The 53,930-nt window shown below is 50.9% G+C and carries 75 protein-coding genes, 1 tRNA gene and 1 pseudogene (1 of these 77 running past the window's edge); 24 read left to right on the plus strand and 53 right to left on the minus strand.

Going from position 1 to position 53,930, the window contains the following annotated elements:
- The 42 genes and pseudogenes from J1782_RS08415 to J1782_RS08615 form a co-directional block, all read right to left on the minus strand.
- A pseudogene (locus J1782_RS08415) lies at positions 1 to 308 on the minus strand (hypothetical protein); the annotation flags it as partial.
- Entirely contained in the window at positions 308 to 973 is a 666-nt protein-coding gene (locus J1782_RS08420) for a DUF2612 domain-containing protein (RefSeq protein ID WP_217152906.1), read from the minus strand. The pseudogene J1782_RS08415 and the gene J1782_RS08420, both read right to left, overlap by 1 nt.
- On the minus strand, positions 970 to 2,169 hold the full coding sequence (locus J1782_RS08425; protein WP_217152907.1) for a baseplate J/gp47 family protein: 1,200 nt from the start codon (positions 2,167 to 2,169) through the stop codon (positions 970 to 972). The genes J1782_RS08420 and J1782_RS08425 overlap by 4 nt, the downstream gene beginning before the upstream one ends.
- Positions 2,170 to 2,523: a hypothetical protein gene (locus tag J1782_RS08430; RefSeq protein ID WP_217152908.1), complete on the minus strand. Its 354-nt coding sequence runs from the start codon at positions 2,521 to 2,523 to the stop codon at positions 2,170 to 2,172.
- A gap of 1 nt (position 2,524) precedes the next feature.
- Entirely contained in the window at positions 2,525 to 3,274 is a 750-nt protein-coding gene (locus J1782_RS08435) for a Gp138 family membrane-puncturing spike protein (RefSeq protein ID WP_217152909.1), read from the minus strand.
- A 62-nt stretch (positions 3,275 to 3,336) separates the two neighbouring features.
- Positions 3,337 to 3,672 (minus strand): hypothetical protein, encoded by a 336-nt coding sequence (locus J1782_RS08440; RefSeq protein ID WP_217152964.1) that lies wholly within the window; start codon positions 3,670 to 3,672, stop codon positions 3,337 to 3,339.
- Between the two features lie 19 nt (positions 3,673 to 3,691).
- The gene (locus J1782_RS08445; protein ID WP_217152910.1) at positions 3,692 to 4,756 is read right to left on the minus strand and encodes a hypothetical protein; all 1,065 of its coding nucleotides are present in this window, start codon (positions 4,754 to 4,756) and stop codon (positions 3,692 to 3,694) included.
- Positions 4,757 to 4,758: 2 nt separating this feature from the next.
- Entirely contained in the window at positions 4,759 to 5,064 is a 306-nt protein-coding gene (locus tag J1782_RS08450; RefSeq protein ID WP_217152911.1) for a hypothetical protein, read from the minus strand.
- Position 5,065: 1 nt separating this feature from the next.
- The gene (locus tag J1782_RS08455; protein ID WP_217152912.1) at positions 5,066 to 5,668 is read right to left on the minus strand and encodes a phage baseplate protein; all 603 of its coding nucleotides are present in this window, start codon (positions 5,666 to 5,668) and stop codon (positions 5,066 to 5,068) included.
- Entirely contained in the window at positions 5,668 to 7,665 is a 1,998-nt protein-coding gene (locus J1782_RS08460) for a hypothetical protein (protein WP_217152913.1), read from the minus strand. Before J1782_RS08460 ends, J1782_RS08455 begins: the two co-directional genes overlap by 1 nt.
- Positions 7,655 to 7,846, minus strand: coding sequence for a lytic transglycosylase (locus J1782_RS26355; protein ID WP_371819756.1), 192 nt, complete (start codon positions 7,844 to 7,846; stop codon positions 7,655 to 7,657). The genes J1782_RS08460 and J1782_RS26355 overlap by 11 nt, the downstream gene beginning before the upstream one ends.
- The gene (locus J1782_RS08465; RefSeq protein ID WP_217152914.1) at positions 7,843 to 8,268 is read right to left on the minus strand and encodes a phage tail assembly chaperone; all 426 of its coding nucleotides are present in this window, start codon (positions 8,266 to 8,268) and stop codon (positions 7,843 to 7,845) included. Before J1782_RS08465 ends, J1782_RS26355 begins: the two co-directional genes overlap by 4 nt.
- Positions 8,269 to 8,271: 3 nt before the next feature.
- Complete coding sequence (locus tag J1782_RS08470; RefSeq protein WP_217152915.1) at positions 8,272 to 8,712, minus strand: DUF3277 family protein; 441 nt, start codon at positions 8,710 to 8,712, stop codon at positions 8,272 to 8,274.
- Between the two features lie 10 nt (positions 8,713 to 8,722).
- Positions 8,723 to 9,883, minus strand: coding sequence for a DUF3383 family protein (locus J1782_RS08475; RefSeq protein WP_217152916.1), 1,161 nt, complete (start codon positions 9,881 to 9,883; stop codon positions 8,723 to 8,725).
- 3 nt (positions 9,884 to 9,886) lie between these two features.
- Positions 9,887 to 10,435: a hypothetical protein gene (locus J1782_RS08480; RefSeq protein WP_371819753.1), complete on the minus strand. Its 549-nt coding sequence runs from the start codon at positions 10,433 to 10,435 to the stop codon at positions 9,887 to 9,889.
- Positions 10,428 to 10,814: a head-tail adaptor gene (locus tag J1782_RS08485; protein ID WP_217152917.1), complete on the minus strand. Its 387-nt coding sequence runs from the start codon at positions 10,812 to 10,814 to the stop codon at positions 10,428 to 10,430. The genes J1782_RS08480 and J1782_RS08485 overlap by 8 nt, the downstream gene beginning before the upstream one ends.
- Positions 10,801 to 11,349, minus strand: a complete 549-nt coding sequence (locus tag J1782_RS08490; protein WP_217152918.1) for a hypothetical protein — start codon at positions 11,347 to 11,349, stop codon at positions 10,801 to 10,803. The genes J1782_RS08485 and J1782_RS08490 overlap by 14 nt, the downstream gene beginning before the upstream one ends.
- Positions 11,346 to 11,753 carry a DUF4054 domain-containing protein gene (locus J1782_RS08495; RefSeq protein WP_217152919.1) on the minus strand — a complete coding sequence of 136 codons (408 nt, stop codon included), beginning with the start codon at positions 11,751 to 11,753 and terminating at the stop codon, positions 11,346 to 11,348. The genes J1782_RS08490 and J1782_RS08495 overlap by 4 nt, the downstream gene beginning before the upstream one ends.
- Positions 11,719 to 12,090 (minus strand): hypothetical protein, encoded by a 372-nt coding sequence (locus J1782_RS08500; protein ID WP_217152920.1) that lies wholly within the window; start codon positions 12,088 to 12,090, stop codon positions 11,719 to 11,721. Before J1782_RS08500 ends, J1782_RS08495 begins: the two co-directional genes overlap by 35 nt.
- A gap of 42 nt (positions 12,091 to 12,132) precedes the next feature.
- Complete coding sequence (locus J1782_RS08505) at positions 12,133 to 13,074, minus strand: DUF2184 domain-containing protein (protein ID WP_217152921.1); 942 nt, start codon at positions 13,072 to 13,074, stop codon at positions 12,133 to 12,135.
- A gap of 11 nt (positions 13,075 to 13,085) precedes the next feature.
- Positions 13,086 to 13,589, minus strand: coding sequence for a hypothetical protein (locus J1782_RS08510; protein ID WP_217152922.1), 504 nt, complete (start codon positions 13,587 to 13,589; stop codon positions 13,086 to 13,088).
- 6 nt (positions 13,590 to 13,595) lie between these two features.
- Positions 13,596 to 14,819, minus strand: a complete 1,224-nt coding sequence (locus J1782_RS08515; protein WP_217152923.1) for a DUF2213 domain-containing protein — start codon at positions 14,817 to 14,819, stop codon at positions 13,596 to 13,598.
- Positions 14,820 to 15,105: 286 nt separating this feature from the next.
- Entirely contained in the window at positions 15,106 to 15,849 is a 744-nt protein-coding gene (locus J1782_RS08520; protein ID WP_371819754.1) for a phage minor head protein, read from the minus strand.
- Positions 15,809 to 17,275, minus strand: coding sequence for a DUF1073 domain-containing protein (locus tag J1782_RS08525; protein WP_217152924.1), 1,467 nt, complete (start codon positions 17,273 to 17,275; stop codon positions 15,809 to 15,811). Before J1782_RS08525 ends, J1782_RS08520 begins: the two co-directional genes overlap by 41 nt.
- Positions 17,275 to 18,897 carry a TerL protein gene (locus J1782_RS08530; protein WP_217152925.1) on the minus strand — a complete coding sequence of 541 codons (1,623 nt, stop codon included), beginning with the start codon at positions 18,895 to 18,897 and terminating at the stop codon, positions 17,275 to 17,277. Before J1782_RS08530 ends, J1782_RS08525 begins: the two co-directional genes overlap by 1 nt.
- Before the next feature lie 219 nt (positions 18,898 to 19,116).
- A complete protein-coding gene (locus J1782_RS08535; protein WP_217152926.1) occupies positions 19,117 to 19,722 on the minus strand; it encodes a terminase small subunit in 606 nt (201 codons plus the stop codon).
- 16 nt (positions 19,723 to 19,738) lie between these two features.
- Positions 19,739 to 19,921 (minus strand): hypothetical protein, encoded by a 183-nt coding sequence (locus J1782_RS08540; RefSeq protein WP_217152927.1) that lies wholly within the window; start codon positions 19,919 to 19,921, stop codon positions 19,739 to 19,741.
- Between the two features lie 18 nt (positions 19,922 to 19,939).
- Entirely contained in the window at positions 19,940 to 20,203 is a 264-nt protein-coding gene (locus J1782_RS08545) for a hypothetical protein (protein WP_217152928.1), read from the minus strand.
- A gap of 115 nt (positions 20,204 to 20,318) precedes the next feature.
- Entirely contained in the window at positions 20,319 to 20,612 is a 294-nt protein-coding gene (locus tag J1782_RS08550) for a hypothetical protein (RefSeq protein WP_217152929.1), read from the minus strand.
- A gap of 111 nt (positions 20,613 to 20,723) precedes the next feature.
- A complete protein-coding gene (locus J1782_RS26360) occupies positions 20,724 to 21,143 on the minus strand; it encodes a hypothetical protein (RefSeq protein WP_254303002.1) in 420 nt (139 codons plus the stop codon).
- A 2-nt stretch (positions 21,144 to 21,145) separates the two neighbouring features.
- Positions 21,146 to 21,625 carry a lysozyme gene (locus tag J1782_RS08560; protein ID WP_254303003.1) on the minus strand — a complete coding sequence of 160 codons (480 nt, stop codon included), beginning with the start codon at positions 21,623 to 21,625 and terminating at the stop codon, positions 21,146 to 21,148.
- 1 nt (position 21,626) lies between these two features.
- Complete coding sequence (locus J1782_RS08565; protein ID WP_217152931.1) at positions 21,627 to 21,875, minus strand: phage holin; 249 nt, start codon at positions 21,873 to 21,875, stop codon at positions 21,627 to 21,629.
- Positions 21,876 to 22,007: 132 nt separating this feature from the next.
- Complete coding sequence (locus J1782_RS08570) at positions 22,008 to 22,628, minus strand: class I SAM-dependent methyltransferase (protein ID WP_217152932.1); 621 nt, start codon at positions 22,626 to 22,628, stop codon at positions 22,008 to 22,010.
- On the minus strand, positions 22,549 to 23,475 hold the full coding sequence (locus J1782_RS08575) for a hypothetical protein (protein WP_217152933.1): 927 nt from the start codon (positions 23,473 to 23,475) through the stop codon (positions 22,549 to 22,551). Before J1782_RS08575 ends, J1782_RS08570 begins: the two co-directional genes overlap by 80 nt.
- Positions 23,469 to 24,020 carry a hypothetical protein gene (locus J1782_RS08580; protein ID WP_217152934.1) on the minus strand — a complete coding sequence of 184 codons (552 nt, stop codon included), beginning with the start codon at positions 24,018 to 24,020 and terminating at the stop codon, positions 23,469 to 23,471. Before J1782_RS08580 ends, J1782_RS08575 begins: the two co-directional genes overlap by 7 nt.
- A 130-nt stretch (positions 24,021 to 24,150) precedes the next feature.
- Positions 24,151 to 24,429 (minus strand): hypothetical protein, encoded by a 279-nt coding sequence (locus tag J1782_RS08585; protein WP_217152935.1) that lies wholly within the window; start codon positions 24,427 to 24,429, stop codon positions 24,151 to 24,153.
- 159 nt (positions 24,430 to 24,588) lie between these two features.
- A complete protein-coding gene (locus J1782_RS08590) occupies positions 24,589 to 25,371 on the minus strand; it encodes an antitermination protein (RefSeq protein WP_217152936.1) in 783 nt (260 codons plus the stop codon).
- Positions 25,371 to 26,348, minus strand: coding sequence for a toprim domain-containing protein (locus J1782_RS08595; protein WP_217152937.1), 978 nt, complete (start codon positions 26,346 to 26,348; stop codon positions 25,371 to 25,373). Before J1782_RS08595 ends, J1782_RS08590 begins: the two co-directional genes overlap by 1 nt.
- Entirely contained in the window at positions 26,348 to 27,850 is a 1,503-nt protein-coding gene (locus tag J1782_RS08600; RefSeq protein WP_217152938.1) for a DEAD/DEAH box helicase, read from the minus strand. Before J1782_RS08600 ends, J1782_RS08595 begins: the two co-directional genes overlap by 1 nt.
- On the minus strand, positions 27,844 to 28,269 hold the full coding sequence (locus J1782_RS08605; protein ID WP_217152939.1) for a replication/maintenance protein RepL: 426 nt from the start codon (positions 28,267 to 28,269) through the stop codon (positions 27,844 to 27,846). The genes J1782_RS08600 and J1782_RS08605 overlap by 7 nt, the downstream gene beginning before the upstream one ends.
- 322 nt (positions 28,270 to 28,591) lie before the next feature.
- Positions 28,592 to 28,975, minus strand: coding sequence for a hypothetical protein (locus tag J1782_RS08610; RefSeq protein ID WP_371819755.1), 384 nt, complete (start codon positions 28,973 to 28,975; stop codon positions 28,592 to 28,594).
- Positions 28,887 to 29,117 carry a helix-turn-helix domain-containing protein gene (locus J1782_RS08615; RefSeq protein ID WP_217152968.1) on the minus strand — a complete coding sequence of 77 codons (231 nt, stop codon included), beginning with the start codon at positions 29,115 to 29,117 and terminating at the stop codon, positions 28,887 to 28,889. The genes J1782_RS08610 and J1782_RS08615 overlap by 89 nt, the downstream gene beginning before the upstream one ends.
- A 111-nt stretch (positions 29,118 to 29,228) precedes the next feature.
- On the opposite strand from J1782_RS08615, the gene J1782_RS08620 reads away from it, so the two are divergent.
- The 16 genes from J1782_RS08620 (at position 29,229) to J1782_RS08695 (ending at position 35,752) form a co-directional block, all read left to right on the plus strand.
- Positions 29,229 to 29,948, plus strand: coding sequence for a helix-turn-helix transcriptional regulator (locus tag J1782_RS08620; RefSeq protein WP_254303007.1), 720 nt, complete (start codon positions 29,229 to 29,231; stop codon positions 29,946 to 29,948).
- A 201-nt stretch (positions 29,949 to 30,149) separates the two neighbouring features.
- Positions 30,150 to 30,446, plus strand: a complete 297-nt coding sequence (locus tag J1782_RS08625) for a hypothetical protein (RefSeq protein ID WP_217152941.1) — start codon at positions 30,150 to 30,152, stop codon at positions 30,444 to 30,446.
- 35 nt (positions 30,447 to 30,481) lie between these two features.
- Entirely contained in the window at positions 30,482 to 30,766 is a 285-nt protein-coding gene (locus tag J1782_RS08630) for a hypothetical protein (protein WP_217152942.1), read from the plus strand.
- Between the two features lies 1 nt (position 30,767).
- A complete protein-coding gene (locus J1782_RS08635; protein WP_217152943.1) occupies positions 30,768 to 31,058 on the plus strand; it encodes a host cell division inhibitor Icd-like protein in 291 nt (96 codons plus the stop codon).
- Positions 31,045 to 31,215, plus strand: coding sequence for a hypothetical protein (locus tag J1782_RS08640; protein WP_217152944.1), 171 nt, complete (start codon positions 31,045 to 31,047; stop codon positions 31,213 to 31,215). Before J1782_RS08635 ends, J1782_RS08640 begins: the two co-directional genes overlap by 14 nt.
- Positions 31,205 to 31,402, plus strand: a complete 198-nt coding sequence (locus tag J1782_RS08645; protein WP_217152945.1) for a hypothetical protein — start codon at positions 31,205 to 31,207, stop codon at positions 31,400 to 31,402. Before J1782_RS08640 ends, J1782_RS08645 begins: the two co-directional genes overlap by 11 nt.
- Positions 31,399 to 31,755 (plus strand): S24 family peptidase, encoded by a 357-nt coding sequence (locus tag J1782_RS08650; RefSeq protein WP_217152946.1) that lies wholly within the window; start codon positions 31,399 to 31,401, stop codon positions 31,753 to 31,755. The genes J1782_RS08645 and J1782_RS08650 overlap by 4 nt, the downstream gene beginning before the upstream one ends.
- Positions 31,756 to 31,865: 110 nt before the next feature.
- The gene (locus J1782_RS08655; RefSeq protein ID WP_217152947.1) at positions 31,866 to 32,246 is read left to right on the plus strand and encodes a hypothetical protein; all 381 of its coding nucleotides are present in this window, start codon (positions 31,866 to 31,868) and stop codon (positions 32,244 to 32,246) included.
- Between the two features lie 9 nt (positions 32,247 to 32,255).
- Entirely contained in the window at positions 32,256 to 32,477 is a 222-nt protein-coding gene (locus J1782_RS08660; protein ID WP_217152948.1) for a hypothetical protein, read from the plus strand.
- On the plus strand, positions 32,474 to 32,983 hold the full coding sequence (locus J1782_RS08665) for a hypothetical protein (RefSeq protein ID WP_217152949.1): 510 nt from the start codon (positions 32,474 to 32,476) through the stop codon (positions 32,981 to 32,983). Before J1782_RS08660 ends, J1782_RS08665 begins: the two co-directional genes overlap by 4 nt.
- Positions 32,984 to 32,992: 9 nt before the next feature.
- On the plus strand, positions 32,993 to 33,835 hold the full coding sequence (locus tag J1782_RS08670; protein ID WP_254303008.1) for a Rha family transcriptional regulator: 843 nt from the start codon (positions 32,993 to 32,995) through the stop codon (positions 33,833 to 33,835).
- Entirely contained in the window at positions 33,835 to 34,416 is a 582-nt protein-coding gene (locus J1782_RS08675) for a hypothetical protein (RefSeq protein WP_217152950.1), read from the plus strand. Before J1782_RS08670 ends, J1782_RS08675 begins: the two co-directional genes overlap by 1 nt.
- Positions 34,400 to 34,573, plus strand: coding sequence for a hypothetical protein (locus tag J1782_RS08680; RefSeq protein WP_217152951.1), 174 nt, complete (start codon positions 34,400 to 34,402; stop codon positions 34,571 to 34,573). Before J1782_RS08675 ends, J1782_RS08680 begins: the two co-directional genes overlap by 17 nt.
- A complete protein-coding gene (locus tag J1782_RS08685) occupies positions 34,570 to 34,917 on the plus strand; it encodes a hypothetical protein (RefSeq protein ID WP_217152952.1) in 348 nt (115 codons plus the stop codon). Before J1782_RS08680 ends, J1782_RS08685 begins: the two co-directional genes overlap by 4 nt.
- On the plus strand, positions 34,910 to 35,221 hold the full coding sequence (locus J1782_RS08690) for a hypothetical protein (protein ID WP_217152953.1): 312 nt from the start codon (positions 34,910 to 34,912) through the stop codon (positions 35,219 to 35,221). The genes J1782_RS08685 and J1782_RS08690 overlap by 8 nt, the downstream gene beginning before the upstream one ends.
- 270 nt (positions 35,222 to 35,491) lie before the next feature.
- Positions 35,492 to 35,752: a pyocin activator PrtN family protein gene (locus J1782_RS08695; protein WP_213050943.1), complete on the plus strand. Its 261-nt coding sequence runs from the start codon at positions 35,492 to 35,494 to the stop codon at positions 35,750 to 35,752.
- Positions 35,753 to 35,963: 211 nt separating this feature from the next.
- Here the strand turns inward: J1782_RS08695 and cutC are convergent, their stop codons facing one another.
- A complete protein-coding gene (cutC, locus tag J1782_RS08700; RefSeq protein ID WP_165056982.1) occupies positions 35,964 to 36,722 on the minus strand; it encodes a copper homeostasis protein CutC in 759 nt (252 codons plus the stop codon).
- Positions 36,723 to 36,834: 112 nt separating this feature from the next.
- Between cutC and J1782_RS08705 the strand changes: the two genes are divergently transcribed.
- Entirely contained in the window at positions 36,835 to 37,983 is a 1,149-nt protein-coding gene (locus J1782_RS08705; protein WP_217152954.1) for a MalY/PatB family protein, read from the plus strand.
- On the opposite strand, the gene J1782_RS08710 is transcribed toward J1782_RS08705, so the two are convergent.
- The gene (locus tag J1782_RS08710) at positions 37,980 to 38,540 is read right to left on the minus strand and encodes a VOC family protein (RefSeq protein WP_152325792.1); all 561 of its coding nucleotides are present in this window, start codon (positions 38,538 to 38,540) and stop codon (positions 37,980 to 37,982) included. The genes J1782_RS08705 and J1782_RS08710 overlap by 4 nt on opposite strands.
- Positions 38,541 to 38,894: 354 nt before the next feature.
- On the opposite strand from J1782_RS08710, the gene argS reads away from it, so the two are divergent.
- Together argS and yiaA are read left to right on the plus strand one after the other, a co-directional pair.
- Positions 38,895 to 40,628, plus strand: coding sequence for an arginine--tRNA ligase (gene argS, locus J1782_RS08715; RefSeq protein ID WP_165056978.1), 1,734 nt, complete (start codon positions 38,895 to 38,897; stop codon positions 40,626 to 40,628).
- Between the two features lie 162 nt (positions 40,629 to 40,790).
- A complete protein-coding gene (gene yiaA, locus J1782_RS08720) occupies positions 40,791 to 41,237 on the plus strand; it encodes an inner membrane protein YiaA (protein WP_152325790.1) in 447 nt (148 codons plus the stop codon).
- An 80-nt stretch (positions 41,238 to 41,317) separates the two neighbouring features.
- Here the strand turns inward: yiaA and murJ are convergent, their stop codons facing one another.
- The 4 genes from murJ to rimJ all read right to left on the minus strand — a co-directional run bounded on the left by murJ (position 41,318) and on the right by rimJ (position 45,224).
- The gene (gene murJ / locus J1782_RS08725) at positions 41,318 to 42,853 is read right to left on the minus strand and encodes a murein biosynthesis integral membrane protein MurJ (protein WP_152325789.1); all 1,536 of its coding nucleotides are present in this window, start codon (positions 42,851 to 42,853) and stop codon (positions 41,318 to 41,320) included.
- Between the two features lie 195 nt (positions 42,854 to 43,048).
- Positions 43,049 to 43,960 carry a Gfo/Idh/MocA family protein gene (locus J1782_RS08730; protein WP_217152955.1) on the minus strand — a complete coding sequence of 304 codons (912 nt, stop codon included), beginning with the start codon at positions 43,958 to 43,960 and terminating at the stop codon, positions 43,049 to 43,051.
- A gap of 12 nt (positions 43,961 to 43,972) precedes the next feature.
- On the minus strand, positions 43,973 to 44,626 hold the full coding sequence (locus J1782_RS08735; RefSeq protein ID WP_217152956.1) for a YceH family protein: 654 nt from the start codon (positions 44,624 to 44,626) through the stop codon (positions 43,973 to 43,975).
- Positions 44,627 to 44,636: 10 nt separating this feature from the next.
- Positions 44,637 to 45,224, minus strand: coding sequence for a ribosomal protein S5-alanine N-acetyltransferase (gene rimJ / locus J1782_RS08740; RefSeq protein ID WP_195822980.1), 588 nt, complete (start codon positions 45,222 to 45,224; stop codon positions 44,637 to 44,639).
- Positions 45,225 to 45,436: 212 nt separating this feature from the next.
- Between rimJ and mdtH the strand changes: the two genes are divergently transcribed.
- From mdtH to J1782_RS08755, 3 genes are all read left to right on the plus strand, one after another.
- Positions 45,437 to 46,642 (plus strand): multidrug efflux MFS transporter MdtH, encoded by a 1,206-nt coding sequence (mdtH, locus tag J1782_RS08745; protein ID WP_152325785.1) that lies wholly within the window; start codon positions 45,437 to 45,439, stop codon positions 46,640 to 46,642.
- A gap of 256 nt (positions 46,643 to 46,898) precedes the next feature.
- Positions 46,899 to 47,546 carry a glutaredoxin 2 gene (gene grxB / locus J1782_RS08750; protein WP_152325784.1) on the plus strand — a complete coding sequence of 216 codons (648 nt, stop codon included), beginning with the start codon at positions 46,899 to 46,901 and terminating at the stop codon, positions 47,544 to 47,546.
- 141 nt (positions 47,547 to 47,687) lie between these two features.
- Positions 47,688 to 48,251 carry a lipoprotein gene (locus J1782_RS08755; RefSeq protein WP_152325783.1) on the plus strand — a complete coding sequence of 188 codons (564 nt, stop codon included), beginning with the start codon at positions 47,688 to 47,690 and terminating at the stop codon, positions 48,249 to 48,251.
- Between the two features lie 76 nt (positions 48,252 to 48,327).
- Here the strand turns inward: J1782_RS08755 and J1782_RS08760 are convergent, their stop codons facing one another.
- The 4 genes from J1782_RS08760 to J1782_RS08775 all read right to left on the minus strand — a co-directional run bounded on the left by J1782_RS08760 (position 48,328) and on the right by J1782_RS08775 (position 52,329).
- The gene (locus tag J1782_RS08760; protein WP_217152957.1) at positions 48,328 to 48,912 is read right to left on the minus strand and encodes a molecular chaperone; all 585 of its coding nucleotides are present in this window, start codon (positions 48,910 to 48,912) and stop codon (positions 48,328 to 48,330) included.
- A gap of 60 nt (positions 48,913 to 48,972) precedes the next feature.
- Complete coding sequence (locus J1782_RS08765; protein ID WP_152325781.1) at positions 48,973 to 49,713, minus strand: phosphatase; 741 nt, start codon at positions 49,711 to 49,713, stop codon at positions 48,973 to 48,975.
- 67 nt (positions 49,714 to 49,780) lie between these two features.
- Positions 49,781 to 50,722 carry a glyoxylate/hydroxypyruvate reductase GhrA gene (gene ghrA, locus J1782_RS08770; RefSeq protein ID WP_152325780.1) on the minus strand — a complete coding sequence of 314 codons (942 nt, stop codon included), beginning with the start codon at positions 50,720 to 50,722 and terminating at the stop codon, positions 49,781 to 49,783.
- A 125-nt stretch (positions 50,723 to 50,847) separates the two neighbouring features.
- Positions 50,848 to 52,329, minus strand: a complete 1,482-nt coding sequence (locus tag J1782_RS08775) for a peptide MFS transporter (RefSeq protein ID WP_165056968.1) — start codon at positions 52,327 to 52,329, stop codon at positions 50,848 to 50,850.
- A 397-nt stretch (positions 52,330 to 52,726) separates the two neighbouring features.
- Here J1782_RS08775 and J1782_RS08780 point away from each other — a divergent pair.
- Positions 52,727 to 52,816: transfer RNA gene (locus J1782_RS08780), tRNA-Ser, on the plus strand.
- A gap of 124 nt (positions 52,817 to 52,940) precedes the next feature.
- Here J1782_RS08780 and J1782_RS08785 read toward each other — a convergent pair.
- Positions 52,941 to 53,093, minus strand: coding sequence for a Hok/Gef family protein (locus tag J1782_RS08785; protein ID WP_217152958.1), 153 nt, complete (start codon positions 53,091 to 53,093; stop codon positions 52,941 to 52,943).
- A gap of 337 nt (positions 53,094 to 53,430) precedes the next feature.
- On the opposite strand from J1782_RS08785, the gene J1782_RS08790 reads away from it, so the two are divergent.
- Positions 53,431 to 53,930: the 5' end (the start) of an FAD-binding oxidoreductase gene (locus J1782_RS08790; protein ID WP_217152971.1), read on the plus strand. Its footprint extends 814 nt past the window's final position; only the first 500 of its 1,314 coding nucleotides appear in the window; the start codon lies at positions 53,431 to 53,433; its stop codon lies off the right edge, out of view.

The raw sequence follows: 53,930 nt of genomic DNA on the forward strand, positions 1-53,930 counted from the left end.
GCTGTAAATGATTTTGGTGGAGAAAGTAATCTCCCCGGTGAAGATGACAATAACCCCGCCTTCAAGTTAGACAGAATCTGTGTTGGATTGCCATTATCTAGAACATCTACTGATGCGCTATCAGATATATATTGTGCCAAAACATAGGCCATTACCGTGGCTTGTCTAATTGCTTTGTTAATTTGCGCAGAGGATGCTTTCCCAGAACTAAATCCTGAGGTTAATGCAGCCAATGCTTCATAATCAGATTGGGCAGTAACATTTGCACCTCCACCAATTGCAAAAGGCTTAAAGTTATTTGTAGACATTATAAATAAATCCCCCATGCGCCTTCATCAAATCCGGCGATATAGTCATTTTCCAGATCGAAACCAAAGAACTCAGCCCCAACCGATGGAGTAAGAATTTCGCCGGAATAAACTCCAGCTGCTTTTACTGTTAAATATCCTTGTCTTATTGCAGCAAGTAATTCCAGAGATACAGTATCGATTCCTGATGCTGCAAAAACCCAGATAGAAATTGTCATGTCCTGGTTGTCGATGATCTGCATCGCCAAACCAGAACCAGCCAACGCGGTTTCTAAAATTCCCGGCAATGACTCATTCGTACCATCCCAGCGATTGATTGCGATTTTTGCTTTAAGGACGATGCGGTAAGTTTCATCGCTCAAGTTCGTAAATCCAGCGTCAGGATCATACGGCCCCTGCCATACACCCTGATCGAATCCCAAACCATCCGTGTCAAATGAAAAATAAATGCCAGATATCGGTTGGCTAACGACTCGCGTTCTGCCAATCCACTTACCGAGGATGTCCAATTGCACGCCGATTGCTTCATCGATATCAAATTCAGTAATGAGCGCAGTCATCGCGTCAGCAACGTCAGACAGCGGACGCGTTATCAGATCGATATGATCAACGAAGAGAGGTTTCTGGCTGTGGTAATTGGTGATGAGGTCAGTATATTTACTCATGCCGTCACCGTTATATTGATGTTACTCACATCACATGTAGCAGATTCGCTGTAACCGATTGTGATATTCGCGGCTGCAACCGTCCCGGCGCTTTTGCCAATCTGCAAGCTGGTGATGTCGTAAAATCGGCTTTCCCCACCGCTCACTACCCCGAGATTTGCCGGTGAATAAACCCGGCTTAAAAGAACGTCATCGCCGATTGTCAGAGCATTTATATATACGGCGATGGCTGTTTTGATATCAGCTCCGATTTGCGAGGTGTACCCCGTAAATGCCTGAAGAGAAATAGCGATGTAAATTGGCACTGGAACTGGTCGGTTAAAACCAATTACGTGAGGATTCCCGTATTTATCAGCCACGGTAATTTGCGTGGTGCCATTCGGAGTAACACCCTGCCCTTTTTTCAGCTGTATAGTTGTCGCAATTTCTGTCGCATCACCGCCGTCAATCACAGCTGTAATCGAATGTGGAGGCAAGCCGTTGGCATCCACAGCGCCCGTGTCGTTCTCATAAAGTTTATGGCGCGTAACCCCTGGGATATTGGCGATAGCACCATCCAGAGCATCGAACGGCGTCACCGACGACAGCGCCACACTTTGCGCCTGCCGGATACGCAGCGCCGCGTCAGTTTCAGCAGCTGAGCCAACGGTGGCCGCATTCGGGTTTGTGACCGATATCCATCCGCGCGTTGGCGTATTAATGCCGGTGACAGTTCCCGCCAGCGCGGCGACAGCGCCAGCTGTGGCACAGGTCGCAGTAACCAAAGCAGTGCCGTCAGTTCCGATCACCACTGAAGCAGGTAAATTCCAGATGATGCTGTTAGCGTCTCTGGCTGAACCGTTTGTGATTTCCAGACCGATAGTGCCGGTGATTAGCAGATCAACCGTTGAGTTGTTCGCCGGGTCGCGGTAAATCCCATTTATTTTCACGTTGCTGGACAGCCCATTACCGATACCGGTAGCCGGAGACTGGCCGTTATAGACGGCAATGGCCGTATTGTTAGCGTCGTGAATTCCCAGTGCATAGAGAGCGACCATCTGCCCATCTTTACTGTCCGGATCTAAATAGGCATCAGTACCGTAAATCTGCTGAAAGTAGCCGGTTAACCTGGTGAGGATCGTTTGGTAATCAGGCGCGCTAATCCCCTGAGCAGTTACCGTTGCCGATAACCCCAGCGTATCGAGGTTCAAAGCCATTTATGCCTCACTTGTGACAGTTGTCTCGCCGTAGATGGTATCGATAGTGGCGGTGAAGGTTACGCGGCGGGTGGCGCCATCGTTATTCGTATCGAAAGAGATAATTTTGCTCACCCCTGGGGTGGTTTGTATACGTTCCCGAACGGCAAGGATATAAACGTCGGATCGCTGCTTTCCGAGTACTGACTGAACATAGGGTGTTCCTTCAGTAACATCGAGGAACCATTGCCCCCGCCAAAGTTCGAAGCGTGTTTTTACAGCCTGAGCAACACATTCTGGGGTATTTAGCAGCCAGGTGTCATCACCACGACCGAAGGTGTAATCACCTCCGGAATCTTCGCGTCGATATCGCATATCAGTTCACCTTGCCAGAATTACCGCTACCGGTTTGCACACCACTGTGCGTATGCTGGTCGCTGATGTCCTTACCGTTGGATGACAGAGTACCAATGAATTTAATAGCACCTGTGATCGTGGCAGCTGTGCCTGAAGCGATACTACCAACCATGCCCCCCATCCATGTCAGTAGCCCTTTTACAGTGACAGCCGCCGAGAAGGTAGATAGAGGTGCTGTGACGTTAAAACCACCTGGAGCTACGATATTGATCGTCTGCGTAGTCGGGTTCAGTTCGAAATAGGTTGAACCATCATCACTTCGCATTTGTGCTGAATTGGCACTGATCCCGCTAATTTTCTTCGCCTGTGACTGAGGCCCGACAATAGCGAACCCGTCTGATAAATCATGCTGGCGTGTGTCTACCGGCTCCTGGACACCGCCGCTCTGCCACCAGAAGTCAATGCAACGATCGGAGAAAATCAACAGACATTCATCACCGGTTTTAACCGGGAACGTCAAAGTTACCCCGCCGCCGCGCGGGAACACTACCGGTACATCAACGAGCAGAGGAAGGTCTGCAGATTCAGTTCCAGTAGTAGACGCGTCGCTTCCCTTTATGGCCGGCAAGACACTGCAGGTCACCGTTACTGGGTCAAACGACTGAATAATGCCAGGCATCGCTACACGGATCTGGTTAGATATGGAGTCGGCTATTGCCTGAGCGGTCTGCTGCTCACCGCCGATTTGGGACTGAGTAGGAATTGGCATAAAAACTCCATAAAAAAACCCGCACAAGGCGGGTTTCTTCTTTGAATTTGGTTGTTTTTCGTTTACTTAACTTTCACGCAGTCGTAAGTGGCGTACTGCCGCGGTGCGTTCATGCTGGCCTGTAGCCATTGAGCGTTGAGAGTGGCTTTGCCGTCACGCCCAATAAACTCCATTCCAACCCATCGACCAGGTTGATCGGTAGCCATGCGCCACTCAATTTTGACATTGTTGTAGTCATCTTTAGCTTTCAGAAAAGTTATTTTTTGTGATTCTGGCTTCGCGCCATTAATTCGTGCTAACCCGTCATTTGCCCAGTGAACTTTAAAATCACCACACTGCGAATCAGCCAATGCCTGAAAAGAAACCAGCGTAGCAGCAACAAGGACAATCCTGAAAATAGGCTTCACGTTCAACACCTCAATAATTGGTTTTCTGTATAGCCGTCTGACTGACTAGGTCACGAGCGCCACGCGCAAAGCACATCAAATCCATGTACCACGCCTGACCTCTGGTGTCGCCAGTATAGTCGATAGCTTTGACGATATAAACGCCATCTGTTGCAATACTGGCTGCCTGTGATGTTGTGCCAGTCAGCACACGGTTGCCGTTATCATCCGTTTCAGAAATCCGACCAGGTGATTGCGCTATCTCACCGGTGCCGAGTGCGGTGCGATATACCGATGCCTGATCCAATTGAACGAGACCGTTAATGCGGATATTCGGATTAATAAGGCAGCGCACGTTTACTCCGGCCCCCATAGTCTGCTGAGGCATACCGATCAAGCCCGTGTCCGCATTCAGGACAATAGCCTCATGGATGTATTTATCCTCCGGCACCATCTGAACCTGACCATCCACCAGCTGCCACGTCGCATTGCATTGCTTTGCGATATTGTCCATCACGTTACGCGAAGCGTTATAGAGCACCCGACCGCGGGGAAAAACGGTTGTCGGCATGTCACCAGTGATCCCTTGAGTAACGCCAAACGCATTGAAACCCTGCATGGTAACCTGGTGCAGGTCTGCCACCGTGTAGCCGGCGGCTAATGTGGTTTTGGTTCGTGCAAACAAAAAGGCTTCATGGTCACCAATGGCCTGAATGAGTACCCATGAGTCCGTGATGTTATCCTTCCCGGTCACCGTAAAGCGAATATCACCATCGAATATCAAACCAAAGTTCTGACCGTTGGACTGCCCAATCTGATCACTTTGAATATCCTGAGCGACGCCGAGTTGACTGGCATCAACGGCTGGCGCAATTCCGTCATACCCGGCGATGATCCGGATTTTAGAAAACTCCTGCCCGAGTATTTTGTTCGTGGTGTCGGTCGACAGGTTATAAATCTTCACCTCGGCCACGCGCGGCCACTTCGTGTCTGCCCACTGAATATGAAACGTAACTTTAAAATCGGACAGAGAAACGCCCTGACCGTTCTGGTCTAAAAGCTGCAGTTCGAAATGGCGCATCCAGTTAATAGACATGTTTATTCCTGTACAAAGGCGAGATGGCTTGAAGTGCCGAGATTGGTTTTGGTCGGGTCATCCGGTGCGCCGTTATCAGTGACAACCACCAGCGCCCCATTGATGCCCAGTTGAGGATATTGTTCCAGTAAATTGGCACCGGTAACTAACGGCACGCCGGTCAGTAAAGCGACTCCTCCGCTGTCCTGAACATCCATGATCCAGCCGGCGGCATCACGCCAAATAATTCTCAGCGTGTAAGTCGTATCGCCAAGCAGAATCCGGAATTGCTGGTTATCTGGCGATAACGGTATTTCATTTACCTGCATGCTATCCCCCAAAGGATGACGTGATCCCACTGCCTAATTTACTGAGCAATGACTCATTAGGCGGCGTCAAAGACTTGTTACCAGTGTTCTGTACCGCAGAGGTGCTGACACCATCCTGCATTTCCGACTTATCGGCGACTGATACGGTCTGGGTCTGAGTCATGATGACTTCACGCAGCGTCAGCGTGCATTTGAGTACGTTCTCGCTGGTTTTGTCGGTCATGACTTCAATGGCGCGGACCAGCATGTTTATGTAGGTTCGTTTCCCCGTTACCACGTCGAACGGTACGCGTGAGGCTTGCAGATTCAGTAACTCCTGATAGGTCTCCTGAGGGCTCAAACCAAGTTTCAGGCCGATAGAGGATGTATCCACAAAATCCAGAAGGGAACCGCCGCCAGCAAAGCCACACTCCATCGTGACCTCACTGGGACGCTTATAGGCATGATCGGCTACAAAACCCGACGCGCTGGTAGTGGTTGGCTTTTCAACAGGGTGCTCGGTTATCTCGAGGGTATCCGAGTGTTTTTCTGACTCAACCACGCTGGGTATAAGCAAACCAATACGCCGTGATTGCTGGCGAAAAATTGCTGAGAGAATGTCCATTAGCCCGGCACCATCGGTAGTTGTTGAGTTAGCTGTGAGTTGACGCCTTTCTGATGATCAACGGTGAGCCTTGCGGCTTCGCGAGGGTCAGAAACGCCATGAATGTTAATGGTTGTCTCTTGCTGAATACTTCTGGATGTGCCGCCGCCAACAGCCGCACGCACAAGCTCACCGGGATAAGGATTCCGCCCGTTCTCATGATGAATAATTCCGTTCATGAGGGATGACATTATTTGGGGGTCTTTGAGATTTAAGACTGCATTGGGTGCCACGCCCAGTGACTTTGACAACTGTGCAATATAAGCGCCCGTATTATTCTCGTTACCAGGAGCCCAGGTAGATATGATGTCATTCAACGTCTGGAGCCGCTTACCCGTTGTTTTTCCCTCAAAGTAACGCATCAGTTGGTTTGCCATAGCCTTGAGACCGTCATACGCAGAACTGAATTTGGCGAAGCGTCCCCCCGGCCTCTCAAGCTCAGCGCCAGCCTGACCACGATAATCGATATTCCCGGGATTGTTATTGCGAATACCCCGAGGGGAATTAGCTGACTGAGCGTGCTGCTCTGGGTCGTCACTTTCACCCATAAACCACCGGCCGACGCTTCGCGGGTCAAAGCCCAGATTATCCTTAACCCAATCGGCACTTTTGTTGGCTCCATCCGTTACCGTTGGCAGTGCATCAGGCTGATCCTGCCCCTGAGCCATCAATTTTTTACCGATACTGTAGGCTTGCTTCCAATTCCCATCTTTCAAGGCATTAACAAGGTCGCCAATCATCGACATCATTTTGCCGAACTCGCCGAATTGCTTCGTCAGGTTCTCGATGTCACCTTTTAGCGTCCAGTTGCTCAGATTGATGTTGAGGAGTTTTGCTACTTCAAGCCCGATGTTTTTGATGGACGTTTTAAGCTGATCCATTGCTTTGAGGGCAGCATCTATTTCTGGCTTCCACTTGCCCCAGTCAATCAGGCTTTTGCCACTTTCTTTCCATGTCTGATAATCATCCCACAGCAACCCGATAGCTAATATCAGGGAGGTAATCATGCCAATCGGAGAAGAAAGGAATGCCGTATTCATTAAGCGCCAAGCCACTAGCAGCCCGCCAAACAGCATGATGAGTTGTTGCGTTACTGGATCCAGTTTTTTAAACCAGCTTATAACGTCTCCGACGGCCTGACCGGTGCGCCATAAAACACGAGTAATGGCATCGCCAGCAAAAAGAATGCCCTTGATCACCTTCATCAATACGGCTTCAATTTTGGGCCAGTTATCCAACAACTGTTTCCGTAAAGAATCAATGCTGCCGGCCAGACCACCTGCAAGGTTAGACCCGATTTTATCCCTCGCCTGACCGAGCGTGGCAGTAAGGCCTCGCATTGAGGTCATGAAGGTATTGGATTGCTTCGCCGCCACCTCGGCATTGAAGCCAATTTTTTTAGCGGTCAGCGCATAATCGGAGCTGAATTGCCCAAGCCCACGACGTATTGCCATCAACGTATTTTCATCAATGCCCAACGTCTGTGCATACTGTCTGGCGCGATAGTACGACATGCTGTTGAGCTTTTGGCCGACACCCGTAAATATGGATGCCGTATCACGCATTTTTCCGCTGACGTCACGAGTCTGAACGCCCAGGCGGTTCAGGAAACCTTCCGCACCCGGACTGTTGCGCATGAAGCTCGCCAGCCCTTCGAGTGAGGACATGGCAGATTCAGCACTCGCACCCGTTTGAGATGCGGCGTAACCCAGTGCTTTAATGCCTTGCACACTGGCACCAGTGCGCTGGGATGCCCAGTAGACTTTATCCAGGCCATTAGCGATTTGCGAAGTAAAGCCAACGACGGCCAGTGCGGTTCCTTCCACCACCGCGCCAACTTTCAATACATTCGCTGTGACGCTCTTCAAAACGGTGTCGAATTTAATGGCGCCAGCCTGATCGATATCGAACCCAAGCGATATCAGAAAATCCTTTATCGTGTCTGCATTATCGCTCATTAGCGGCTCTCCATTTATCTACACGGGATTCGTTGTCCTCACGCATGTCGAGGTAGTCGTTCAGTAAGGCAATGCGGCAAAGGTCTACCGCGCCGCTGTCGAGATCTTTCTGAGAAATGCCGAAAGCCAGTACCGGGCGAAGTATTGAATCCTCACCGCCCGGCAGAGTATTGAACGTTATTCCGCTGGCGGGGTGAGCGTCTCGCTGGTAGGGAGTCCTTGCAAAAAATTTCCCAAAGAGTCAGCCACCACCCGGGCCACCAATTGCAGCATGGTCAGGAGGTCAATATCATCGAAAGCCATTCCCCCCTGTGGGCAGACTGACACCCATGATTTCATGTGCTGACGAGATACCACGGCGAGGCATGGAAACAGAATGGCGTTCACGTCGTCATCACTCATGGCAGAAACCGCATCCGCTATTTTTGGCAGGATGGCGCTCATCGCACCTTCGGTGTCTTTTTCGCTGATCTTGGTCTGTACATTGCGAAAATCTGACACCATGCCAGCCATGACAGGCAATAGTTTGCGTGAAACTTTCAGCTGCTCGAAAACGCTGAGTTTTGCAACGCGATACTGAATACCCTTAATTTCAAATTCCATTGGTTAGAACTCCCCGAGAAGTTGGTCAATCTTGCCGCAATCGAACACCCAGGCAACCGTTCCGCCTTCTTTTGCATTGTTGAAGTCCGGCTGTTTCTGGAATGCACACGAACGCGCTGTAGAAATATCACCGGATGCTGAGTTACGAATAACGATCACGTTATTACCCCATGTTGCTGAGGACTGACTCTGTGCGTTATATGCCAGAGAAAGCTTTTTGTTCACCGGGGAAGTTTTGAGAAGTGTTACCGTAATGCTGCCAGACTTGTCAGCGTGCAGGCTGTGCATCACTTCGCCGTCGGCACCCACGGTCATGGTATTTTTGCTACCGCCCATTGTCTGGGTGATACCTTCTTCGGAGTTGGCTGAACCTTGTCCGAGATCGATAACACCGGTTGGGCCGCTGAGCGACGCGGTTACATCAATAAAAGAATAAGTCGACATTTATCGCTCCTTAGCGAACCACGTTAATCTGAACATCAGCATAATGAATAGCGCCGGCCAACTTACAGGCCACCTGAATAACAGGGGCTTTGCGAGCCTCTCGGTCAGACTGTGCCTGTTGCGCCAGCGGCTGAGCGTAAACGTAATACCCCTTGGTAAGCGTATCGCCCGGCGACAACTGACCAATAGGTCCACCGTTCCACACCCCGGGCGCTACCAGGCCGTTGGTAACAGACTGGTCCATAGATTGTTCAACGTTGGCAAGCAGACGAGTCGCACCAGCATCGGTTTGTGAAACCTTAGTCGTGCTGGTATAGAGCAGGTTGTATAAATTGGTTTGAACGTAGTTTTGCAACCAGTCCAAGCCGTGACGCTCGTCAAAGAAGTCACCGTTTGCCATCACGCCCTGCTGCAAAATTGCCGTATCGTTCGCGTAATAAACGAAAACGTTAGCTTTTTTGGCATCGACCGCGGCAGCCTGCCCAACCGTCAGGGTTTCGTAGGTAATGGTCGGCTCTTGTTTAAACTTCAGAGTGATGGTGGTGTTACTGCCGTTAAAGTTGACAGTAAAGGCACGCCCAAAAGCTGAGACAGCCGCGTACGCGCTGCTCGTTGAATACTGGATAAAAGTGCGTGCGTATTTCCCTGCTTTAAGCATGGAAGCAACATCTGTTGTCGAAGTGCTGTCAACGATGCCAGGTGTAGCGGAAGTCACGCCAAAGACGCGACTGAGACTGGAGGCTTCGATAACTTTCGCCACATTAATGACGTCATCAGCATTCAGTACATCTGTACCAGAGGCAACGTCATCAGCGACCACCAACCCATACCAATTGGTATATTGCAGGCAGGCGTTCACCGCTGCTTCTACAGTTTCGGCCGGGCCAACCTCGGCCGAGGTCAGCGTTTTAGCCCAGCGCCCGATATAGACCTGCGTCGGTTTAGGTGACTGGCTGAAGAACACCAGCCCCGCTTCGTATTCCGGACTGTCAACGCCGAAGTCGTCACCAATGTCTTCAATAGCCGCGTACAGGCGAATACGTTCTGACACAGGGATAACCGTAGACGAACCGAGGATCAGCAACGAACCGAAATTTCGACCAGTAGCCGCCGTAGGCGACATGATCACATCAACGTTTACAACGTTGGATACAGGTAAGCCCTGCGTCATAATTTATTCTCCAAAATAGGTGACCGGTGCTTCCACCAGCGATTTGATACCGTATTCACGGATGATCTTGCGGCGCAGGCGCACCGTCATGTCGTAACGACGAACCCACTGCTGATTGATGAGCTCGGGGAAGGGGATCAACCCTGTACAATCGCCAAGCGAGAGGCCAAGCGTATTGAGTTCCGAGTTGTTCTGAGGAATGGAAATGCCATCGCGAAATCGAGATGCATACGCCATACCGGCCGGACCATAGAACGACGCCAGGCATTCGAATGTCTCATGCCGCCAAAGTTGAGCGCCCTCATCCGTCTGGTTGGTAAACGCTGGGCTGTTATCAATCGGCCAACCAGTGACCCCAAATGCGCACCAGTTGGTATCCACTGATGGAAGTGCAGGCTGGTCTTTCTGCCAGCGCGGCATAACCATTTTCGCGGGTAACCCTGAGACATTGCGCATCCACTGACTCAGCAGCCTGTCGAGTGCTTCGTCATAGGCAGGATCACCGCTAGTGGGCGTTAGCCATCCCGCTTCGGTGCTAGTGTTATTACTCAATGGGGATACCTCCATCAAACGGAAGGAGTTCACAGTGAGCCTGAACAAAACCGGCACCGTAAGCGGTGTACGGATCAACAAAGGTGACGCGATAATCACGATTCTGATACGTCACAATGTCCGCATCTCGCCCCGTCTGGCCCTGCGTCAGCCTCTCAGTGGTCACAATCAGGATTGCCCCGCTGATAACCTGACCCGACTGCATCCGTCGGCTTTCGAGCGAACGGTCAACGGTGACAACCCCAGCGAACTGAGTTTTCACCGCACCATCTTGCCCAATACCGTCATCGTCAACCGTCTGTTCCCGCCTTGTCACCCAGAGATTGAAGTCACAAAGGTCTGGATCAAACAGAACGTCCGTCACATCAAGATTTGGCATTTTTATTCCTCACCACAGAAGTGATCGCGCGCCGGTATTGGCCGGTGTCAATCAGCGGTCTGGCATTCGCGTTGTCAGGAAGGTTTCCGGCTGCACGCCTTGCAAGTTCTTTGGCTGCTCCCTTGCGCCCACGTGCCGCCCGTGCTCTAAGCGTACTTTCTGCAAGAGGCGTAAAGCCGGTGATCGTCATGTAGCGCTTGACGCCATTGGCAGCCACAGTGCCAGCCTGATTCAGCGCGCGTTCAGCGCCAGACATATTCCCGTCGATAGCGGCCAGCACGGCAGCTTTCAACAGCGGAATAGTCTGGGCTTCTACGGATTTAACGCCGGGCTCCAGATGAGGACGTGCAGGAATGTTTTTTGCAGGTGAGCCCTTATCGTTGACGTAGCCGATCCCGGCATTACCAAACGGAATATCATCACGCTGGCTGTCTTCTTCAGGAATGCCAACCAGCACTTCTTTTTTGCTGATCTCCCGAAGTGCATCAAAGATGGCCTGCGTGTTGTCAGCCCGGACAGTAACGCCGCTTTTCATAACTGCCGTCCTCCGGCGCCAAACATCGTTATCAGCTGGTAAAACTCAGCACCGTATCGGGTGTTATTCCAGAAGCCTGCATCAGGGTTAAGCGTCGCGCCGGTGTCATAACTGACACTGACCTTATCCACTGACTTAGAAGACTGGACCCCATTAGTCGATCCCCCTGGCCCACCGACGAGCATGGCCCGACTATCCGCAGCCCACAGCGTCATATAGTGGGCAACGAACAGCTCAGCGAAATACGGGAAAAGTTCTTTTCCGGTGGTGTTTTCACTCAACAGCACATCGGCCAGGTTCAAACGAAACTGGACTTGTGTATCAGGATATTTAGTGGGGTCGGAGAACTGGGGGAAATCGCGGCGGAAATCACTTACCGTTGGAAGGCTTTGATTCTTTGGCATCGCTGGCCCCATTACCGCCGGCTCTCGCTGCGGTCAATTGCGATTGCAGACTGTCGTTTTGTTCCTGCAGCTGGGTCAGACCCGCTTTAAGATCGGCAATCAGCGTATCTTTATCGGAGATCTGCGATTGCAGGCTGTCGATAAGTTCCTGCTGGTCAGTCGATTCATTTACGCTGCCCTCACCCAGTTCGGAGTGCGCCTGAGTAAACCAGTGTGATGCAACCGTTTCAGGCACAGTGTGACGCCCTTTGCCAAACTCTTGGACGGTGGTGTCACTCAGAGTCAGTTTGAAGGGTGTGTGAACGTGGATTGAAACCAGTTTTTCTTTAGCTGCCATTTTACTAAATCCTTTAGGCCCCTTGCGGGGCCGTTCTGGTTATCAGATGCCGTCCACGTAGGACAGGGTTTCTTTGTAGACCGGCTCTACCGCACCGAGTTTGCCGTAATACGTCACAATCTGATAAATACCGCGATACTGCACAGGAATGCTTTGCAGCGGCACCAGTGGGAAGCGGACGTATTTTTTATCATTGGTGTAAGCAACCATGCGGTCTTTTGCACCAACACCACGGCCTTTAAGCCACTTAACCGCACGGATATTCAGGGGAATACCGTTTTGGTGATAAGTAATGGTGTTGGTCTGCAAATAAGTCAGCAATGACTGATTACCTGCAGAAGAAACGATAGTGCTCGCCAGCAGAGAGAATTGTTCTGGTGGGATCAACAGATCTTGCGGAACAACCGAATAACCGGATGCCGCCCAAGCTGCGTCCAGTACGGAGTTGATGCTCTGGCGGATTTCATCCGGGGTAGATACAGCCCATGTTTTGGCTGCGTTATTCAGTGCAACACCGGGCATATTGACTAAACCGCTCAGTCCCAGAGACGTATCACCGACATATACCTGCTCATCGGTGTCCATGTTCCATTTGAGGGACATGCCGTCATATTTTTGGGTGTCGATTGGGCGACCAACCTGTTGAGCGGCCTTCAGCTCAATAACAGTCCAGCCCAGTTCCATACCCCAGAGATTTACAGGATTGCCGCTTTTGTTAATATCGACATTCACGCCTGCAATAGCGGTAGAGTCCTGACCAATCCAGTTCTTGCCATTTGGATTAGCGCCTGTACCAGCCGCGGCAAATGAAGTGTTTGTCCAGCTTGAAATGGTATCTGCGATAGAGACGTCTTCACGTAACTGGATGTCTCGGCTCCACGTGTACCCAACTAATGGCAAATTGAGTGTCTGGTCAAGACGTTCCAACTCGCCAATTAGAAAGGCACCTGAACCGTCTACAGTTGCCTGATCAAAAGTAATCATTCGTTTTTTCCTTAAATCTTCCAGGAGATTTCAGCGTTGCCTTGTGCATCGCCAGCGCCGGTGAACTCTGCGTTTTGCAGCACCACGTTTTTGCCACTTACTGAAGTGGACATGAAGCCACCCAGCGGCACGTTAATGGTCGAATCGAGAGAGACGACCACATATACCGGTGCACCTTTTTTGATGGTGCTGGCATCGAAGCTGGAGCCGAGACTCACCGTCATATATCCGCGTTTCAGTGCATCGCCCGGAAAGTTCTTGTCAGAACCCACCTGTCGAACCATGTCCGGGGTTGATGTAGTCGGGTAAGGACGCACGTAAAAGCCTTTAATCTTGTCGGCAGTATCGCCGTCGGTCAGTGGCACGAAATAACCGTCAGTGTCGTATTTACCCGCAAGACCATAAGCTACAAAGGCGCTGGCGGATTTAAGGATCACAGGCTCAGTGGTTAAATCCTGAGGGCGTGAAATAGCCCCGGCAATGCCTACTGGCATCCGTAAGAGGTATGCTGTCATCGTTAATTATCCTTTGCGGTTAGCCCAGAAATCGGCGTTAGCTTTGTTGATATCGGAGATGCTTGGTGTGCCGATCTGGCGTTGTGCATCACCGGTTTGGGTGCGGGTATTGCGGCCTTTAGCAAGTTCAGAAACGGCAGCAAATGCCATCTCAACAGACTGTTTAGGCAGTTTGCGAATATCTGCATCACCGACAATTTGGCGAACCAGTGCTTTATCCGCAGAGGCTAATACTTCACGTTTGAATGCGGTCGGCTTCACTTTGCGGGTCAGATCGATGCCTGGCATGATGACGTCAGCGCGGTAGGCTGCGTCGCCGGTGATCGTGGTAAGATCTTCATCTTCATCACCGGTAAGCTCTTTGTTCTTACCAGTATCATCCGAATCCGTTGTTTTCCCTTCCAGCTTATCCAGGCGCATCAGAATCGCTTTCGCCCATTCTGGAACATCTGCATCTTCATCACCGGTCTTCAGACCGCCCAGCTCTGGATCCTTATCCGGAAGGGGCTGTTGCGGAGACAGGTTAATGTTGAGATTCACACCCTGTGGAAGGTCTGAATTTTCACCCGTCAAAGATGCTGGCGCTGACTCTGCCAGTTCGTTCAGGGTGTCCGAATCGCCGGTTTTGATTGCACGCTGCATCCGCGTCCACCAGCTTTGTTTCTGAGTTGTTGCCATCGTGTCTTTATCTCCAATTGCGCAACGTAAACCGGCTCTGCCTTTGGGGACAAAAGCCACATGATTTCCGGTGATATCTACCTGTTCAGCTTTCCCAGGCTCGGTTTGTTCATACTCTGCGTCGTAACCGCACGACACTTCCCGTAATCCATCTTCAATAAGCTGAATGGCGTATTCGTCCTTGACGATCAGGTCAGCCAGAACTAAATCAGCCTGGTTACCTGTGCCCTGACGAATGTTTTGCAGGTGTCCCATTGCCAGCTCACGCCAGTTCGTGGGGTTTACAAATTGAATGTTTCCTTCGGCATCTTCTGGATGAAGAATGGTTACGCTCATCCCCTCAAAGGAAGCGAGTGTTGCCGGATGGAATACCTGCTCAGGTGATCGGTTAACGACAATCTCACCAGCTGCATCAGGCGTTAATTTTGGTAAGTCCTGAGCGCTGTATAGCTGCTTACCCGTTCTGGCTATCGGTACGTCTTTACATAACAACGAACCGTCGGCCAGTAGAAAACGGGTCTCGCCTAATCGGCTTTCAAAGAAATATTTCATTGTTCACCTGCTGGAACGCGGGCATAAAAAAGGCCGCCGGATGGCAGCCTGGTGAAAAGTATTAATTGTCTCGATAACGCCCTATTTAACATAAGGGTCATTTAGCGCCCTACGAGATAGGCACTCGTTCAAATAACCACGTCTGAACGGCAAAAGCTGGTCTCAACTCACTGAAAAATTCAAATTTCAGGCGATAACATTTTTTCAACAATTCACGACTATTGAGGTTCAATCAGAACTGGGTGCCAAATCGTTATTTTGGCGTGTTTACTCATTTTCCTGTCAATCATGCCGCTACGCGGATCGACTTCCCGTTTGCCGTTGGTATTCTCATGCCGTCAAGGGTGCGCAGCTGTTCTCCAGTGCGGATAGCCGCAACATTCGAGTGAGGGAATATAACCTCACAGTAGCACCGGCAATTTGGCAGTGCGCCAGCGTGACCGGTCATACCATCCAACGTAGGTGGGTTATCCCAACGAACAAATACTCCTTCCATTTTGGCGTGTGACTTACGTACGTCACCGTCATCAGCGGTTCGCCAGATGTACCCAATCGAACCAATCGAGAGCGCCCTTGCCTGTGTCAGCGCTGTTGATGCGCGGCCTATTTCGGTTCTGGCAATCAAATTAGCTCGGGACTTGGCAACGTCACCCGATGCAGCAATTTCTTTCGCAAATGGCTCAGCGCGGCCGCCAGACACTACAGCTTCGATAGCTTTGTTTTGAATGTCATAGATACGGTCAGCCGCTTCGAGTGGAAGTGACTTAATATATTTGATCTGCTCAGCAACGATAGATTTCATAACCTGCCCTATCGGGGCGTTATCCACCATGTTTCGCAACTCTGAGCCAATCGCCTTACTGTAATCCCGCCACTGTTTTTCATTCTGGCGCGTTACATCGATAGTGAAACTCTCCGCCACCTTGGTTGCCCAGGGTGTGATGATTTCACTGTAACGCTCCAGCGCGTCCATGATTTCAGTGACGCTATCATTTGAACCATCGTAGCGGCCATTTACGATGTCCCCCACGGCTCGCGCTATCTGCCGTAGGCTCGTTCGATATCGGGTCTCCGCTTGGCGACTCCGGTGATTTGTTGTTAAGTTCGCCGATGCCTGGCGGCGGGGTGTCTTCCGCATTCTCAATATCCTCATCGGTGATTGATGCGCCAATGCCAGTAACGTCTGAGGTTTCTCTCAGATCCGTCATGGCGGCCTTCAGTGTCATCAGTCCGTCAGCCAGAGCAGTACTCAGGGCTGTAGTCGTGTTCACTGCTACCGTCGAGCGGTCAACATCCGACATCTGCCAGAGAGGATTGAAGTCAAATGTGAAATCTTCAGGTAATGGCTTGCCCAGCTCTGAGCGGTACATGATGTCCAGAATCCTGCGAAGGCGTGGACGCAAGCGGCGTTCCTGTAATGAATTCACCCGATCGTAATAGTTGGCAAGGTCAGCATCACCAGTAGAGAAACCTTTCGGCGACTGCCCGAACAACCTCACCAGCGGGATTCCTACTGCGCCGCTAATCTGCTCAGCGAACTGAGAAATAATGTCGTCCAATCCGCTAAAGCTGTACTGGTGCGTTTCAAACTTATCTTTTGAGTCCATGAGCGTCATGCCTTCATTGCTCTGGAACTGGCGGATCAGGTCGATGTTCTTCAGTAGGGCTTCGAATGCTGGTCCACCCATCGCGATTATCTCGCGAAGCTTATCAACGCTGTAGGTGCGCAAATGTGCTTTGTAGACTAATTGGGCGGCACCCACGGTCGCACTATCAAACGCGGTCAGCCTGTCCCAGATGCGTTCTATGACAGACATACCCCATTCGTTTTCGGTCATTTTCTGCTGATATGGCAGCGTCACGCCATCGAATCGGATCAACCGGCTGTGATGAATTCGCCACGCTGGAATGCCTGTGCCTGTCGTCACAACGTCGTAAAACTCAGGCTTCCCGAGATCAGGCCCCATCTCTTTAATGCGGCGGGTAAGCACTGGGTTAATCATCCAGCGGTCAAGCGGGAGAATGCCCTTAAACTTGCCTTCACCGATGGTCTCCAACCGTAACGGCGTAAATGGTGCCTGCCCTTCGATCATGATGAAGCCGACCGCGCCACCATAGAGCCGTGACCATTTAAGCGTGTCGTTCAGAGCATCCCAGATCTGAAGTTCATCCATCTGTGATTCGATAATTCCGCGGTCTTTCGCATCAATCTCAGAAGTGATGCGGATACCTTTCCGGGTCATATCATCAGGAATGGCATCAACAGCCTCACCAATCACCCATGACGAGCGATACGACCATTCAATAAGTAGGCGGTTGCGGCTGGTGAAGTTGGCCCGATACGTCGATGCGGAGTGCAGGTTAGGTGTCTGCATACCGACGCGGGCAGCAAAGTTTTCATAGCCGTCTGTCGTGGCTTGCGCTGTCCGCTTAGGTGCTGTCTTATTTCGTGCCATCAGGCCTGTCTCCCTAGCAGCTCCCAGATGTTCAGGGCTGAATTCATTGGCGCGTAGTTGATCATCACCGAATCAGCCAGGTTCGGCGACTTGGTACCGTCTGGCTGTTTGTCCACGTCGATTTTCCCCACACCATTGATGGAGTAGGTTGACTGTGAGAGTTCGATGATGAGTTTGTCTTTGTTCTCCATCTTGCTGCTGATAGAGATAATTTCGTCAGGGTTGTAAGGCATGCCTTCAACGACTGCGCGGTAGGTGTTCTGAAATAACTTGCGCAGGTGCCACCAACTTTGAGGTTTAGCCCGGGCAAAGAAATCTTTGTTCAGGCGTGCTGCCTGTCCATTATCACCGCGCACCGCCTCAGCATCGGGATCGAATACCCCGCCACTACCGCGAAATGGTGTAGCCATAATTAAAGGCCGCCGGGCAGCTTTACGTTGTTCGTTTATGGCTCTTGCATCACCACGCACGCCTGCACCAAGCCCGTCCTCATCGAACCGGAATTCTTCCAGCTGGTCCTCTTCGCAGTAACCGAACACTTTCTCAACTGACTGGTAAATGTCGCTGCCGACGCCGGACCATTCCCTGACGTTCTCCAGCAGGAAACCATGACGAGTGGAAAAGGCGTTTTTGTCTTTGCCTTCATCTGCAACGTCCATCGCGCCCTGACGTTTACCTGTTGGCTGAATGCCAAGTTTGATGTGAGCGTCTACGGCGGCTTGCACCCAATCAGAAGGGATCAGAACGCCTTCAGCAGATGCGTTGTAATTGAGATCAAGCTCCTGAGCAATAACCACCGGATTATCGAGTTTTTCACACTCTTTTCGGTACCATTCGTCATCCTTTCGCGGGTCGCTGCGCCAATGGAACGTGAACACGGGAATTTTCCCGCCGTGGCGCTTCTGTGCGAACGGGTTCGACATTCCGTGAACCGAACTGAGGTCAATGCGACAACGCGTTGTCTGTGATAAGGACGCCTCAATCAGCATTGGACGAGGTAGAAATGCCGATTCATCGACAAAGTACATCGTTGTACGGTCGCCACGCCCAATGTTGTCACCGGCCTCTCCAGTAATGACTGAACCGCTGTCGGGAAACTCTACCCGCATATAAGGCGCGTGTTTTTTATCACTCCAACTTCCACGAAACTCTAACGGTAACATTTCAACGAATTTTCGCGCCTTCCAAAACAGCGCCTTAGGGCTGCCTGTGCTGTCTACGTATTCTTCTTTACGGGAACCAAAGCCGATTACCATCTCTTTATTGAAAAGGCATAAGGTGCAGGCCAGACCTATGGATGTCCAACTAAGTCCCATTTCACGGCTTTTTTCCGTAATGCCGTTTTCCATGTTCTTGCGGCGGTCCATTATCCAATGAATCCACTCTTCCTGTTTGGGGAACAACAGAAACGGAATGGACACCGGTAGACCAAAGTCAAGATTGCGTGGGTCAGTAGTCATACCCCAATCGATAATGAATTGCGCCGGGTTACTCCGATAGAAGGCTCTCAGCGCTGGTAATGTTTCAGGGTTCGCACGGATACGTTTCAACCTCTCCATTCGCCACTCGAATACCTGGTTGTAATCCGGGTTTTTAAAGTCGAACGGGAACGGAATAGGCATTGAAAGCTACTCTGGATAATTGAGAGAAAAAGGGGGCTATTTAACATAATGGACGTTACCCGCCCCACGCTAAGAGCACTCACCACTGAATTCAGGCAAGAGCTTTATTTATCAGGGTTTTCATGGGTGAACGGGACAAAATAGACTGCATAAACAGTGCATAAAAGGCACCTCAAAATGCATAGAGTTTTTATGCTTCGAAGTGCCTATTTTGCACTGTTAACCCATTAATTTGCGGTACGCTTCGGCGGCTTCGTCAGCGGTAAGATTGGTTGTTTGAATTGCACCGCCATTAGGCCCGCTGATTTCGGTTTTCTTCGGTGCTTCCCAACCGCGCATTTCTGCCAGCTGTTTGATGGCTGCTTTCGGATCATGAAGTTTTATCTTCAGCCCATCCTTCCCCGCAGTTAGCTCAGAGATTGCCGCCATCTGTTCGGGCTTCAATTCGTTGGCATTTTTGAATGACCAGACGGACTGAGTAACGGGATTTCCGTCATCATCTTCACCGACAACTTGAGTACCGAACGTCGCCAGGTCAGCAATGGACGTGCGCCCCATTACGCTGAGGCGCTCCATCGCTTCTTCGTACGTCATGATGGCTTCGTTGACAGCTTCGTACTGAATACACTTCAGGAAGGCCTGCACGTTAACATTAGTTAAGATTTGGCTTGCCGATGCTCTGGCCGATTCGTCTGTCTTTGCCTTCCCGCCAGCAGCCTTGTAGGCGTCCGTCTGGTTCTTGCCATTGAGCAGTTGAGTAACGAACTTTTGCTGTAGTTTCGTCAGGGCATCGAAAAGCGCCTTTTGTTCATCTGTCAGCGTCATTTCGACTCCTTGATTCCTACTTAATGAATGTCACTTTCGTTGTGATTAGACGGCGGATCAGTCTGGCCGCTTCACGCTCCATATCCGCAATGGTTTCCGGTGTTGCTGGCTTATGGGCATATTTACGCTCAATGGCGGTTAAAATATTGTTCACATCTGCATTTTGAGGGTGGATGATTTCAACGTTTAATCTGGACATTCAAGGCCTCACTCACGCTTAAGGACATCCAACGTTCACAATGCCACCATGTACCATGATGTTGTTTTTTAGCTCGCCGCTTTTTGATGCTCCACCTGCCACCGCTTCTTCAGACTCTTCTTCATAAAGTTTCAAATAAGCAGCCCTTACTACTTTAACGATGGTGTTCGCATGCTCTTGATTACGTTCGTCAAATATCCGTAGGCTAGAAAATTGCTGTTCAATAACACTCAGTGCCGAAGCTTGAACGTGCTGGGGTAACCCTTCAAATTTGCGAATCATTTAGAATTTCCTGCTAGGTAGATGAATATAATCCTCGGAGACGCCGTGACCGACCACCGATGATTCATTGTGTTTATTCTGTCAAAGGCACTCTGTGAATGCCTTTTGCAGAACTTTATAAATACTTTTTAGCCAACTCTTTCAGCTCGTCTTTTGCAGCTTCGCCTAACTGAGCGACACCGCTTTCAACGAAGCTCAGTGCTGCGTCGAAATCAGCTACGCCTGTTTTTACTTCTGCTGCCGGATTGGGTGCTGGCTGTACGACGACTGCAACTGGTTCTGCATTTGCATCTACTAATGGTTCGGACATTGTGCTTTCCTCTGGAGTTTGTGTGCCGGCCTGAGCCGCAGGTTTGATCTCTACGTTGTAATAGATGCTGATGAGCCATGTGAGAAAGCGTTTAATCATTTCTGTCTGGCCTCTTCGATTTGCTTAATGCCGGAAAGCTGGGCGTTGCAGTTTTGCAGGTCAGTTAGCAGCAATTCATTCCACTGCACTGATGCCCCATATGTAAGCGGGTCACTTGGTGGTGGTGATGGCTGGCATAACTGGAGAAGGCTGGCTGGTATTGGCGTTACCGGTACCTTTACGTACTGAGTTGTAACGGTCGAGCACCCGGTCATTTGCGCGAGCAGGCACAACAACAGGAGCGCAAGCATCGCCCGTAAGAGCATCTTTGATGTCATTCTGGGCTGCCTGTGAGTCCAATGTGTTCGCATGCTGCTCATTCAAGGTTGCCCCTGCGATAGTGTTGAAGATGCTCACAGACAAGGCCTGAGAATTGGTGATGAACTCAGCCTGATTCTTGGCTTGGGTAGCCACTGAGATTTCTGACTGCTGGCTGATGGTCTTGCCGTAGTAGTGGAATGCCGCCCACATCAGGATGGCGATGACCATCAGTATCAAAGCGGTTAGAGCAACGGCGATCTTATTTACCATGCTCACCTCATCATGCAGACTTCGCGCTCAACTTCGCGCCTGTTCATTAGCCCCTGCCATTTCTTTCCACCGGCATATACCCAGTTACGCATTCCATCACACGCTTTTTGGTACCGACCGGAATTTAGGTCTTTCAGCAGCGTGGACTTCTCAAAGGCGCTGATGCCAACGTTGTAGCTGAAGGTGATAAGTGCGGCCTTCTGGTATTCAGATGCTGGTACTTTTATTGACCGATCAACAGAACGCGCAAAGGGTTGCAGGTCTTTATCCAGCATCACTTTGCACTCTGCTTCGGTATAGGTTTTGTTGCGGATAATGTCGCTGCCAGTGTGTCCGTAACAAACAGTCCAGACTCCGGCGACATCCTGATAGGGTTTGTATTCAACGCCCTCAAGAGGTGGGATCATGACCGTGGCTATTGCCAGCGCACCACCACCAACCGCACCAATAATCTTTTTGCGTAGTGCTGGTGAGATAGCCATGTCAGTCCTCTTGCGGTGGTGTGGTTTGATAGCCACGATTGAGAGCGGCTTCGTAAGCCTTTGTCTGCCGGTTCTTGTAATAAACGTTAACCAGAAAGGTAGCGATACCGATTACCACACCGCTTATTACTGCAACCTGGTTCCAGTCGAGGTCATGTATCCACTGTGACACACCGCCTCCGCATACAAGTGTCCCGGACACGCAATAGCTCATTACTGATGCGATTTTGTCGGGCATAGATTTAATCATCCGATCACCTCCCAATTAAATGGGCTGTGCTTCTGTAGTCATAGGGAATAGAGCCGCGACCGCATGGTTTCATGAGGTTGAGGTGACTGATTGGCCGGGCTCTAAAACGTGAAAAGCCAGCAAAATGCGAGCTTAGAAAGCGGTACGGCGGAAAGCGTAAGAAGCAACGCCTTTGCGCCCTAAATCACACTCAATGGTGTTTTGTTCCAAACAGCTGAATCCCTGCTCTGCAAACCAGCCTTTGATGCCTTCATCAGTGAAGTACCAAATATGCTCGTCTTTGCGGAAATGATGAGAACGGATAATGTCGCCGGCGTCAGTGAAGATAGGGATCGAAACGAAAACAAATCCCGTCGCCTGTTGCACTGCCAGTTCGGGCTCATCGATGTGCTCCAGAACATCCCACATTGTCAGCGCCAGCCACTTATTCGCGTAGAGTTCTGCGTAAGCTCCTCGTTCGTTGAGCCATGCAATGCCAGCCGGGTTAACATCGAATCCCTGTGTGTCCGGACGAGATGCCACGAACTGCCCAGCACCGATGCCCACATCAAGCACGGGCCCACGGTAATGGCGTTCCACCAGTTGAATTCTCGCTTGGGTCAATGCATGCCCCGCTTCGGTATCCGCCATTTTCTGATATCGAGAAAAGTATTGCTCATCGTATGGCCGTGATTCAGATACCGGGTAACGCCCGATCCCCAGCTCGGGAAGGAATACCAGCCCGCTGTTCAATTCTTGATAAAACGACTTCATTCAGCCAGGCCTCAAATTTTGATTCGAAGTTAGAAATCCGTCTGTCGCATTGGTGATCCCACGCTTCACAACGGCAATAATTATCCGGGATAGCCCAACCCACGCAGCGCAAGTCCATATCGGGATCGGTGACAATCTCTGGCGCGTTATGCCCACCACGTCCACCAGCCACAACGTAAACAGGCGTTTTGTAAGCTATAGCCGCCGGTAGAGCCCACCCCACTGGGCTAACGACAACGGCGGCGTGCTCAACCAGACGCATAAGTTCTTTTATGTCGAGTTCACCAACGTGCAGTTTCAGGTCGGCTTCAGGTTCATCACCCACCAACCACTCTTCGCCCTCCTTCAGATCGGCCACGCTGATCACAAAGAAGTTCTGACGCAGAATGCGTGAAGCCTGCACAAGATAGTCAGGGTCTGGATTGCGGGAATCGCTGCGCCATTCAGAGCGAACGGTCGCTGGCCGTATGACAGCAATGGGCTTTTGTGCCGTAAATAGCGGCAACCCGAATGAAGGTAAATCCAGTAACGCGGGGTCAACCCCGAACTGTTTACGCATGGCGTCAAATATTGATCCACGCGCCAGATCTGCCGGCCCGTAGAAAATTCGCTTTGTTTGTCGCGGTGACGGTGGCGGATAGAAAGTCGCCTCGCTCTGCATCTCGTTTTTGCGCTGAGTCCTGAGCGTGGTATCGCTTCGAACTGGTTTTATTGGCAAGTCTTCATACAGTTCAGGCCATGACGTTTTAACGTATGTACCCGCTGGTAGATTTTTGAGGAAAGCTCGCTGATAAATGGTGTCACCCATCCCCAGCATGCCCTCAATGAAAATTGGGGGATTCAACATGTGACCTCACGTAACGCAGCCTCAAGAGATAAACGACGAAAGAATTTAAGCGTCGTCTGGCGGCTGCTGTTGATAATGTTCACGCACCCTGGAAGTTCATGCGCCAGCCGTTCAAATTCTCCTAACCATCGCGTGACATTATCTGTCGTCGGATTATCCAGGCTGGTGTGATCTCCGTGCCAGTGGCTACCGTTTGCAATTGAGCAATCGAAACCCAGCAAGATGATGTCTCTGAAGCCGAGCCAGTGAGCAAAGAGAATCGCCCGTTGTCCGGAATTGAAGGTATCGCCCGTATCCGTCGGGAAAAGGTTTACCCCATGTCGGGTATGAGCTCGACTGTTGCACGACCAGCGCTGAGGCTTTTGTGGGAGGTTCTGGATATTGATATCCCACCAGCGCAAATCACCGGCGTAGATGTAGGTGCAATCCGGTATCGCTTGCCATGTTGAATTAACAGTGATGACCGGCAAGCCTGAACTGGCAACCAGCGAACAATCAGCAGCATTCAGCGACGGGCCAGAGGCGCAGATAATGACAACTGACATTTTTCTTTCGCTCCCAAAAAAAAGGCCACGCAATGCGCAGCCTCTAAGAGTTGTCAGTTAGTGTCTGGTGACACAATCACGGCTCTGATATCGTTAAATCGCCAAAAGTAACCACATCAGATAGAAGGAATTATTTATGAGTAAGGTCAGCTTTAAATGCCCTGGCTGCGGTCATGATTTGGTCGTACGCAGCGGCGTCGAAATCAAGGATACAGACGACATCGAGGGGACCACCTGCACGAACTGCAACAGAACCATTCTCAAAGACGACATTGTTAAGCAAGCCAGAGACCATGCTGAGAAGCTCGTCAGAGAAATGATTGGAAAACATTTCAAGTAACCGATTCAATTTCTCTTCAATCAAGCTGGTGTCCACTGAAATGGATGCCAGCATTTTATCGATAGCCATTGAACCTCCAGAAAGCAAAAAACCCCGGCAGGTGCCGAGGTCTTGAATGTTTTAATAAGCGCTCATCTACAGAAACGCCCATGATTTAGAGAAATTACGCCAAGTTCGGACAAAATGCAAGACTTAATATCAAAAGTGTCTTTATGATCCCCGATCACACTATCTGCTTGTGATTCGTTGGAATATCGCATCAGCGTGACTCTCTTCCTGCTCGCATTTGGTCACCAGCGACTCATACAGCGGACGCCAGTTACGATTCCATGTCCTTTCCTGCAGGTCAGGCAGCAGCGCCACAATCGCTTTGTAGGCCGTTGTACCGGGTGTCCGTTTGAATCCCCTGCCCGCGCACCGATCACAAGTCTTATCGACCGGAATACCGAGAAGGTTTGATTTCTCCAGGTCACGCACGCGCCCGGTGCCATTACAGCGGCAACGATGCGAGATTGTCCCCTTCCCGTTGCAGGTCTGGCACAACTCCTTCACCGTCTGGGTTTCAGAGACCTCCGGAATCTTCATCTCACCATCAGCTCCAACGTAACCGGCATATTTCACAACTTCACGTTTTACCATCAGGAAACCAGCGCCAGCACAGTCATTGCAGGTGCTAACACTTCCCGCCGATTTGCAGTATTCCGCATAGGCCATCTTCGCAAGTATCACCATGCAATGCGCCATCCGGCGGCCAGCTGCTTTACCAACGTGCTTGCCGGCGTTCTTCATGGCGTAAACAGAAAGCCGTTCAATGGTGCGCTGACCGTCCTCTTTGCTGATGCCATTTTTACCGAGGAAAGCGCCCATTCCGAAAGATGCCTGAGATTCTGCCATACCCAGACAGGCGGCGAGATCTGGCCCCGTCAGAGAATCTGAGGCCGTTGCTGGCGGCACGTTGGTGAACGTTTGGGTTTTAGGGTTGAACTGTTTGAGCGCGTTTTCGAGTTTCATTAAGCGGCCACCTTCTTGTAATAAATTTGCTCTCTTACCTGGTCGCCGTTGATAATGAGATCGTTAAAATCACCATTGTCAGGCCACCGAATACTGATTTTTAGCAAGTCATTTTTTGCATTAAGGTTAGAGCGGGCACAGGCGAATGCTGCTGCCTGACCAGTAGCGGTATGTACGTCCATATCAGCGAAAATGACGAGATGCTGCACGCCAGCCGGAACCCTGAACTTTTCCATAAATCCGGCGTTGATAACCGACCAGGTGTTCACTCCGTAAAGCTGCTTGCAGGAGAGAGCAGTCTCGATGCCTTCTGCAATACCTAACGTTGATGCAACCGGGAATAACCGGATCGCCACGGATACCGCGTGTTCCAATACGTTTTTTTCCTGTAGCGCCCTTTGCTTTTTGGCAACATCAACATCGGCCTTCTTATCCCCGTCCAGCAGCGTGCGGTGCAGATAACAGAGATTGGCTTTGTTGTCGGTTGCCAGCGACCAAAGCGCCTGATAGACACCGCCTGTCCCTGCTTTCTGGTTCGGGCAGTAACGAATTGCGTCAGCAGAAGGCATCGTGTTGATACCGCGCTTATTCAGGTACCCTTCTCCCAACGTGCCGCGCAAAGGTGGCATGGCGGAAAAGTGGCGAAGAATCCGATCCCGTTCCGCTGAAACGTCGCTTTCAAGTTTTTTTGCGGGGACCTGACTCCGGTCAAACGTGTTACCAATGATCCGGTCAACCTCGTTATAGAGCGTTCTGATATCTTTTTTCTGCGTTTGAACAAGGAGGTTCCACCCGTCGCCGGTACCACAGCTACAAATCCACCTCCCGCGCCCCTCAAGGTCATCGCAGCGATATTTGCCTTTCTTACCGCAGCATGGACACTCCCCCTTAAAATGCATTTTCCCAGTGACTGGTGGCAGGCCGTAGTATTCGAAAATATCCGGCCAGCGCCCGATCACCGCCTCAGTCGTTTTCATCAGGCGGCACCCCGTTGCTTGCTGTAAGAAATAAATTTAGATTTGATGAAATTCCATACCTCGGGCCCGGTTTCCATTGGAAAATCAGACAGGCCATTCGGCCATTCACCGAATTTGTCTTTGTACGTATGGGCGCACCAGCCGTCAGAGAGCGGCTTACCCTTAAGACTACGCTGGCGCTGGTAGTGCTTAATTTGGCTCCACCACGCCTGCTTATCTGTACGCGTATAGATACGAGTTTTACGACTCAGACGTTTCAGTCCACGTGACGCATCAGTATCCACATCCTCACCACTGAGCGGCTTGAAGCCACATTTTGGACAGACATATACCCCAGCGGCCTTCATGTAATGGCACTGTGGGCACTCTTTGGGGGTCTTATCCTTCTTCTCGGCTGCTTGTGAGCTGGCGCTGGCTTTCATGCCGTCGCTTTTACCTGATAGTTCCTCATACTCGATATCATCGGGATAGCCCAGTCGGTGAATGCTGCCGGAGTGGTCGAAGATTTTGCAGTAATCTTTGCCAGGAGCAGTACGTAATCCTCGACCCAAAGTCTGCAACCACCGGATCTCTGACTTGGTTGGGCGGGCGTAGATAATGCAACGAACATCGCTGTCAAAGCCGGCAGCCAGGACACCAACGTTCACAATGATTTTGGTTGCCCCCTGTTCGAAGCGGTGAATGATCATCTGGCGGTCATCAGGTGGGGTGTCATCAACCATGATTTCGGCTGCTACGCCTGCGCGATTAAACTCCATCGTGATGTAAGCTGCGTGAGATTTATTCACGCAAAAACAGATGGTCGGGCGGTCTTCACCGTTCTCCAGCCAGTTTTTAACGATGTCACCGACCAGCTCAGCACCACCCATAATTTCAGCAAGCTGGTCTTCGTTATAATCTTTACCAAACCCTGCAAGGCTGCTGGTTTTAACCCCCTTAAGGTCTGGTTTAGTCGGAGCGTAAAATTCGTACTTACTCAGGTCACCAATGCTGATCAGCTCCTTCATGGTGGTGGGTTTTACAAGCTTTTCGTAGTACTGGCCCATCCACGGTGCAAACGGCGTACCAGAAAGACCAATCACCTTGATACCTGAGTCGCGAATAACCTCAAGCAAGCCCCGCCGCTTCATGTGGGCTTCATCGACGATCAGCAGGTCGATATTGTCAGGGAATTCACGGCGGATCAGCGTATCGGCTGATGCAATTTGGATCAGCCGTTTTGGGTCATGGGGCTGGTAGTCGCGCCAGATGTAACCAATCTCGTGCTCAGGCAGCCCGTACTGCACAAAACGTGTTGCAGTCTGACGAACCAGGGTGAGGTATGGGGCAACGAACATGACACGCTTGCCTTGCGCAATCATTTTGTCAGTCAGATAAGCCGCAAGGAATGTCTTACCGTAGCCCACTGGTGCCGAAACCAGGAATGTGCGATAGTTATTCCAGTCGCTGTGCAGCATTTTGATGCCTGTGACTTGCTTAGTTTTTGGTTGAAAATTCAGCATGCTTTAGTTCCTTTGGATTGTCGGGCTGATACCTCCCTCAAGGTTTCACGCCCGATTTTCTCCAGTGTCTCCTCGCTCAATGCCTGTGCTGCATCCGCAAAGTTAATCACCTGAGCCGTTTTTCCGTTCATGCAGTGGTAAGTCGCTTTAGGCATATTCCAGCTACGACCGCCCCATGCGTAATCGGGATTCACTGCGAACATCCCCTTCTTGTGCCTGACCAGACCAACTGCTGTAAGTTCTTTTGCTGCCCGCTCTACTGTCCTGACTGATTTGGAAATCTTTGCTGCCATCTCTTCGTGAGTCGTCAGCACCCGGCCTGTGCGCCAGTCGGCCATATCAAGCAACTCCCAAAAAAGCATTTGGCTTGCTTCGCTAAGTGGCGCCAGCTTCCGTCCCAATTCAGCCAGTTTGAACATTCGAATGAATCCTCCCACTCGACCTCCTAAGTCATTGATTTATAACAACCCGACAACAGGTGTCGGGATAACCCGACAAAGCTTGGTATTTTTTTTCTCGCAACTTATTGTTTTCCTTGAAACTTTTAAGTCGCCTTCTCCTTGTCCTTAGGTGGAGTACTCGTAGACTCGATCCGCCGTTGACCTTGACCTGATGTTTTTGGGGTTTAGCCCTGTGAACACCTCACCATTTTTTCACTTGCCAGAAACACATTCCCAGACTGGTGATTCCTGAAAGCCTGCATTCCTGCCGCTATTCCCGATCCTGCTGGTAGTCCTCGGTTCAGGCAGCTTTTCCAATCTGGGCCGGTGTACTGGCCAGTGGCGGTTTTTCAGCTAAGCCCATTGCCGCTTTGTGATACCGTTCGACAAACAACCGGAGCCGGGTATTGGCCTCATGTCGCGCTCTGTTCTCCTGTCGGTATGAGACCAGCTCACGATCCCAGGCATCCTGATAAACTTCGGAGTACTTCACGGCAATCATCTGCCGCATCGATGGTGAAATTTTGACCATCTGCTCTTGAATCCACACAGAATCGGCCTGACAATATTCGTCGGGCATAATGGTTCTGGTTGGGTTAGGCATGGCTAATGCCTTTTGGGTGAGGAAAGAGGTCAGGAAGGTCTGGCCTGATTTGATGAGCAAAAACTTTTCCGTTGGCTGCATGTACAATAGCCATAACATAGTCAGCCTTTACCCTGCGGCCATTTAACCAACGGAATACTGCGGGTTGCGATACTCCACAGGCACGCGCCAGGGCAGCTTGTCCCCCGGCCTCTTCTACAGCTGTTTGAATATGAAGATTCACCATTGAACTTACCATAAGTTATTGCCACAAACCTCATGGTATCACTTGTATAACTTTTTGCAATAACTTAAGGTATTTGAACGCATATAACTTAAGGTATAGATTGTTCTCATGAAAACTTTTGCTGAGCGCCTAATGTGGGCAATGGAACAGGCGGGAATGACCCAGGCGATGTTGGCTGCGGTTGTTGGGACTTCCCAGCCATCAATCTGGAAATTAACGACTGGAAAAACCAATACCAGCCGCAAACTGGTAGAAATAGCTAATGCCTTAAATGTCCGTCCAGAATGGCTATCTACTGGGAACGAACCTATTCGACCGGAGCAATCGACATCCTTATCCGAAAAAGATGTAAAACAAGATAAGCCTAAGACGAACGTCATTGTTTGGGATGATGACACCCCATTACAAAGTGATGAGGTTGAAGTGCCTTACTTGAAAGATATCGAGTTAGCTGCTGGAGATGGGAGCTACTGTGATGAGGACTACAACGGCCTAACCATGCGGTTTTCCAAAAACGTACTTCGCCGTGTTGGCGCTAACACTGATGGTTCAGGGGTTTTATGTTTTCCTGCCAGAGGAAACAGCATGGAACCCATTTTACCCGACGGCACGGATGTCGCTGTTGATTGCAATAATAAACGCATAGATGATGGCAAATTGTACGCGATAAACGTGGATGGCCTTAAAAGAGTTAAGGCTCTTTATCGGCGGCCTGGGGGCAAGGTAGTCATACGTAGCTACAATCGCGAAGAATTCCAGGATGAAGAAACCTCCGAAAAAGATTTAGAGATCATAGGGCGGGTTTTCTGGTACTCGGTAGTGCTCTAAGTACAATGAATTCAGCTTCAGAACCGGCTTTTGAGCCGGTTTTTTTTTGCCTAAAAATCATTGTATCTTCCGAATATAAAAAATAATACCTTTTGCATCAACGCCATAATGCAATAAGTTATTATTTTATAACTTATGGTATTGCAATAAGTTAATTCATGACGTACCTTTAGCTCATCGGCAAACAACGGAGCCAATGAGATGAGCGATACACCACACAATATTCAAACAACTTCCTTCGATATTCATCAAAAGCTCAAAGCTGCCGGTTCTGAATTGAGCTATTTCATGCCCGTATCAAGCCATAACGAGAATGCAACATACGTTTTGTTCACCTCGTTGTTCGATGTACCTGAATACCAAATTTATGAAAGAAATGAATTCGGCTTCGTCCTTGTGGATTTCTTTAACACATATGAAGAAGCCTGCGCCCATGCTAAAGAGATTTTAGACAAATCTCCAAAACTTAAAGATTCAGTTTGCTTTTCCAACAAGTAAACAAATTAATCCAAAATAAATTGCGGGAAATACTCATGCCTAATATAGCTGATTTGATGATAGATATTGATGGTAAAAAGTTAAGTAACGACGAATACCAAGCACATGCTAATAACGCATCGAATGGCATTGATTACATTGTTTGCGGTATGAAGTCTGTAGCTAATTTGATGTTCTGGGCGGCAGCAAATGAAAATTACGCTGATGAAAAAACCGATATGCAGAACATTGGTTTCTTAATTTCTGCGAATATGTCGTTTTTAGAAAAAATGCTTGAGATTGAGTCATGCGCAAACTTCAACTTAGATAAGGCGAAGTAAAATGAAAAACAATCGTGGTAATTCGACTCTGGGATCAACGCCCGTTAAATCCCAGAGTCTGACCTTAAAAAAAACCTGCGCCAGCGGATTAGTTATTAAGGCTGATACTGATATTAGCACAAGTGTATTTCTGTTTGCATCGCTTAAGCGTTCTGATTCGAAGGCAAAGCCCGTCATGATCCGCATCCAGGCATTCTCTGAGCATGAAGCTCGTCGGGAACTGGTTCAGGATTACATCCTGTCTTTAGCGGCCCGCCTGCCAAATAAGGAGTTCGCTAATGTCGCAAATTGATTGCTCAGCAGCTGAGGATGCACTTGAGAAAATAAAAGCACTTGCAACCGCAGCTGGTTTTCTCAATAACAGTGCCGAGCAACTTGATTTGATGCTTGGCATTCTAGAGGTTATTTCACAAGCTGCTGCCGAGGGGTTAAAGAAACATGTCGCGTGATATCACTTTAGAACAAGCCGCTGAGCGAGCCTCTCAAGCTGAAGTAATTCTAATGATGTTGGAGAGTTATCCGCATCAATTAGAAGACAGTGAATTACTGGCGATTGTTTCTTTATTGAAACGCCTTACAGGTAATGTAGCTGCATGGTTGATTGAGGAGAATGCTATGCAAGGGGTGAAAAAATGATTGCTCTTTCATCCGTTCAAATTGAACCAAAGCGTAATACGGTGATTACGTTCCCTCGCGATACAAAAGGAAGACTAATTGCAATAATGCCTGACGACACAATGACCGGAGAAATTGAATGTCGTTCAACTATTATTATTGACAATAAGAACCAGAAGTATTTAGAAGATGGAATTTTCGCTTTCTACATCGACGGTATATTTATGGTTAAGCGTCTTCAATTTTTACCTGATGGGATTTTAGTTTTACCGAATAATAAACATTATCAAAATTGGAAAATTGAACCATTAGATAAATGCGAACTAGTAATTATTGGCCGAGTGGTTATTAGCCTTTCAGAAAGAACGCATTAATATACAGAACCACTGAATACACAAAGCAGCATTGAGAAAATACGAAATTTAAATACGGCCTAACGGTCGGGGAAATCCGCATCATAAAGGCCAACATCGGAGTATTAGCGATGAGTATTAACGAAAAAGTATCACCACAGCAAAAGATTGAACGATATCGCCAGCGCCAGGCTGCTGCGCGTTATGAAGCAATGATCCAGAAAACAGGGAGCAACTGCGTTCTGGTGAATCTGCCCGACGGAACTTTAGCGACTGTTGAGTTAAGTCAGCAGTCCCTACTGGACGCCCTCAAATATTTCGAAGACGTGGTCTATGGCGAATACAGCCGGGCTGAATCTGAAGAACTAATCATCAAACTCTACAGCAGCAATTTAACCAAACACGGCGACAGGCTCACCGAAGCTGGAAACGCATTCATGAACGACCTGATTAAACAGACCGTGATGATGGCGAAAGAGCAAGGTCTTAGCGGCGAACAAACCGTTCATTAAGGAACAGCAATGACCTTAACAGCAATTCGCGTTCCTGAGTGGGTTCACGTCCGGGCGATTTCCGTACTCAGCATGTACCGGAAACATCGACTACATCCGGCGCGGATCATCGGTACCGGAAACCTATCACTGAAAGTTAATCGCCGCTGGCGCCTGCTTTCGAAAGACCAAGGCAAGAACTGGCAATTAATGAGCCACGAAAAATACAACGCACAGAAGGACAGAAAATGAATTCACGTAAACAAGCAAAAGAACTTATCGCCAGAATCACTGAGGCGGAAGAACGATCTGGCGGGAAATTTAAAGTGCCAGCATGGATGAAAAACGTAGAAGACGTTGCTCAGGCAAAAAAAATGAACGCCAAGCAGCAGCGCGAATTTAACCAAATACTGACTCAAATTCTGCGTTCCAGTGTTGCCACCGTATACCTGATGGCCTGCGAAAGTCGCTGGGGGCTGAAGTTCGATGCGCCAGTATTTATCAGCGGAGATATTTCCCTTGGCATCACAGCAAAAGTAATCGAAACGGCTTTGATCACACACATTGAGCCGATCCTCATGGAAAGCAAGAAATACGCCCCGGACGAAGCTGTTGTTTATTTCTACATGGGTCATGAACTCAACAAAGAAGAAGACAGGAACAAACTGACTGAGTTGCTGGATGACGTGTTTACAGCCATGTGCGGAGAAATTCGCAGCAATGACTATCAGATGCTACCTGCGCCAGTTCGGCACTAAGGAAACGATATGCAAAACCAAACTGAAACCAATCTGGAAATTATCAACGGTGAACCAATGATGGGTAGCCGCAAAATTGCAGTGGCCACTGGCAAAAATCATGACCATGTGAAACGCGACATTCTCGCAATGTTGGAACAACTTAAAATTCATCATCCAGATCAGGAGGATGATGATTCTAAAGGGTTTATTATTTCACGAAAACACTACCAAGGCCGAGATGTCATTGATGAAATCTGGCTGAATGAAACCCTATCCATGACACTTGTCACCGGATATGACGCTACACGCCGATTGGCACTCGTTGAGCAATGGCAAGACATGAAAGCCGATTTGTCACAGCCTCGTATTTCTGCGCCAGCAAAGCAGGACACCAGCATGAACAATGACATTCTCTCGTTGGCCCGCGTTGTGGCCGAAGCAACGGCCTCTGCAACAATGAAGGCAGTGATCGACATCGTTGGTATCCAGAAGCCTCAAACCCTGACAGTAACGGAACCTGCTGCTATTGCCGCTCACCCAGTACAGAGCACCTTCGACCTGCAAGTCAGCCATCTCGAGAGTGACAGCAACCAGTCTGAGTATGTTCTGGTGTCGGATCTGGCATGGACTTGCGGTTTTTCAGACGCCGCATGTCGCCGCCTGGTGACCTTTGCCGGACTACCGACAAGACTGACCAAAGGTGAAACCGGTCATCTTCTGGTTGACCGGGAATCGTTTATGGCAGCAGCTCAGACGTTGTTGGACGAATCTACACCACCGACAGGCAAACTCAAACGCTGGCAGCATCCGGAGTTCGGCGGTTTTGCGCTGCGCTTGAAATCATCTGAATTAACCCAGGAGGCCAAATAATGTTCTTTCCAACTGACATTCTTCGCGCAGCTCTGCACTGCGTCGCCGGCAAAAGCGAAACCCGCGAATACCTGAAAGGGGTTTACATCACACCAACACACATCAAAGCCACTGACGGTCGCGCACTGGTCATGATGGAACACGGTGCGGATACCGATATTGATGGTGTGTTCAGGGTGATTGGCGATATTCCCGATGATGCAGAGGGAACGCTCATCAAAACGATTAACGACCATTGGATTGCGATCCATGTGAACGAAGATGAGAAAACCGTTGGGCATAGTGTACTGGATCTGATTGAAGGGAAATATCCAGACTTCAACAAACTGCTGCCTGATGAACCAGAACCATGCAATGAAATGCCAATGTTCGCAGCCGATCTTCTTGCTCTGCCACACCTGATGTTTGGTAGAAACTTTGCGCCAGTGAAGTTCAAGTCATACGGGAAAGGGAAACCGTGCGTATTGACCCTCGATCCAGAGACTAACCGCTTCTACGGTAACCCGTTCCTGGTAATTATGCCGCTGGTCGATAACGCATTTGAAATGTACGCCGAGGTGCTGAATGAAAAAGGTCTTTGATGGTTATGCCGGTGGCAACCACAGGGCGTTATGCCCAGCAGAACCCGCAGCACAAAAGGCTTCCTACGCTTTTGTCCAGCAAAGAAATATTGATTCCGGCGATTTGTCGGAAATGAAAAACTCTAACGAAGTGGCGGAACGGGAGGCGGCGCGATGAAACTAATCACCAAAAATTTCCGCCTCAACGCTCTGGCCAATACCTACTCAGCGGCACTTTATGACCATATCTGTAAGGAGAACGGTTCTCCGGTGTTCACCATCAATACGGCTGGATCTCCGGTTCAGGTAAATATCGTTGACGGCGTATCTGGCCTGCGGGATCTGGTCGATGAGTTCTACCTCAACGCTCTGAAAAAGAATTATCAGGGCTGGGAGGCGATGGGCCTTGCTCTGATGAGTAAATGCCTCAACGGTACGGAGCTTACTCAATCCGGGCTGCAAATCTGGCAGAGCATGGTCAATGACATGGGCGATTCATTGGCGGAGGCTCAAAATGGATAAGTTCTCACGCCAGCAGTTCGAATCAGATTTTATGGATATTTTCAGCAACCATCCAGGCGTGATCACCGAGGATAATATCGCTGACCTGAATATTGAAATGAAAGATTTGGAAGCGCTGTGGAAGGCCAGCCGCTCAACACCGGTAACGCTGCCGCCCCTTCTCGACCTTGAGGGCAGAACTGGTCGCAGCTTCATCATTGCCGGGGCGCACAACAGCGCGATCACTATGTGTTCTATGGCGGTCACCGGCGCGGGTTATACCACGGTCTGCTCTCCTCTACTTGAAAATGAGGAGTCCAGTTAATGCCGACTATGCACAGAGTTTCCAAAAATAAGCGGGTAGAGCTGAACGACACCTTGGTGCAGGCCACTATCAAAATCGATGACGGTTGCGACTGGACGGCGTGGAATGCCTGGAAGATGAGGGAAAAGTATCGAATGCGTACCGGCATTTATGAACCAGAACCGCCGCGGCCACGAGTAGCGCCAGTAAAGATTGAGCCAATTAAGAAGCCCCGGAAACGGGGTTATCGGGTAGTTCAGAAAGCTATTGGTGCAGTGTGAGGAAATGAATATGAATACTATGTTTTTACTGATGGCAGAATTTCAGACTGCAACGATCGCGCTCTCAGACGTTGCAGAACGCTATTTCGGAATGAAACCATCAACAGCAGAAAATAAGGCAGCTCTCGGTCAGTTTCCGGTCCCAACCTTCCGCGCCAGCGACAGCCAAAAATCACCGAGAATGATCCATATTCAAGACTTGGCGGACCATCTCGACAAGCAACGAAAGAAAGGGAAAGACCTTTTTGAGAGCATGCAGAGCAAGGCGTGAACGGCCGGGGAAACCCGGCTTTTTTATGATTATTATTTGAGATTGTCAGCTATATATAGAGTATTTTTGGATGACTCAGCACCCCACTAGCACCCCTTTATTCACTAACTCGTTGTTTTAAATAAAAGAAGCCCCGCCAAAATGACGGGGCCTGGTACTTGCGCAGGGCGACGCAATAAGGGTCGTTTGACCCGGTTAAATCTTGAGATTATTACGCCGTGCGGGATATTTGATCGTCAAACTGCAATGTACTTTTCATTGCGGCAACAATATCACCGTCCACGCAATAACGACTGAATTCATCAAAATCGGTGTCGGAACTCATGGTGACACCGGCTTTGCGGTAGCGCATAGAGGAAGGCACCTGACGCCCTGCCGAGCTGTGTAATTCGGTCAGCCCGATATCCACAAACTTTTGCAGATTCGTCAGACGCACACCTGCGCCAGCCATAATAATAGGACCACGCGTGAGCTGATTCAGTTCCCGAAGCATCGGCAAACCGACTTCCGCATTTTGCTGCTGTCCGGAAGTCAGAATGCGCGCCACACCTAGCTGAGTCAACTGCTCAAGCGCAATCTTCGGGTTCAGGCACATGTCGAAAGCACGGTGAAATGTCACAGCCATATCGCCGCATAACGCCATGACTTCCCACATTCTTGGCATATCAATATGTCCTTCATCGTCGAGCATGCCGACCACCAGACCTGGAAAACCGAGATCGCGGATCATCGCGATGTCGCTTTTCAAAACATCAAATTCGCTTTGGCTATAGCAAAAGTCACCACCCCTCGGACGTACAATCGGATGTACAGGGATCGTCACTTTTTCCCTCGCCAGTTTGAGGGTGCCGTAACTCGGCGTAATACCACCGTCGGCCTGACTCGCGCACAATTCGACGCGATCGGCTCCGGCTTGTTCTGCTGTTAACGCACAATCCACGCTGTAACAACACACTTCTAATTTAGTCATGTGACCTCTCCTGATTACGGCATTATGCTACAACACTTGTGTGTAACCGGCCATGTCGCGTAGGCTCTGACATGAGCATTCCCGCCCAACTGCCTGCTTAGGAAAGCTAACTATGGCACTCAATTTTGATTTGTGGGTAGACCGCAGTCACAGTGATAGCGTTAAGTGGAATAAATATCATCATCAGGATGTGATTCCGCTTTGGGTCGCCGATACCGACTTCACGTCTCCGCCTCAGGTAATTAAAGAACTGCAACAACGCGTGGCCGAAGGTGTCTTTGGCTACGGTATTACTCCGCCGGAACTGATTGATATTGTGGTTAAACGGCTTGCAGACCTTTATGATTGGGCGATTCAGCCGGAATGGATTGTCTGGCTTCCGGGTCTGGTCTGCGGGCTGAACGTGGCCGTGCGCGCCAACGTTGCGCCGCACGAAAGCAGCCTGATGCCGATGCCCATTTATCCGCCTTTTATGCAGGCCGCACAATCCGAAGGCCGGGCATTTAAATCCATTCCGGTCACCCAACAGCAACAACGCTGGGTGGCCGATTTTGCCGCCGCCGAAAGCCAGCTTGATGGCAGTGAAAAGCTGCTGATGCTCTGCAACCCTTACAATCCGGGCGGTACGGTATATCGTCGCGATGAACTGCTGCAACAACATGAATTCGCCAGACGCCACAATCTGGTGGTGTGTTCCGACGAAATCCACTGCGACCTGATTCTGGAGCCGGATCTGAAGCACGTCCCCTTAGCCTCACTCAATGCGGATGCAGAACAACGTTCGATTACGCTGATGGCACCGTCGAAAACCTTCAATCTGGCCGGACTGGGTGCCTCGATGGCGATCATCCCAAACCCCGAACTGCGCCGGAAATTTTTTGACACCAGCAAAGGTATCGTGCCGCACGTCAATATTCTGGCGTATGTTGCGGCGACTGCGGCCTACCGTGATGGCGAAACGTGGCTTAACGCACAGCTCGATTATTTGCGTGAAAACCGGGATCTTGTGGCGACGCGTATTAACGCCATGCCAGGTTTACGCATGCTGGCACCCGAAGGCACCTATCTTGGCTGGATTGATGCCAGCGCATTGCCGGTGGACGACCCGTACCGTTTCTTTGTCGAAGCGGGCGTGGGCTTCTCCGGCGGAGCCGAATTTGGCGCGCCGAAGTGCGTGCGCATCAATTTCGGCTGTCAGCGCGCCCTTCTCGGGAAAGCACTCGACCGGATGGAAGCCGCACTCGATAAGCTCCGGCGTTAACCTGCTTCTCTTTCGCTGGCGACAATTTCACGCAGGCTGTGCGGATGGAATTTAATCGTTACTGAACCATCAGTGACCGCCAGCGTAGGGTTAGGCAAACGCTCATTGTCCCCTTTGGGCGCACTCTGCTTCAGTTTTATACCGGGCGTCATCAGCGCTTCATCGGCAATCAGTGCCAGCGCCCGCGTATACAACTCTTCTTCTGCGCCCGGCAGCACAATCTCAATATGCTCCCACCCCTCGTGCGGATATCGCTTATCACCCGGATAAGGCAATTCCACCAGATCAATGCTCAGCGGCCCGACCGTGAGCGGCTCATCGAGCGTAAACAGGCAAATAGGCCGCCCGTTAATCAGGGTTTCATTGAGCAGGCTGCCGCATTTTCCCAGCCCGGATTTCCAGCGATCGGCTGTCGTGTTCTGATGGCAGCGCACAGAAATATGATCGGCATGAAATTCACCCAGATTGATCTGCAATTTTGCAGCGAATGCCATTAATACGTCGGAGAATCGCGACATATCGTCAACTAAATCCTGTAACTCTGGCACATGTTTCATGGCGGGCATCCTATCTCTTTTCAGTTTGCAGATCTTTAGGGTCGGGTAATTTACACAGCCTTTCATCCGGTTGCCAGAGACATGCCGCAGAATCACGCTTTCATACCGTTCAGACGTGCGGCGATACTGACGCCGCAGGGCTAATATGATATAAACACGCATCATTTTCGGTTAATCCGTTAAAAACGTATAACCAGTAAACAACTACATTCTTCCCCTAAATCATTCGGGTTGCATCAAGGCAGCAACTGACCCAATCCTGGGAGCATACATCAGTATGTGACCAAGGTTCGCAAAGGCAGCCGACACAAAGGCGGCGCGAAGGATGACGGGGATAAATTATAAGGTAATCCGGTGAATATTCAGTCACTCCTTTCAGAAAAAGTCAGCCAGGCACTGATCGCAGCAGGCGCATCCGCCGACAGCGAAGCGCAGGTCCGTCAGTCCGCCAAAGCTCAGTTTGGTGACTATCAGGCTAATGGCGTAATGTCCGTGGCGAAAAAACTCGGTATGCCGCCACGACAACTGGCAGAGAAAGTGGTTGAACTGTTGGATCTGAACGGCATCGCAAACAAAGTCGAAATTGCCGGTCCGGGTTTCATCAATATCTTCCTGGATCCGGCATTCGTCGGCGCCCACGTTGACAGCGCACTGAATGACGAAAAACTGGGCATTGCACCCGTTGAGCCGCAAACTATCGTCATCGACTACTCTGCGCCAAACGTGGCGAAAGAAATGCACGTTGGCCACATCCGCTCCACCATTATCGGCGACGCCGCCGTGCGTACCAACGAACTGCTGGGTCATAAAGTGATCCGCGCAAACCACGTTGGTGACTGGGGCACACAATTCGGGATGCTGATTGCCTATCTCGAAAAAGTGCAGAACGAAAACGCCGGTGACATGAATCTGGCTGATCTGGAAGAATTCTACCGCGCAGCGAAAAAGAACTACGACGAAGACGAAGCCTTTGCCGAACGCGCGCGTGGCTACGTGGTGAAGTTGCAGGGCGGCGACGAATACTGTTTGCAAATGTGGCGCAAACTGGTCGATGTGACCATGAAGCAAAACCAGCTGACTTATAACCGTCTGAACGTCACCCTGACCGAAGACGATGTCATGGGTGAAAGCCTTTATAACAGTATGCTGCCGGGTATCGTGTCTGACTTGCAGTCAAAAGGTCTGGCCGTCGACAGCGAAGGTGCCGTCGTGGTTTATCTGGACGAGTACAAGAATAAAGAAGGCGACCCGATGGGCGTCATCATCCGTAAAAAAGATGGCGGCTACCTTTACACCACCACCGATATCGCTTGTGCGAAATACCGCTACGAAACGCTGGGTGCCGATCGCGTACTGTATTACATCGACTCCCGTCAGCATCAGCATTTGATGCAGGCCTGGACCATCGCGCGTAAAGCCGGTTATGTCCCTGATTCTGTCGCGCTTGAGCACCACATGTTTGGCATGATGCTGGGCAAAGACGGCAAGCCGTTCAAAACCCGCTCAGGCGGCACGGTGAAACTGTCCGATTTGCTGGACGAAGCGATTGAACGCGCACGCAAGCTCATCACAGAAAAGAACCCTGAGCTAAAAGATGCGGAAGAACTGGAAAAACTGGTCAACGCCGTGGGTATCGGCGCAATCAAATACGCTGACCTGTCGAAAAGCCGTACCACCGATTACATCTTCGACTGGGACAACATGCTGGCCTTCGAAGGTAACACCGCGCCGTACATGCAATATGCTTACACCCGCGTGGCATCAATCTTCAAACGTGCAGAGATTGACGTTAACAGCCTGACTCAGCCGGTCGTGCTGCGTGAAGAACGCGAGGCGGCACTGGCTACCCGTTTGCTGCAATTCGAAGAAGTCCTGACCGTTGTTGCCCGCGAAGGCACACCACACACCATGTGTGCTTATCTCTACGACGTTGCCGGCCTGTTCTCCAGCTTCTACGAACATTGCCCGATCCTGAACGCAGAAGACGAAACCAGCCGCAACAGCCGCCTGAAACTGGCACTGTTAACGCAGCGCACGCTGAAAACCGGTCTGGATACGCTGGGTATTGAAACCGTAGAACGTATGTAATTCCAGTTACACTCATATTATTAAGGGCGCCCGGCGCCCTTTTTTATTTCATTAATTTCATTCCGTAATTTGCAGTTATATCGTAATATCCGTCGCGCACGAAATCACTTAGGAAAGTGATTAATAAACCAAATTCTATTGGTCTTCAGATAAAGGATATCTATGAATAATCTTCAAAATCGCCCTTCTACTGCTTTTGTTTTCGCTTCATGGATTGCGCTGCTGGGTGGCGTTATTATTTTTCTCATTGGCCTTAATAACGCACAAATGCAACTGAATGAAAAAGGCTACTATTTTGCCGTTCTGGTTCTGGGTCTGTTCTCTTCAGTTTCCTTGCAAAAACATGTGCGTGATAAACTCGAAGGTCTGCCTACCACTGCACTGTATGCGAACCTTTGCTGGGCAGCTTTCGCGATCGCCATTGCGCTGATGTGCATTGGCTTGTGGAATGCTGAATTGCTGTTAAGCGAAAAAGGGTTTTACGGCGTCACCTTTTTTATGTGCTTATTTGGGGCTACTGCTGTGCAGAAAAACACGCGCGACACGGCCGCATTAAACATCGCTAAATTGCAGGAATATTCTGACAAAGAAAACATGACCGAAGAATAAATAATAACTTTCGCATTAAAAAAGCCCGCCAATAATATAGCGGGCTTTTATTGATTTTTGGAATAATAATACTATAAATCCTAATCCAGTCGTCTCGCAAACTCTTTCACGCGGAACCCTAACAGGCCGAGCACGGCGAAGTATGCCACCACGCCAGCCGCGACAACGGCCGCCAGACGCGCCAGACGATACGCCATTCCGCCGACATCCCAGGCAGGCATCAGCCACATCATGCCGAGCAGCGCCGCAGACATTGCAATCACCGCGACAAACAGTTTGATCAGGAAGACTTTCCAGCCCGGCTGGGGCTGGAAGATATCCTGTTTACGCAGTTGCCAGTAAAGCAGAGACGCGTTCAGGCATGCAGCCAGACCAATCGACAACGAAAGACCGGCATGTTTCAGCGGACCGATAAATGCAAGGTTCATCACCTGTGTCATCAGCAATGTAACGATGGCGATTTTGACCGGTGTTTTAATGTCCTGACGGGAATAAAAGCCCGGCGCCAGCACTTTCACCACAATCAGCCCCATCAGGCCGACGGAATATGCCACCAGCGCGCGCTGCGTCATTGATGCATCAAAGGCGCTGAATTTTCCGTACTGGAACAGCGCAACGGTCAGCGGTTTCGCCAGAATACCCAAGGCGACAGAACTTGGCAGTGCCAGCAGGAAACAAAGACGTAGGCCCCAGTCCATCAGGCGGTTGTATTCGGCATGATTGCCGCTCGAAAAACTCCGTGCCAGCGACGGCAGCAGAATTGTCCCCAGGGCCACGCCCAACACGCCGGACGGAAACTCCATCAGACGATCAGCGTAATACATCCATGACACGGAACCTGAAACGAGGAAGGACGCGAAAATGGTGTTGATAATCAGGGAAATCTGGCTCACTGAAACCCCCAGAATTGCCGGGCCCATCTGACGCATAACGCGCCAGACGCCGGCATCTTTCAGGTTCAGACGCGGCAGAACCAGCATACCGATTTTCTTCAAATGCGGGAGCTGATAGCCCAGTTGCAGCAATCCGCCTGCAACCACCGCCCAGGCCAGCGCTAGCACCGGCGGGTGGAAATAAGGCGCAGCAAACAGCGCAAAGCCAATCATGCTGACGTTCAGGAAGGTCGGCGCAAAAGCCGGTATCGAGAAACGGTTCCAGGTATTGAGTATCGCCCCGACCAGAGAGGCCAGGGATATCAGCAGGATATACGGGAACGTGATGCGCAGCAGCGAACTGGTCAGTGCAAATTTATCGGGCGAATCCACAAAGCCGGGAGCCGTAATATAAATCACCCACGGAGCGGCGAGCATACCAAGCACGGTGACAATCGCCAGAACCAGCGTCAGCAGGCCCGAAACGTAAGCAATAAACGTCCGCGTGGCTTCCTCACCTTGCTGAGTTTTGTACTCGGCCAGAATGGGCACGAAAGCCTGAGAGAATGCGCCCTCAGCGAAAATACGACGTAATAAATTGGGCAGTTTGAACGCCACAAAAAAGGCGTCGGTCACCATTCCGGCACCAAAAACGCGGGCCACAATGGCGTCGCGGGCAAAGCCTAATACACGTGAAAACATCGTCATTGAACTGACGGCTGCCAAAGATTTAAGTAGATTCATGTCACTTTTCTTGTTTGCCGGTGGCCTGTCTTTAACTCAATATTGATCAACAGGTTAAACAACCACGCCTGCATCAGCAGGCGTGAAAGATGAACCGGCATGGCTCAAAGATGCGCTTAGTCTACGCATCCGCCATGCAATAGCCAACGGCAGTTGTTATAGATTGTTACCCGCACCATCCTGTGCGGCTTTCACTCAGTTTTGCAGAATTTTTTCGATCATGGCCTGCGCGTAAATCGCCTGTTCGCCGCTGGTTTCAGGTGCGGTCTGGTTCGAGACGCAATCGACGAAATGCTCAATTGCCCCGACAAAACCACGCTGCGCCAGCGTACTTTGCCAGCCAGCAACAGGTTGCTGCGTCAGGATATCATCACGTTCATCGCGCCAGAGTCGCATATCGTCGAGCTGATAAACGGCGCCTTCAGTTACCGCCTGCACGCTTTCGCGGAATGTTCCGGCGCGGCGATGCATTGAAGTCGTCACCAGCGTTTCTCCGCACAGGAAATGATGCTCGCCATAAAGCATCTGGTCAGCCTCGTTAATCTGAATCAGCCCGCTTTCCAGGCTGGCATTGCCGCCCGCCAGCCACAGCGCCGTATCCACGACGTGCAGATAATCATCCAGCAACGTAAAACGCAGATCGTGTGGCCCGACGCTGTTCGTACGGTGTTTATCCATCCGCAAGGACGCCGGTTGTTGCATCTGTTCTTTCAGCTGACGATATAGCGGCGCAAAGCGGCGGTTAAACCCGACCATCAGCGCTTTGCCTGCCCGGTTAGCCTGTTCAACCAATTGTTCGGCCTGATCCAGCTCAGCTGCCAGCGGTTTATCCACATACACATGGACGCCCTGCGCCAGCAATTGCCCGACGACATCGAAATGGCTGGCCGTACTGCTGTGGACGAATACCGCGTCGCACTGGCTGGCCAGTTCGTCCATCCGGGAAAAACAGGCAATCCGGTAGCTGTCGCAAACGGCCTGTGCTTTTTGCTGATTCGGGGAGAAACCGCCGACCAGCGTCCATTTTTCAGCATGACTGAGAACCGGCAGATACGCTTTTTGCGCGATCCCGCCAAGTCCGATAACGCCTATCCGAAGTTTACTCACGACGTTTTCCTTTTAATCACCCAAATGTTGCAGGAGGCTTTCCAGACGTTCTTTCAGTTCGGCCACCTCTGCCTCAAGCGCTTCCACGCGTGCGGCCAGCCCGGAGTCCGGTGCGGCGGCGCTTAAAAATGGCTCTTCTGTGGCGCTGGCCGCCTGGCTGACTTCACCGCTGAACAGATGCATAAATCGGCTTTCGCGCTTGCCCGGTTCACGCGCCAGACGCACGCAGAACGGGCCATCTTCGCGGTTAGTCAGATCGGTCAGAGTTTGCTCGACTTCAGCAACGTCAGAAAAATCATGCAGGCGGTTGGTGCGGGTGCGTAATTCGCCCGGCGTTTGCGCGCCGCGCAACAGCAGCGTCGTGACGACCGCCACTTCCTGCGGGGAAAATTTGAGATTGCCGAATTCGGAATTACAAAAACGATGCTCGTACTTCATGGTGCGGGAACCGCTGAGGGTGCGGATGATGTGCTTGCGCAGCAGTAAATCCAGCGTTTGCTGAACGTCACTTTCGCTGAGTTCCATCACCGGTTCACGGTTGGTTTTCTGATTGCAGGCGGTGGTTAATCCGTTGAGCGTCATCGGATACTGTTCCGGCGTGGTGAGTTGTTTTTCCAGCAAACAACCGACAACCCGGGCTTCCCGGTCACTGAGTTCATGTTTCATGTTGCTCTCCTTATCGGGACGGGGGCGTCCATTCTTGCCAGGTTAACGCCGTCAGCACGTGATCCTGCCATTTGCCATCAATCAGTAAATAGTCTTTCGCATAGCCTTCACGCTCGAAGCCCAGACGCTCGAGCAGTTGTCCGCTGCGTTTATTGTGCGGCATATAATTGGCCATAATCCGGTGCATTTTTTGCTGGCGCTGCATATAACGGATTAACGATTGCAACGCTTCCTGCATCAGCCCTTTCCCCTGCCACTCCTGACCCAGGGAATAACCGAGGAAACAGGCATGGAATGAGCCGCGCAGAACATTACTGAAATTTGCCACGCCCATAACGCGGTTTTCATCGGGATCGAGCAGGATAAAATAATACGCGCTGCCCTGTTTCTGCATTTCGGAAATTAACCCGAGACGCGCCTGCCATCCGGAAGGATAACAATGGCTTTCATCCCTGACCGGTTCCCAGGGTTTCAGAAACGCCCGGTTCTCCGCATAGTATTCAGCCAGCCGGTGCGCATCGCGGTCATGAACCAGGCGCAGAACCATCCGGTCAGTGGTAAGCCGCACTTTCGGCACGGCAGATTTATAGCCAAACATCCCTTCCTCCACATCCCGCTCGGGTCGATGAATAGAATTTATAGGAAACACCTGATCATCGCCAATTCTGCCAGTCAGAACGCGGCTTGACGATAAAAAAATATTATCAATAGCGCCCTATCTAATTGCCTGATTCCAGTTCAGACTGGAACGGTCTTTTCTTCCTTTCTGTATCTGCCGGACAGGGTACAAATAATCGCTCATGGTGAAGCATGTCTCTGGTATCACAAGCTCGGAGCTTGGGTAAGTATTTTCTGTTATTAGACAACGCGCTGGTTATTTTAGGCTTTTTCGTGGTTTTTCCGTTGATCTCGATCCGATTTGTCGATCAGCTCGGCTGGGCCGCGATGGCCGTCGGTCTGGCGCTGGGTGTCCGCCAGCTCACGCAACAGGGATTAGGCATTTTCGGCGGCGCAATCGCTGACCGTTTCGGTGCCAAACCGATGATTATCACCGGCATGCTTTTACGCGCTGCCGGATTCGCCACCATGGCAATGGCAGATGAACCGTGGATTTTAGTCTGTTCCTGCATTCTCTCCGGCCTCGGCGGCACCTTGTTCGACCCGCCGCGCACCGCGCTGGTGATCAAGCTGACCCGTCCGCACGAGCGCAGCCGTTTCTTCTCCCTGATGATGATGCAAGACAGCGCCGGAGCGGTTATCGGTGCGCTCATCGGCAGCTGGTTGCTGCAATATGATTTCCATTACGTGTGCTGGGCCGGTGCGGGCATATTTGTGCTGGCCGCCGCCTGCAACGCCTGGCTGCTGCCTGCTTACCGCATTTCCACCATGCGCACACCGATGCGTGAAGGCATGATGCGTGTGCTGCGAGATCGCCGTTTTCTGGCGTATGTACTGACGCTGACCGGTTATTACATGCTGACCGTGCAGGTCATGCTGATGTTGCCGATTGCAGTCAATGATGTCGCGGGCAGCCCGGCGGCAGTGAAATGGATGTATGCGATTGAAGCAGTGCTTTCCCTGACGCTGCTGTATCCGATTGCACGCTGGAGCGAAAAACGCTTCCGCCTTGAGCAGCGTCTGATGTTCGGCCTGCTGATCATGACCCTCAGTCTTCTGCCCGTCGGGCTGGTGACATCGATTAACCCGCTGTTGCTGCTGATCGGTTTCTTCTACATTGGGTCAATTATTGCCGAACCGGCGCGCGAAACGCTGAGTGCCTCGCTGGCCGATGCCCGCGCACGTGGCAGCTACATGGGCTTTAGCCGTCTGGGGCTGGCGCTGGGCGGTGTGATCGGTTACACCGGCGGCGGCTGGATGTATGACACCGGCCGTGCGCTTGAACTTCCTGAATTGCCCTGGTTTTTACTGGGCATCGTGGGCTTCATCACCCTCACCGGTTTGTACTGGCAATTCAATCTTCGCCGCATCGAACCGGCCATGCTGAGCGGTAATTGACGTCAGTAAATACACTAAATGATTGGCGTTGTAACAAGGCGGCAAGAAAGCGAATCCCGATGAGCTGACCAGTGTCAGTGATTCGGGTGAGGAAGCGCGGCCAACGCAGTTACGGCGACAAGCATGACGTGTATGTTTGATCTCCCCTCCTCAATTACCCATACTGGTTTCAGCGTATCGATTAAATCCGAACCTATATCCGGCAGTTTCCACGCACCCTACAGGTCAACGCCGGCGACAACAGGAGCTATGAACCATGAGACTTTACGTTTACGAACATTGCCCTTTTTGCGTTAAAGCACGCATGATTTTCGGTCTGAAAAACATTCCGGTAGAAATCAAAGTTCTGCTCAATGATGACGAGAAAACCCCGATTTCCATGGTGGGCAAAAAGATGGTGCCGATCCTGCAAAAACAGGATGGCGGCTTTATGCCTGAAAGTATGGACATCGTGCATTACGTGGATAAAAGTGACGGAAAACCGCTGCTTACCGGCCCGCTGAATGCGTCTATTGCGACCTGGCTGCGTCATGTTTCTGAATATATGGGTCGTCTGCTGCTGCCTCGTTTTGCAGCCGCGCCGCTGGAAGAGTTCTCCACGCCGGAAGCGCGTAAATATTTCTCCGACAAAAAGCAGGCTGCCAGCGGCGATTTTCAGGAGCATCTGAAACATTCAGAAGGTCTGGTGAAAAAAATCAGCCAGGACTTACGTGCACTCGATAAGCTGATCGTCGAACCAAACGCCGTCAACGGCGAGCTTTCAGAAGATGACATCAATCTCTGGCCGGTACTGCGTTCGCTGACTATCGTTCAGGGAATTGAGTGGCCGTCCCGCGTTCAGGCTTATCGCGACAATATGGCGAAACAGACGCAGGTTAATCTGTTTACACGCCTCGCCAGTTAAATCTTACGCCGGAAGCCTGCTTCCGGCGATTTTCCCTTTTCTTCCCCTTCTCCAGCACTTAGGCTAATCAGCGTTGTCTGATTGGAGCGAAACCGTTTAGCGGTCATGCTGACAAAATAGTTTTTACGTAATGAGGGAAGAATGACAAAGCGACTTTTAGGTGCTGCAGTTCTGATGTGCGCCAGCCTGCTGGCCGGGTGTAACCAGCTGACGCAGTACACCATCAGCGAGCAGCAGGTGAATGACTATCTGCACAAGAACAATAATTTCGAGAAACAACTCGGCGTGCCGGGGCTGGTGGATGCGAAATTAGTGCTGACCAATCTCAGCAGCCAGATTGGCCGCGCCGAACCAGGCGTCGTGACGCTGACCGGCGACGCACATGTCGATATCTCGTCATTATTTGGCCCGCAGAAAGCCGATATGCACCTGACGCTTAAAGCCAATCCGTCTTACGACAAGGATAAAGGCGCGATTTTCCTGAAAGATATGCAGGTGGTGGATTACACCATTCAGCCGGAAAAAATGGACAGCGTGATGAAAGGCCTGATGCCTTACCTGAACAATTCGCTGAAAACTTACTTCGATCAGCGTCCGGCGTACGTACTGAATGGCGATCGCAGCAAAGGCGAAGCGATGGCGAAAAAACTGGCGAAAGGCATAGAAGTGAAACCCGGTGAACTCGTCATCCCGTTTACTGATTAATATAAAAAGCTGATTAATATAAAAAGCCCGGCACATCTTCATGGCCGGGCTTTTTTATTTCTGACTCATCAGTGATTTACTGATCGTCTTCTTCGTCGTCATCCAGATCCGGCGGCAGCTGTTCTTCCAGCTCATCGCGCATCACCTGCAATGCTTCGCGGCTGATTTCAGCCAGCGTGCGGTAAAAACCGCCGGTGGCGTGCGCTTCAACTTTACCCAGGAATTTCCCGCACCACGGGAACAGGTAATCATCGAACAAGGTGATTTGCGCGCCCACTTCATCTTCCTGCGACTGATCTTCCAGCCATGACGCTGCAAGCAGCATCGCACCGAAGTGATCGGCAGGCGCTTCGCCTAACGGCATTCCGCGCTGTTGCAGGAAAGTACGGATATCCATTTCATTTGCACCATCAACGTAAGCGCTGCGCAAAGGCGAAACTGCACATTCTGAGCCGACAAACAAACGGTTAAACTCAGCGGCCAGCGCCTGAGGATCAGCGCTTTCCTGCAAACGGATCAGCAACGCATCCTGCTCCAGCGGCCAATGTTCGCGCAATTTTCCGTCCTGAATCAGGCCAAAAAGCGGAACCAGTAACGGATCCTGCGGCTGGCGGTAAAACAGCGTGCCCAGAATACGGCAGACAATTGAAAATTCATTCATAGCAATAACCTGATCAGTCGGTGAGAAGGGGCAATCCCCCGCAAATTGGCCGCGACAATGTCACAGTTCGCTTAATTCTGCAATTGGTGCGCGCCCGCGTTTCTCCAGAAAATCCAGGAAACGGCGCGGGCTGACGTTCAGAATACGGTCTTCCGGGAAATCAACTTCACGCAAAATACGTTCGCAGTGCTCAAACCCGCCCAGTGAATACGCAATGTGCGAATCCGATCCCAGCGCCAGCCAGCCACCGGCTTCTTTCACCGCCAGCGCAACCGCACGGCAGTTGGGTTCGCTGCCTTTACGCGAGTGGATGAAGGAGGAGTTATTCAGCTCCAGCGCGACGTTATATTTCGCCGCCGCCGCCGCAACGGCTGGAATATCAATCGGGTATTTCGGGTTACCCGGATGCGAAATAATATGCACATCGCCGCCCGCCATCGCAGCAATCATCGCCGCGGTGTGCGTTTCTTTATCCACCGGTTGCATTACCGGCTCATGGAAACCGGCGATGATCACGTCGATTTCATCGAGCATCGGGCCGGTGCAATCAATGTCGCCCTGAATGTTTTTGATGTTCGATTCGATACCGCGCAGGATGCCGATTCCGTTCACCAGACGCGGCCAGACCCGCATATTCATGAAATGCCAGTAGTGCGGGGCATCGGCCATATCGGGGCCGTGGTCGGTGATGGCAAACAACTTAATGCCCTTCTCCGCCGCCTCATCAATATAATCATGTAATGTGCTGTAAGCATGCGTGCTGGCAACAGTATGCATATGCAAATCAACGGGGTACGGCATGTGCTCTCCTTAAGTGATTCCGTGGCGACTGCATGGCCGCCACGTGAGTAATTTTAGCAGATGTACGTTAATAACCCCGGTCGAGGCAGACACGCCCTGCCGGTTCCCGTCCTGCTTCAATAGCGAGAATATTCGCCGCAATGCTGTCCATCGCTTCTTCCGGCAAAGTATCCGCACCCACGTGCGGCGTGATGCTGACGCGCGGATGCGACCAGAACGGATGCATGCCTGGCAACGGCTCTTCGGCAAAAACGTCGAGCGTGGCGGCAGCAATCTGCCCGTTGTCCAGTGCGCGCAGCAAATCACCTTCCACCAGATGTCCGCCGCGTCCCAGGTTAATCAGATAAGCATTATGCTGCAGATTTGTGAACAGTTGATGATTGAGGATCCCGGCGGTGTGAGGCGTATTCGGCAGCAGGTTAATCAGCACCTTGCAGCCGGTCGTAAATGCCCCCAGCTGATCGTCTCCGTAAAAGCTTTGCACGCCGTCCTGAGATTTCCCGCTACGACTCCAGGTGCGCACGGTGAATTGCAGATCCACCAGCGCTTTCGCTACGCTGCTGCCCAGCACGCCAGCACCAAGAATACCGACAGTAAATTCACCACGTGAATGCGGTGCCAGTGGCCGCCATTGTTTTTGTTGCTGGAACAACTGGTATTCATCCATGCGGCGGAAATACCGCAACACGCTGGCCAGCGCGTATTCCTGCATCTGCAACGACATTCCGGTGTCTTCAAGACGAATCAGCGGCACACCGGCGGGCAATGTGCCCGGCTGGCGTTGTTCCTGCGTGAGAATGGCATCCACGCCTGCGCCGAGGGCAAAAATGCCCTTGAGCATCTTGCGCGGGGCCAGCATGGCGTGCGGTGGCCGCCAGACCAGCGCGTAATCGGCGGGTTCGTGGTCTGCGGCGTTCCATACGCGCATTCTGGCCTGCGGTATGCGTTTTGTTATTCCGTCAATCCAGGGCTTTGCATCAAATGTCGGGTGGTAAAAAATAATGTTCATCGGGGACGCCTCCTGTGAGCTGATAGATTTCCCTGAATATCATCAGGATGCAACCCTGAGGCCGAAAAAAGAAAAAGCCCCGAAAATCGGGGCTTGAAGATTCACTGATAGCGTTGTCGTTCAGGTCAGGCAACGGCAGGCTCGCGGCGGATCATCCGGCGTAAAAGCGGGATCAGAACCAGAAGAACCACACCGGTGATAACAGAACCCCAGCCAAGCACATTGAAGACTTCGCTGTAGCCCGGGTTAGTCAGCACCGGCGTACTGCCTTCGTTTTGCGGCATCAGGCCGGAGATGTAGCTGGCGAGCACCGAAGCCACGCCGGTCACCATCATCCAGCAGCCCATCATCACGCCCTGATAGCGCGCCGGGGCCAGTTTGCCAATCATCGCGTAACCGATAGGAGAAATCAGCAACTCACCAATGCTTTGCAGCAGATAGCTGATGGCAATCCATTTAAACGCCACCAGCCCGTCGCCGCCCGCCAGATGGATCCCCAGCGGCAGAACCAGCATTCCCAGCCCCATGCAGAATAAAGAAGCCGAAAACTGTGCCGGAACATCAATTTTCCAGCCGCGCTGACGCAATTTATTGAACCACAGCGCCATCAGCGGGCCGCCGATAACAATCACAATGGTATTAATATTCTGGATCCACTGCGGTGCCACGCGGATGCCGTAAACGTTCAGATTGATGTTGTTTTCAGAGAACAGCATCAACCCCATCGGGGCCAGCTGATACAGCGTCCAGAATACCAGCGAACCCAGCGCCAGCAGCAGGTACGCTTTCATGCGGCGGCGTTCATCAGCCTGGCGGTGACGGAAAGTGACCAGCGTCATTAACGCGAAAATGATAATGCCCAGTGCAACCACAAAATAACTGCTGAACTCTGCGTGGGTTAGCAACAGTCGAATAACTGGCACGAGGACGATTAAAATGGCGATACCGGCAGCCATACGGCGCAGCAACTGACCGCGGCTGGCTTCTTTAAGCGGCGTGCTGATATCGGCCAGAATCGACCAGCGAGACAGCGTCACAACCACCGCCGCCACGTTGCCCAGCGTGGCAAACAGGAACAGCGCGCGATAGTTTTCGCTCAGCTGGAAATAACCGGCAACCGCGAAACCAATAAAGAAGCCCAGATTCATCCCGGCATAATTCCACAGGAACGCCGATTCGCGGCGGTCATCATCCGGTGCAAAACGCTGCGTCAGCATCATATTCAGGCAAGTCACGTTTAGCCCGCTGCCGGTCAGGAACATCGCCAGCCCCCAGTAAAGGCCGGTTACACCTTCCAGCGCAATCAGCGCACAACCAAAGACCTGCAACACCATGCCCAGCACAAACAGGTTTCGGTTACTCAGATAACGACCGCCGAGATAACCGCCAAACATATGCAGGCCATAGTTGAATGCACCGAACACGCCCATAATGGCGTTGGCGTTATCTTCGCTGAAACCGAGTTTTTTTGTGGCATACAGCACCAGAGTGGAATACAGCACCGCGAAGCCGAGCGTCGCGAAAGTCTGAACGAAGAATAATGTGCCCGCGCCGGCAGGTATTGCCGTGCGGTGCTGCGACGCTGTCGCGTTATTTGACTGACTCAAGTAAGAACCCCTGTCCCGTTGTGTGGATTTATTCTGCTTCTGGTTTTAACTAGCCCAGTTTTTATACGAAGCATTTTTTTGGAATCCATTGTTATACCTTCGAGACTGGCTATTTTCACAACATATTTTGCTATTTAGCCGTAACGGGAAGTGTTTGCTGCTTAATCGCACTTTTATGCAGTTAATCTAATTATGTATTCACAAGCATTAGCGGAATTAATGACGTTGCGTGACTTACGACAAACTGGTCATCCTTAATACAGTTTTTGGTCTCTAAATCAGCAAACTGCTCTAAGTTTGTCTAAACAGCACAGAACCTGCAAAAAGAAGGTTGACGCTGAACGCGGTTTTCCCTACATTAGCGCCGGTCAGCAGCACTGCGGTGTAGCCGACGACTGGAGAGGTGTCTGAGTGGCTGAAGGAGCACGCCTGGAAAGTGTGTATATGAGCAATCGTATCGAGGGTTCGAACCCCTCTCTCTCCACCACACAATACGAGAAGGCCCGAATGAAAATTCGGGCCTTTTTGTTTTTGCGTTTTCTGCAAATGGATGTCTGAGGCCAACTTGCTTTGGCAACATCCAAAAAGGTGGGGCGAACCCCACCTTACGGTTAGCCGTTAATTTCGTCGCTTAAGACTGCCGCAATTTCCGTATTTCCCTGCTTAACAGGCAACTCGCACAGCGAATCACGCACCATCCAGGTCCAGGCCAATAACGTGAAAGAAATCACCATGAGCCCGTACAAAATCAGCTTTCGCGCCATCTTAACCTCCGTTACATTTCTGCATCTATGTGGCTAACCTTACGTTGTCTAGGCGTGGTGGGTAGCCTCGGGTTGATTGAAAAAATTAACCCGGCGCTTTCTTCTTATTACACCTTGAACAACACTGCTCAAGACCCATAAGCCTCAAGCACCCGCGCGCATTCTGGCAAGTTAACCTCCCCGCCATCTGGTTACTTAATATTCACTTTGTCCTGATTTTCGCCTGCCTGCTCGCCCTGCCGTGAGACGAATATATGTTTATCATCATTGTGCATTAGACATCTAAACGTCCATAACTTAGGATCGAACCACCCGGGATAACAATTTGATGTCGCAAATGAAAATTAAAAACTTACCACTCGATCAGAATATCAACGGCTGGGCGGCACTGCGTGGCGACACAACACGTCATCCGGCCCTGCATGGCAAGTTAACGGCAGACTGGCTGGTGATCGGCGCAGGATTTGCCGGGCTGGCTTTTGCCCGCCGGATTGCAGAGCTTCGTCCGCATGAGCACGTCGTGGTGCTTGAGGCGCTCGACGTGGCCGATAACGCCTCGGCGCGCAACTCCGGCTTTGTCATTGATTTACCGCATACCGTGGGCAGCACATCGGCTGAGCTGGAACACGCCAATGCGTACCGGCGTTTGTTGCAGTACGGTCTGCATCATCTGAAAGAGACCGTCGATAAGCATGATATTGCGTGCGACTGGCTGAATTCGGGGAAATACCATTGCGCCGTGAGCGAACAGTTTGACGGCGCGATTGCGCATTATCAGAAAGAGCTGACCACGCTCGGCGAGAGCTTTGAATATCTGGATAACGCCGCCCTGAAACA

Source organism: Rahnella sp. BCC 1045, assembly GCF_019049615.1.
Lineage (GTDB): Bacteria > Pseudomonadota > Gammaproteobacteria > Enterobacterales > Enterobacteriaceae > Rahnella > Rahnella contaminans.

Coding starts and splice junctions, on each gene's coding strand:
- J1782_RS08420 (WP_217152906.1), bottom strand. CDS start 973: ATGAGTAAATATACTGACCTCATCACCAATTACCACAGCCAGAAACCT.
- J1782_RS08425 (WP_217152907.1), bottom strand. CDS start 2,169: ATGGCTTTGAACCTCGATACGCTGGGGTTATCGGCAACGGTAACTGCT.
- J1782_RS08430 (WP_217152908.1), bottom strand. CDS start 2,523: ATGCGATATCGACGCGAAGATTCCGGAGGTGATTACACCTTCGGTCGT.
- J1782_RS08435 (WP_217152909.1), bottom strand. CDS start 3,274: ATGCCAATTCCTACTCAGTCCCAAATCGGCGGTGAGCAGCAGACCGCT.
- J1782_RS08445 (WP_217152910.1), bottom strand. CDS start 4,756: ATGTCTATTAACTGGATGCGCCATTTCGAACTGCAGCTTTTAGACCAG.
- J1782_RS08450 (WP_217152911.1), bottom strand. CDS start 5,064: ATGCAGGTAAATGAAATACCGTTATCGCCAGATAACCAGCAATTCCGG.
- J1782_RS08455 (WP_217152912.1), bottom strand. CDS start 5,668: ATGGACATTCTCTCAGCAATTTTTCGCCAGCAATCACGGCGTATTGGT.
- J1782_RS08460 (WP_217152913.1), bottom strand. CDS start 7,665: ATGAGCGATAATGCAGACACGATAAAGGATTTTCTGATATCGCTTGGG.
- J1782_RS08465 (WP_217152914.1), bottom strand. CDS start 8,268: ATGGAATTTGAAATTAAGGGTATTCAGTATCGCGTTGCAAAACTCAGC.
- J1782_RS08470 (WP_217152915.1), bottom strand. CDS start 8,712: ATGTCGACTTATTCTTTTATTGATGTAACCGCGTCGCTCAGCGGCCCA.
- J1782_RS08475 (WP_217152916.1), bottom strand. CDS start 9,883: ATGACGCAGGGCTTACCTGTATCCAACGTTGTAAACGTTGATGTGATC.
- J1782_RS08485 (WP_217152917.1), bottom strand. CDS start 10,814: ATGCCAAATCTTGATGTGACGGACGTTCTGTTTGATCCAGACCTTTGT.
- J1782_RS08490 (WP_217152918.1), bottom strand. CDS start 11,349: ATGAAAAGCGGCGTTACTGTCCGGGCTGACAACACGCAGGCCATCTTT.
- J1782_RS08495 (WP_217152919.1), bottom strand. CDS start 11,753: ATGCCAAAGAATCAAAGCCTTCCAACGGTAAGTGATTTCCGCCGCGAT.
- J1782_RS08500 (WP_217152920.1), bottom strand. CDS start 12,090: ATGGCAGCTAAAGAAAAACTGGTTTCAATCCACGTTCACACACCCTTC.
- J1782_RS08505 (WP_217152921.1), bottom strand. CDS start 13,074: ATGATTACTTTTGATCAGGCAACTGTAGACGGTTCAGGTGCCTTTCTA.
- J1782_RS08510 (WP_217152922.1), bottom strand. CDS start 13,589: ATGACAGCATACCTCTTACGGATGCCAGTAGGCATTGCCGGGGCTATT.
- J1782_RS08515 (WP_217152923.1), bottom strand. CDS start 14,819: ATGAAATATTTCTTTGAAAGCCGATTAGGCGAGACCCGTTTTCTACTG.
- J1782_RS08525 (WP_217152924.1), bottom strand. CDS start 17,275: ATGGCACGAAATAAGACAGCACCTAAGCGGACAGCGCAAGCCACGACA.
- J1782_RS08530 (WP_217152925.1), bottom strand. CDS start 18,897: ATGCCTATTCCGTTCCCGTTCGACTTTAAAAACCCGGATTACAACCAG.
- J1782_RS08535 (WP_217152926.1), bottom strand. CDS start 19,722: ATGACGCTGACAGATGAACAAAAGGCGCTTTTCGATGCCCTGACGAAA.
- J1782_RS08540 (WP_217152927.1), bottom strand. CDS start 19,921: ATGTCCAGATTAAACGTTGAAATCATCCACCCTCAAAATGCAGATGTG.
- J1782_RS08545 (WP_217152928.1), bottom strand. CDS start 20,203: ATGATTCGCAAATTTGAAGGGTTACCCCAGCACGTTCAAGCTTCGGCA.
- J1782_RS08550 (WP_217152929.1), bottom strand. CDS start 20,612: ATGATTAAACGCTTTCTCACATGGCTCATCAGCATCTATTACAACGTA.
- J1782_RS26360 (WP_254303002.1), bottom strand. CDS start 21,143: ATGGTAAATAAGATCGCCGTTGCTCTAACCGCTTTGATACTGATGGTC.
- J1782_RS08560 (WP_254303003.1), bottom strand. CDS start 21,625: ATGGCTATCTCACCAGCACTACGCAAAAAGATTATTGGTGCGGTTGGT.
- J1782_RS08565 (WP_217152931.1), bottom strand. CDS start 21,875: ATGATTAAATCTATGCCCGACAAAATCGCATCAGTAATGAGCTATTGC.
- J1782_RS08570 (WP_217152932.1), bottom strand. CDS start 22,628: ATGAAGTCGTTTTATCAAGAATTGAACAGCGGGCTGGTATTCCTTCCC.
- J1782_RS08575 (WP_217152933.1), bottom strand. CDS start 23,475: ATGTTGAATCCCCCAATTTTCATTGAGGGCATGCTGGGGATGGGTGAC.
- J1782_RS08580 (WP_217152934.1), bottom strand. CDS start 24,020: ATGTCAGTTGTCATTATCTGCGCCTCTGGCCCGTCGCTGAATGCTGCT.
- J1782_RS08585 (WP_217152935.1), bottom strand. CDS start 24,429: ATGGCTATCGATAAAATGCTGGCATCCATTTCAGTGGACACCAGCTTG.
- J1782_RS08590 (WP_217152936.1), bottom strand. CDS start 25,371: ATGAAACTCGAAAACGCGCTCAAACAGTTCAACCCTAAAACCCAAACG.
- J1782_RS08595 (WP_217152937.1), bottom strand. CDS start 26,348: ATGAAAACGACTGAGGCGGTGATCGGGCGCTGGCCGGATATTTTCGAA.
- J1782_RS08600 (WP_217152938.1), bottom strand. CDS start 27,850: ATGCTGAATTTTCAACCAAAAACTAAGCAAGTCACAGGCATCAAAATG.
- J1782_RS08605 (WP_217152939.1), bottom strand. CDS start 28,269: ATGTTCAAACTGGCTGAATTGGGACGGAAGCTGGCGCCACTTAGCGAA.
- J1782_RS08610 (WP_371819755.1), bottom strand. CDS start 28,975: ATGCAGCCAACGGAAAAGTTTTTGCTCATCAAATCAGGCCAGACCTTC.
- J1782_RS08620 (WP_254303007.1), top strand. CDS start 29,229: ATGAAAACTTTTGCTGAGCGCCTAATGTGGGCAATGGAACAGGCGGGA.
- J1782_RS08625 (WP_217152941.1), top strand. CDS start 30,150: ATGAGCGATACACCACACAATATTCAAACAACTTCCTTCGATATTCAT.
- J1782_RS08630 (WP_217152942.1), top strand. CDS start 30,482: ATGCCTAATATAGCTGATTTGATGATAGATATTGATGGTAAAAAGTTA.
- J1782_RS08635 (WP_217152943.1), top strand. CDS start 30,768: ATGAAAAACAATCGTGGTAATTCGACTCTGGGATCAACGCCCGTTAAA.
- J1782_RS08640 (WP_217152944.1), top strand. CDS start 31,045: ATGTCGCAAATTGATTGCTCAGCAGCTGAGGATGCACTTGAGAAAATA.
- J1782_RS08645 (WP_217152945.1), top strand. CDS start 31,205: ATGTCGCGTGATATCACTTTAGAACAAGCCGCTGAGCGAGCCTCTCAA.
- J1782_RS08650 (WP_217152946.1), top strand. CDS start 31,399: ATGATTGCTCTTTCATCCGTTCAAATTGAACCAAAGCGTAATACGGTG.
- J1782_RS08655 (WP_217152947.1), top strand. CDS start 31,866: ATGAGTATTAACGAAAAAGTATCACCACAGCAAAAGATTGAACGATAT.
- J1782_RS08660 (WP_217152948.1), top strand. CDS start 32,256: ATGACCTTAACAGCAATTCGCGTTCCTGAGTGGGTTCACGTCCGGGCG.
- J1782_RS08665 (WP_217152949.1), top strand. CDS start 32,474: ATGAATTCACGTAAACAAGCAAAAGAACTTATCGCCAGAATCACTGAG.
- J1782_RS08670 (WP_254303008.1), top strand. CDS start 32,993: ATGCAAAACCAAACTGAAACCAATCTGGAAATTATCAACGGTGAACCA.
- J1782_RS08675 (WP_217152950.1), top strand. CDS start 33,835: ATGTTCTTTCCAACTGACATTCTTCGCGCAGCTCTGCACTGCGTCGCC.
- J1782_RS08680 (WP_217152951.1), top strand. CDS start 34,400: ATGAAAAAGGTCTTTGATGGTTATGCCGGTGGCAACCACAGGGCGTTA.
- J1782_RS08685 (WP_217152952.1), top strand. CDS start 34,570: ATGAAACTAATCACCAAAAATTTCCGCCTCAACGCTCTGGCCAATACC.
- J1782_RS08690 (WP_217152953.1), top strand. CDS start 34,910: ATGGATAAGTTCTCACGCCAGCAGTTCGAATCAGATTTTATGGATATT.
- J1782_RS08695 (WP_213050943.1), top strand. CDS start 35,492: ATGAATACTATGTTTTTACTGATGGCAGAATTTCAGACTGCAACGATC.
- cutC (WP_165056982.1), bottom strand. CDS start 36,722: ATGACTAAATTAGAAGTGTGTTGTTACAGCGTGGATTGTGCGTTAACA.
- J1782_RS08705 (WP_217152954.1), top strand. CDS start 36,835: ATGGCACTCAATTTTGATTTGTGGGTAGACCGCAGTCACAGTGATAGC.
- J1782_RS08710 (WP_152325792.1), bottom strand. CDS start 38,540: ATGAAACATGTGCCAGAGTTACAGGATTTAGTTGACGATATGTCGCGA.
- yiaA (WP_152325790.1), top strand. CDS start 40,791: ATGAATAATCTTCAAAATCGCCCTTCTACTGCTTTTGTTTTCGCTTCA.
- murJ (WP_152325789.1), bottom strand. CDS start 42,853: ATGAATCTACTTAAATCTTTGGCAGCCGTCAGTTCAATGACGATGTTT.
- J1782_RS08735 (WP_217152956.1), bottom strand. CDS start 44,626: ATGAAACATGAACTCAGTGACCGGGAAGCCCGGGTTGTCGGTTGTTTG.
- rimJ (WP_195822980.1), bottom strand. CDS start 45,224: ATGTTTGGCTATAAATCTGCCGTGCCGAAAGTGCGGCTTACCACTGAC.
- mdtH (WP_152325785.1), top strand. CDS start 45,437: ATGTCTCTGGTATCACAAGCTCGGAGCTTGGGTAAGTATTTTCTGTTA.
- grxB (WP_152325784.1), top strand. CDS start 46,899: ATGAGACTTTACGTTTACGAACATTGCCCTTTTTGCGTTAAAGCACGC.
- J1782_RS08755 (WP_152325783.1), top strand. CDS start 47,688: ATGACAAAGCGACTTTTAGGTGCTGCAGTTCTGATGTGCGCCAGCCTG.
- J1782_RS08760 (WP_217152957.1), bottom strand. CDS start 48,912: ATGAATGAATTTTCAATTGTCTGCCGTATTCTGGGCACGCTGTTTTAC.
- J1782_RS08765 (WP_152325781.1), bottom strand. CDS start 49,713: ATGCCGTACCCCGTTGATTTGCATATGCATACTGTTGCCAGCACGCAT.
- ghrA (WP_152325780.1), bottom strand. CDS start 50,722: ATGAACATTATTTTTTACCACCCGACATTTGATGCAAAGCCCTGGATT.
- J1782_RS08785 (WP_217152958.1), bottom strand. CDS start 53,093: ATGGCGCGAAAGCTGATTTTGTACGGGCTCATGGTGATTTCTTTCACG.